We start from the raw sequence: 54,936 nt of genomic DNA, 5'->3' as shown, positions 1-54,936 counted from the left end.
CACGATGGCGGGCCGCACGTAGTAGGCGTCGTCACCGAACCCGTCGACTCGCTCGCCGCCGCAGACCAGTTCGCCACCGTCGGTCACGGCCTTGTCGAGCGCCGCGCGCATTCCGGTGTATGCCTTGCCGTCGATCAGCGGCCCGACCAGCACCCCGTCGTCGAACGGATCGCCGACGGACAGTTGCCGGTACGCCCGTTCGAGTCGGTCCAGCAGCGGGCCCGCCACGCTTCGGTGCACGATCAGCCTGCGCAGTGTCGTGCAGCGCTGCCCGGCCGTGCCCGCCGCCGCGAACACGATGGCTCGCGCCGCGAGGTCGAGGTCGGCGGACGCGGTGACGATCGCGCCGTTGTTGCCGCCCAGTTCCAGCAGGCAGCGCCCGAGCCGCTCGGCCACCCGTGGCGCCACCAGCCGACCCATCCGCACCGAGCCGGTCGCGCTCACCAGCGCTACCCGCTCGTCGTCGACCAGGCGGGAGCCGACGGCGCTCGCACCCTGGATCAATTGATGGATCTCGGGGTCCGCGTCCACTTCGCGGGCCGCCCGCCGCAGCAGCGCGTGACAGGCCAGCGCCGTCAGCGGCGTCGTCTCCGACGGCTTCCACACCACGGTGTCGCCGCAGACCAGCGCGATCGCCGTATTCCATGCCCAGACCGCGACGGGGAAGTTGAACGCCGAGATCACCCCGACCACGCCGAGCGGATGCCAGGTTTCCATCAACCGGTGGCCAGGACGTTCCGAGGGCATGGTGTGGCCGTACAGCTGCCGGGACAGGCCGACGGCGAATTCGCAGACGTCGATCATCTCCTGCACCTCACCCGCGGCCTCGGCGGGGATCTTGCCCGCCTCGAGCGTGACGAGCTCGGCCAGGTCGCTCTTGTGCGCGGTGAGCAGCCGACCGAGGCTGCGCACGACCCCGGCCCGGACGGGCGCCGGAACACCGCGCCAGTCGCGGAAGGCGGTAGCGGCCCGGCCGATCGCGGCGCCGACCTCCTCGAGCGAGCTGGATCGCACGGTGGTCAGCTGCCCTCCGGTGATCGGAGTGCGTGCGGGCAGATCGCCGGGTTCCGGTGGCGGCGCGCCCAATTGGCGCAGCACCGCCTCCGCGCGGGCGGCGAGTCGCTGGGTGGCCTGGTCGTCGAGTACATCGGTCATCTGTTGTTCCGCCATACCTTTCGGCCGCGTCGCGGCGTGTCTGTCCCACATAGCGGGAGGGTGGAGGTCAGGTTCCGGACACGAGGCGGGCTGCCTGAGTTAGCCTTCGCTGATGGCGGATACACCGGCAAGACCCGTACTCGATGACATCGATCGCCTGCTGATTCGTGAACTGATGGCCGATGGACGGGCCACTCTGTCGAACCTGGCCGAAAAGGCGAGTCTGTCGGTGTCCGCGGTGCAGTCACGGGTCCGCCGATTAGAGGCGCGCGGTGTGATCCGCGGGTACACCGCGCACGTCGATCCGGAAGCCCTCGGCCAGCTGCTGTCGGCATTCGTCGCGATCACTCCTCTCGACCCGTCGCAACCCGATGACGCGCCGGCGGTGTTGCAGCACATCCCCGGCATCGAGGCCTGCCACTCGGTGGCCGGTGAGGAGAGCTACATCCTGCTGGTGCGCGTGGCGTCCCCGCGGCACCTCGAGCAGTTGCTCCAAGAGATCAGAGCCACCGCCAATGTGCGCACCAGGAGCACCATCATCCTTCAGACATTCTATGACAAGTGACGATTTGGTGTAATTAATCCGCCATGTTGTAGAGGTTCCGTAAATTCTTACGTACCCTCAGGGCGTGACCATCGAACTGGAACGCACCCGCCCGGCGGTCACCCCCGCCGCCCGGGTGCACGAGATCTTGTCGGCGAGCATCCTGGCCGACGGCTTCGACTTCGTCCTCGACCTCACCCGTTCCCGTGGCTGCCGCCTCGTCGACGAACGCGACGGCAGCCCCTACCTGGACATGTTCGGCTTCTTCGCGTCCAACGCGCTGGGCATGAATCACCCCGCTCTGGCCGAGGACGCCCAGTTCCGGGCCGAGCTGCTCACCGCGGCGGTGAACAAGCCGAGCAACTCCGATGTGTACACCGTCGAGATGGCCCGCTTCGTCGAGACGTTCGTACGGGTGCTCGGCGATCCGCGGCTACCGCATCTGTTCTTCATCGATGGCGGCGGACTCGCGGTGGAGAATGCCCTCAAGATCGCGTTCGACTGGAAGAGCAGGCACAACGAAGCACACGGCCGCGCAGCGGAACTCGGCGCCAAAGTGCTGCACCTGACCGGCGCGTTCCACGGCCGTACCGGTTACACCATGTCGCTCACCAATACCGATCCGGTGAAGACCGCGCGTTTCCCGAAATTCGACTGGCCGCGCGTCAAGTCGCCTTATCTCACCGACGCGTTCGACGTCGAGGAGGCGGAGGCCTGCGCGCTGGCCCAGGTGCGGCGGGCATTCGAGGAAAGCCCGCACGACATCGCGTGTTTCATCGCCGAGCCGATCCAGGGCGAGGGCGGCGACCGGCATCTGCGTCCACAGTTCCTGCAGGCCGTGCAACGGTTGTGTCACGAGAACGACGCGCTGTTCGTGCTGGACGAGGTGCAGACCGGCGTAGGTATGACCGGAACGCCCTGGGCCTATCAGCAACTCGGCTTGGCGCCGGACGTCGTCGCGTTCGGTAAGCGGACCCAAGTGTGCGGAGTCATGGCGGGTGGGCGGGTGGACGAGGTGCCCGACAACGTCTTCGCGGTCAGCTCCCGGCTCAACTCGACCTGGGGCGGCAACCTGGCCGACATGGTGCGCAGCAGACGCACCCTGGAGGTGCTGGAGCAGGACGCGCTGATCGAACGCTCCCGGCCGTTGGGGGCGCACCTGCTCGAACGGCTGGGCGCGCTCGCCGCCCGGCACGCCGATGTCAGCGAACCGCGCGGGCGCGGCCTTATGTGCGCGATCACCCTGTCGTCCTCCCGGCTGCGCGACGAGGTGCTCACCGCGCTGCGTGAGCGCGAGCACGTGCTGATCCTCGGCACCGGCGAGCGGGGCATCCGTTTCCGTCCTCCGCTGACGGTCACCGGCCCCGAACTGGACGAGGCCGTCGACGCATTGGATCGCGTGCTGACCAGCCTCGAATAACGCACGGAGGTTCGATCCGGACATTCCGGTGCACCCCGGCGCGGGTGCGCCGGAATTCCGGCTTCGGCTCCTAGGCTTCGCACCCATGTCATCTCGTCTTCACCACGCTCCGACAAGGTGCAGCAGGTGAACCGACAGCGGATGTTCCGGCGTTGCGCGCCCCACCTCGTCGTCTCCATGCTGCTGCTGCCGGCGCCGGCCGGCTGCGCGGCCGGTGACGCGGGCACGGTGGGCGCCGAGCAGAGCCGGACCGCCCAGACCACCGTGGCGACCCCGGCCGCCGCGGCCGCCGCGGCGGCCCCCACTACAGGCGCGCTCCCACCGCACATGACCGATCCGCTGCCCGGCATGCCGCCGCCGCTCTCAGCGACCGACGTGTACGTGGCCAACCGAGAGCTCAGCCCCACCGTGGCCGGCCACCGCCCGCTCGTCTACGTGCCCAACAGCAAATCGAACACGGTCTCGGTGATCGATCCCGAGACCTTTCGAGTGATCGACACCTATGCGGCGGGCGGCTCGGAACCACAACACGTCGTGCCGTCGTACGACCTGCAGACGCTCTACGTCACCAACGATCTGCCGATCGGCGCGGGCAGCCTGTTGCCGATCGACCCGAGGACGGGCAAGCCGGGCGAACCGTTTCCCGTGCGCGATCCCTACAACATGTACTACACGCCGGACGGCCGGTACGCGCTCGTGGTCGCGGAGGCGGACAAGTCGCTGGATTTCTACGATCCGCGAACCTGGCAGAAGACGCACGCCATGGCGGTGCCCGACTGCGCCGGAATCGACCACATGGACTTCACGGCCGACGGCCGTTTCGCCCTCGTCTCGTGCGAATTCAACGGCCGCATGCTGGTTTTCGACGTGGCCGAGCGCAAAGTCGTCAAGCTGGTCGATCTGCCCGGCGGTCGCTCGGGCATGCCGCAGGACGTGAAGCTGTCCCCGGACGGCCACACTTTCTTCGTCGCCGACATGACCGCCGACGGCATCTACCTGTTCGACGCGCACACTTTCGAGAACACCGGATTCGTGCCGACCGGCAAGGGCGCCCACGGCCTCTACATCACCCGCGATTCCGCGCAGATGCTCATCACCAACCGGCACGAAGGCAGCGTCTCGGTGTGGGACTTCGCGGCGAGCGGGCTGGTGCGCACATGGTTCGTGCCCGGCGGCGGCAGTCCCGACATGGGCAACATCTCCGCGGACGGTCGCGTCTTCTGGGCGTCCGGCCGGCACCACGACGAGGTGTACGCCATCGACATCGTCAACTGGAATCTGCTGGCTCGCATCCCGGTCGGGAAAGGGCCACACGGACTCACGATCTGGCCGCAGCCGGGCCGCTATTCCACGGGCCACACCGGCGTCATGCGCTGACCCGGCCCGGCCGGCGCAGCGGTCAGGACCTGACCGGACGCAACCCCAGACCGCCTTCGACGAAGCGCTGAACGGACGTCAGCCCGGCGTCCAGAGCGGCCTCGTAGCCGGGGCGCGCCCACCCGCTCACCTTCGCGGTGCCGTCGGCCTCGGGCGTCACCCCGATTTCGGCGACCAGCTCGGCTGTGGTCGGTTCGCAGACCGCCCAGGAGAAGTGCGTTTCCTCCGCCCAGCCCGCACCGCGCCGGGCCACGTAGTCCGGTTCGGTGATGCCGCCCGCGGCCAGCGCGGGGCGGTCGTCGATGCGGTCGTCGGCGCGAAGGGCGCGCAGATACCAGGCGCCCGCATTGATTTCGATCGGCTCCATCAGCGTTCGGCCGTTCTGCCGCGCGTGTCACCGGCGGGCACTCCGCCGAATTCCGCGACGCCGAACGGCCTCACTGCGACATGATCGGATGGCCGCCACGTCGCTTTTGCGCGTTTCGCGGTAACGAACCGAATTTGGGGTAGCTCGATCATGAGGAAGAGGCTAGCGGGAGGTTCTATCGATATGGGCGAGCTATGCTTCGGCCATTACCGCCTCGATCGGTTGCTGGGCACCGGCGGCATGGGCGAGGTCTGGCTCGCGCACGACACCACGACCGACCGTGTGGTCGCGTTGAAGCTGCTGCCCACCGCGTACGCGGCGGACCCGAAATTCCGGCAGCGGTTCACCAGGGAGGCTCGGCTGGCCACCCAGGTGCGCGGGCCGCACCTGGTGCCGATCCATTCGTTCGGCGAGCTCGACGGCCGCCTGTACATCGATATGGAGTTCATCGAGGGCTGCGACGTGGCCGCGCTGCTGCGGCGTTCGGGGCGGCTGGACCCAGAGCGGGCGATCGAGATCGTCGCGCAGACGGCCGCCGCGCTCGACATCGCGCACCGTGCCGGCCTGGTGCACCGCGACGTGAAGCCGTCGAACATCATGGTGACGCCCGGCGGCACGGTCTATCTGATCGACTTCGGCACCGCGCACCGCAGCGACCAGCCCGCGCTCACCGCCACCGGCAACGTGGTGGGCACGCTGGCCTACATGGCGCCGGAGCGGTTCGACCGGGCCGCGGGCCCACGTTCGGATCAGTACTCGCTGGCCTGTGTGCTGTTCGAGTGCCTGACCGGACACCGGCCGTTCGACGACGGCGAGCCGCCACGCCTGTTGCGCGCCCACCTCATGCAAGCCCCGCCGTCGGCATCGGCGCTGAATCCGGCCCTCCCGCCCGCGCTGGACGCGGTGATCGCGCGCGGCATGGCGAAGGACCCGGACCAGCGCTGGTCCAGTGCGGGGGAGCTGGCTTCGGCCGCGCACGTGGCGCTGACCGGCCGGGACGCGAACACGGTCGAGCTCGCCTCCGCGGTGCCGACCGTCGTGCTGCCGCCGCTCCGTGCGGTGGCCGCCTCCGGTGTCTCGCCCCGGGCCGGTGTCTCGCCCCGGACCGGTGTCTCGCCCACGACCGGTGTCTCGCCCACGACCGGTGTCTCGTCCGGCGCGCGTGCGTCCCTCGGACCACGCCTGGCGCTGGCGTCGTTCGGGGCGCTCGCCGCGGCGGTCGCCGGGTCGTTGTGGCTGGGACGGCCGGACGCGGCCGACGCGGGACCGGCGACAATGCCGCTGCCGTCGTCGAACCAGGACCACGGGGCACCGTCGAACCCGCCGACGCAAGCCCCGGCCGCGCCTGCGCCGATCTCGGCGCCCATCGTGGTCCTGCCCGGCGCGGGCCAGCCGTGCGATCCGGCGGTCGACGTGCACAGCGTCGTTGTGGACGGCCTGGTGCTCACCTGTACTCCGTCGGCGGGCCGCACGAGCTGGCTTCCCACGTCGTCCGCGTCCGGCGGTGTCGCCGTGCGGAACGCCGACGACTCGACCGGGTCCGGGCAGCAGGATTCCGGCGACAAGCATGACCGTGGCAAGCCGGATCACGCGAACCAGGGACATGGCAGGGACAAGCCCAAACCGGGCAAGTAGGCGGGCCGTTGCCGGACTGTCGTCGAGCCCACAGTGGTGTGTGACGCGGGGCGGGGTTACGCTCCGAAGAGGGCCACTTTTACGGCATTCGCGCGGTGACCTGCTGATTTTCGTTCCGCGCCGCGGGGAGGCCGGATCGGCCAGATGTCAACGGTGACTGGAGGTTCGCGATGGGGGAGGTGCGATTCGGGGGCTACCGGCTGGAGCGACTGCTCGGCAAGGGCGGTATGGGGCAAGTGTGGCTCGCCTACGACACGGTGGCCGCGCGGCGGGTGGCGTTGAAGCTGTTGCCTGCCGAACTCGCCGCCGCCGCGGGATATCGCAAGCGATTCGAGCGTGAAGCCGAAGCGGTGGCGCAACTGCGCGATCCGCACGTACCCCGGATCCACCGGTTCGGCGAGATCGACGGCCGGCTCTACATCGACATGCAGTTCGTCGAGGGCACGGATCTGGCGGGCAAACTGCTGGCCGAGGGAGCGCTGCCACCGGCCGTCGCGGTCGGCGTCATCGGCCACGTCGCCGCGGCGCTCGATGTGGCGCACCGGCGCGGGCTGGTGCACCGCGACGTCAAACCGTCGAACATCGTCGTGCACCCCAGCGGCTTCACCTACTTGATCGACTTCGGCATCGCGCACGGGCTCGGCCAGACCGCCGTGACCACCACGGGCATGGCGATCGGCACCCTGGCGTACATGGCTCCGGAGCGGTTCACCGGGAAGGTGGACGGACGCGCCGACGTCTACTCGCTCGCCTGCGTGCTCTACGAGTGCCTGACCGGCTCCCGGCCCTACGGCGACACCGACCCCGCACAGCAGATGCACGCCCATCTGATGGCGACGCCCCCGCGAGCCGGTTCGGTGTGCGCCGCTGTCCCCGCCGCTCTGGATGCCGTCATCGCCCGCGGTCTGGCCAAGGAGCCGGACGAAAGATTCGCGACCGCCGGGGAATTCGCCGCAGCCGCGCGATCGGCGATCGGCGTTCCCGACTCGCGAGCCGTGCCGCCGTCGGCCCCCGGGGCGGGTGGCGACGGCGGTCCCCTTGGGCGAGAAGATGTTTCGCCGCGTCCGTCAGCTGGAGCTGCGGCAGAGCGTTTCTCGGAAGCGCCGAGTGCACCGCCACGGCGCATGCCTACCCCGACCAAAGTCATGCCCCAGCCAGGCCCGACGCCGACGCTCGTGGCGACCAGGCTCGACTGGTCCACGATCACCCCTGGGCCGATTCCCGCCCCGGGCAAGGACGTTTCGCAATCGGGTCCGCCGGTGCGGGGATATGCCGGTCCGTCGGCCGTCCCTGGTCACCCCGCTGCGGGACAGCCATATTCAGCAGGCGGGTATCGAAACGCGCCGTACGCCGTTGGAGGCGGACAACCGGGTTGGCAGGGCAGATTGCTCGCCCTGCAAGCGCGCGTGTTGTCCCCGAAGCCCGGCCCGATCGCGCCGCCGTACCGCGCGCAGGCGCGCAAGGTCTTCCCGGTGGTCCCGCGTCCGGGTCGGCGGACGGTTCCCCAGCGGCCGGGCGCCACGATCCCCCGGCGTCGGCGGAGCTTGCTGTCGAAGCTGATCGGCGCGCTGATCGTGATGTTCCTCGCGCCGTTCGCGTTCGCGGCCGGTTGCGTCGCGTTGATCGCCGCGGGAACCAGAACCGGCGACTCCGGCGCGCCCGCGCCGACTCTGCCGCCCGCGGCGGTGGCGGTGGAACAACCCGGACCGTCCCGGGACGACCCCATGACCGATCCGGCTGCCGTGGCGCCGGTCGGCACTCCCGTTCGCGACGGCAAATTCGAATTCGTCGTGACGAAGGTCGACGCGGGCGTGTCACGCATCGGATTGCAGACGGCCGCCGGTTCGTTCCTGATCGTCACGCTGGCCGTCCGCAATATCTCCGACGAATCGAAGTGGTTCCTGCCGCTGGGCCAGCGCCTGCTGGACACGCAGAACACTCCGTTCGACCACAACGCCACCGCCACCATGTGGCAGAACACCCAACAGCGCCTCGGCTACTCCTTCGAGCTGCGCCCCGGGCAATCCGCCACCACTCAACTCGTCTTCGACCTCCCGCCGACGGTCACTCCCGACCATTTGGAACTGCACGACTTCGTTCTGTCCAACGGCGTCCGAGTCGCCCTCGACTGAACGTCTTCGCGCAGCGATGCCAGTGCCGATCCGGAAACGGATGCTCTCCGCCCGAACACCTCGCTACCGGGGTGACTCCGCTGCACGGCGCGGCGAGCGCGGTGTCGATCTCGGCGACCTGTACGCGGGTCCGCGATGCTCTCGGCGTGCCCGCCTGTGGATGGGAAGCGGCGAGCCCCGGTCAGGCGGCTGGGAGGACGGCGGACAGCGCGGTGAGGACGGCTTGGCGGCCGATTCGCAGGCCCGCGGCCAGTAGCGTGGTGTCGCGAGCGGCGCTGTCGATGTCGGGAGAGCCGAGGGGCGGGTGGATTTGCAGTACCGAGTCGCCGAGTTCGGCGAGCGCCCGATCCTCGATCTCCTGTTGGCGGGGGCGTTCGAGCCAGGCACGGTACGCGCCGGGGGCCACCGCGCGCATATAACCGCCGCCGACGATCTGGTGCAGGCGCGACGCGGGCGGGCGCCGTTCGTCCACGCGCCGGGTACGCAGGACCAGGGCGAGGGTGGCGCCCGCTCTGACCGCGGTGCGGATCGGCACGGTCTCGGAAAGACCTCCGTCGAAGAAGGCCGAACCGCCCAGGACGACCGGAGGTCCGGCCAGGAGGGGCAGGCCCGCCGACGCGCGCAGCGCGCGCATGAGCGTCCGCTTGTCGGTGATGTGCGGATGCAGGTCGACCGCCTGCCCGGTCCGGATATCGGTGGCGATCGGGTGAAACGTCGTGGAGTTGGCCAGGATCGCCTCGAAGTCCATCGGTTCGATGCCGTCGTACACCTGATGCACGAGATACCGCAGATCGAACGCGGGGCGGCCGCGCAGCAGCCGAGCCGGGTCGATGGCACGGCGCATGATGGCAGGATCGGTCCACGAGCGCATGCCGGGGATCGCGCGCCCGCACAACAGCCATGCGCCGTTGATCGCGCCCGCCGACGTGCCGTACACGGCATCGAATATCCCGGCGAGTCCGAGTTCCTCCAGCGCGGACACCATGCCGCTGGAGTACACGCCCCGGCTGCCGCCCCCCTCCACCACCAGCGCCAGGCGGTGACCGTCGGCACGGCCGCCCGTGGCACGACGCGCGCGGATCACTTCCGCGACAGGAGAGAGACTTGTCGAGCTGGTCACCGGATCACGATACGACACCACGGTATGCGTATCGGTCCAGCGGCGTGACGACGGAGGGACCGCCGCGTGAACAAAGGAGCGGGCGCGAACCTCCAGGTCCGCGCCCGCCCGTTACCCGGTCTGCGCCGGGTACTACTTGATCTCCGCCAGAACGGTGCCTTGGGTGATGGCCGCGCCCGCCTCGACGGACAGGCCGGTGACCACTCCCGCCTTGTGCGCGTTGACCGGGTTCTCCATCTTCATGGCCTCGAGCACCACGATCAGATCGCCCGCCTCGACCGACTGGCCCTCTTCCACGGCGACCTTGACGACGGTGCCCTGCATCGGGGCGGTGACCGCGTCACCGGAGGCCGCGCCGCCGCCCGCGCCGCCACGCTTGCGCGGCTTGGGCTTCTTGCGGATCACGCCCGCGCCGTTGCCCACTGCCCCGCCCGCTGCGGCGCCCACGGTGAAGTTACCCGGCAGCGACACCTCGACCCGGCGTCCGCCGACCTCGACGACGACCTTCTGCCGCGGCGCTTCCTCGTCCTCGTCGGCCGGGGCGCCCGCACCGGTGAAGGGCTCGATGGTGTTGACCCACTCGGTTTCGATCCACTTGGTGTAGACCTCGAACTTCTCACCGTCGCCGATGAACGCCGGGTCCTCGACGATGGCCCGGTGGAACGGGATGACCGTGGCCAGACCGTCGACCTCGAACTCGGCCAGCGCGCGCCGCGCCCGCTCCAGCGCCTGCGTACGGTTCTCGCCGGTGACGATCAGCTTGGCCAGCATCGAGTCGAACTGCCCGCCGATCACGCTGCCCTGCACCACGCCGGAGTCGACGCGGACACCGGGGCCGGTGGGCTCCTTGTACACGGTGACCGGGCCGGGGGCGGGCAGGAAGTTGCGGCCCGCGTCCTCGCCGTTGATGCGGAACTCGAAGGAGTGGCCGCGCGGCGTCGGGTCCTCGGTGATCTCCAGCTTCTCGCCGTTGGCGATGCGGAACTGCTGGCGCACCAGATCGAGGCCCGCGGTTTCCTCGGTGACCGGGTGCTCGACCTGCAGACGGGTGTTCACCTCGAGGAAGGAGACCGTCTCACCCTGCACCAGGTACTCGACGGTGCCCGCGCCGTAGTAACCGGCTTCCTTGCAGATGGCCTTGGCCGAGGCGTGGATCTTCGCGCGCACCTCGTCGGACAGGAACGGCGCGGGGGCCTCCTCGACGAGCTTCTGGAAGCGCCGCTGCAGCGAGCAGTCGCGGGTGCCCGCGACGATGACGTTGCCGTGCTTGTCGGCGATGACCTGAGCCTCTACGTGGCGGGCCTTGTCCAGGTACTGCTCGACGAAGCACTCGCCGCGACCGAAGGCGGCGGTCGCCTCACGCACGGCCGAGTCGTACAGCTCCGGGATCTCCTCGATGGTGTGCGCGACCTTCATGCCGCGGCCACCGCCGCCGAACGCCGCCTTGATAGCGACCGGCACGCCGTACTTCTTCGCGAATTCGACGACCTCGCTCGCGTCCTTGACCGGGTCCTTCGTGCCCGCGGCCATCGGCGCCTTCGCGCGCTCGGCAATGTGCCGCGCGGTGACCTTGTCGCCCAGGTCGCGGATGGACTGGGGGGAGGGGCCGATCCAGATCAGCCCGGCGTCGATGACGGCCTGGGCGAAGTCGGCGTTCTCGGAAAGGAAGCCGTAACCAGGGTGGATGGCGTCGGCGCCGGACTTGGCGGCGGCGTCGAGGAGCTTGTCGAAGACGAGATACGACTCGGCCGAGGTCTGCCCGCCCAGGGCGAACGCCTCGTCGGCGAGCTTGACGAACGGGGCATCGGCGTCCGGCTCGGCGTAGACGGCGACGCTGCCGATACCGGCATCCTTGGCCGCCCGGATCACGCGCACGGCGATCTCGCCTCGGTTAGCTACGAGTACCTTTGTAATCCGCGCGCTGGCATGGCTGGGCACTGAGCCTCCTGTGTGCATTCTTCTGGTCGCTTCGCCGGGGGTGGGGTCGCTGTGCGGGCTCCGCTCCCATAATCGACAAACTTACGTCTCGGGCGAGTGTAGGCAGTCTGCCAACAGTCGCCGAACTCGGCTAGGCCTACTGAACAGTAGGTCGCGGATCACAACGTACGCGTCCTGTGTTTGGGACCGCGCCCCGCCTACCTGCTCCGCGTGCGTCGCGACCCGCCGCGCGCGGGCACCTCGCCGGGTTCTTCCCCCGTGGCGATCGGCATGCGCACCGAGTTGCCCCACTCGGTCCACGACCCGTCGTAGTTGCGTACGCCGTGGCGCCCGAGCAAGTAGGTCAGGACGAACCAGCTGTGAGCGGATCGCGCGCCGACTCGACTGTAGACGATCACCTCGTCCGCGCCGGCCAACGCGCGGTAGACGTCGTCGAGTTCGGTGCGGGAGCGGAAACGCCCATCGGCGGTGAGCGCCTCGGACCACGGGATGTTCGACGCACTGGGAATATGGCCGCCGCGCAATGCCGCGTCCTCGGGGTTGGCCGGTTGGAGCACATCCGCGCCGGAGTACTCCTCGGCCGAGCGCACGTCGAGCGCCGGTTTGCCGAGGTGGGCGAGCACGTCCTCGCGGAAGGCGCGGAAGGTGCTGTCGTCCCGGCGCACAGCCGGATAGCCGCTGCGCACCGCGTAGTCGGGTTCGAAGGTCGTGTCGCGTCCTTCGGAGATCCACGCCGCGCGGCCGCCGTCGAGCAGGCGCACGTCCTCGTGCCCGAACAGGGTGAACACCCATGCCGCGTGCGCCGCCTGCGTGTTCCCGCGATCCCCGTAGATCACAACCGTGTCGTCACGATCTATACCTTTCGCGCGCATCAGTTCGGTGAATCGCGTTCCGTCGATATAGTCGCGCGTGACCGGATCGTTCAGATCGCTTCGCCAATCCAGTTTGGTGGCGCCCGGAACGTGCCCGATGTCGTAGAGCAGCGTGTCCTCGTTGGCCTCGATGATCTTGAGTCCCCGCGCGCCTATGTTTGCCGACAGCCACTCCGTGGTTACTAGTCGGTGTGGGTGTGCGTAGGAACCGAGCGAGGGATGAGGGTCCGGAGCGACGGGCACGGTGTTTGGGTCCTTCACGCATGGGTGGACGGTGGTGGCAGCGGTTCGAGGCCTCACAGCGATGGTAGGTGTGAGGCGACAGTGGCTCTCGTTTCAGATCACAAATCGGATGAGGGCCGAATAAAGGGCACCTACATCCGATAAAGTCTCCCGGGAGGAGGGGTGAGCTATGTCCGATTCTTGGCCGCGGCGGCGACTGCTCGCGATCCTACGTGGCGCCAGCGAGCCTCTCGACGCCCAGGAACTGGCCAGAATCACCGGACAGCACGTCACCACGGTCCGTTTCCATCTGGATGTGCTCACCAGGGAATCCCTCGTCCGGCAGTTCCAGCAGCCGCCGCGTGGCCGCGGGCGACCGCGCATCGGATACAGCGCGGTGCAGCGATCGGTGGGCTACCAGGATCTCGCCCAGGTGCTCGCCGACCAGCTCGGCCCGGATCCCCGGCGCAGGGCGGAGGCGGCGAACGCGGCGGGCCGCGCCTGGGGCAGCAGACTCGACGTCGGTGACCATCGGGTCGAGTCGCTGGAGGACGCCAAGGATCTCACGATGACGTTGATGTCGGAACTGGGTTTCGCGCCCGAGCGCGACTCTTCCCCGGAGAACGAGGGGAAGGTGCTGATCCGGCTGACGGCGTGTCCGCTGCGCGAACTCGCGCGAACGCATTCCGAAGTGGTCTGCGGCGTGCACCTTGGGCTGCTCGAAGACGTCCTTCGCCGGGGCGGCGCGCAGGGGACCATCGACGTGCGGATGCATCCGTTCGTGGAGCCGGAGCTGTGCGTGGTCCGTCTGGAACTCATCGCCGCGCAGCGCGCCGAGGCCCAGGAGCCCGCGAAGGTGCCCGGCGGTGACGCCGAGGCGTTCACCACGCCGTCAGGCCGTGTGGCCCCACAGTTGCGTAACGCCGATCCCAACATCGCCAAGCAGTCGGCGCAGCAGTGGTAGCCCGATGCCGATGACGCTGGACGGGTCGCCATCGATGCGGTCGACGAACCAGCCGCCGAGCCCGTCGAGGGTGAACGCGCCGGCCACCTGGAGCGGCTCGCCGGTCGCGATGTAGGCGTCCAGCTCGTCCGGCTCGGGTTTGGCGAAATGCACGGTGGTGCTGCTGCAGTCGACCGCTTCGGCGATGATCCCGCCGTCCCGCATCCGTAACACGCAGTGCCCGGTGACGAGATCGGCGCTGCGTCCGGCCATGTCGCCCCAGCGCGCGCGGGCGACCTCGGGGGTGTGCGGCTTGCCCTGCAACTCGCCGTCCACGAGCAGCATGGAATCACAGGCCACCACAACGCAGTCGGCGGCGAACTCCGGAACCGCGGTGGCGACGGCCGCCGCTTTGGCGCGCGCCAACTCCACCACGACACCCTGCGGCGGGGTGCCCTCGGGGAGGGCGGCGGCCACCGCGTCCTCGTCCACGGCGGAGACCCGGACGATCGGGTCGATGCCCGCCGAGCGGAGCACCTCCCGGCGGGCCGGGGACGCGGAGGCCAGGATCAGCCGCGTCACCCGCGCAGGTGGGACAGCTGTGGGAAGGAGTACGGGGAGAACGGGGAAGCGCCGCGATGCATCAGCGTCGGGTGGCCCCACAGGTCGGGCGGGCCTGCGGGCCCGCCCGACGCGGCGCCGGTCGCGGCGGCGGACAGGACGCACACCAGCGCGGCGAGTTCCTCGTCGGTCGGCGAGCCCTTCACGACACGGAAGAACGGCTCCGGGGTGGCCTCGGCGGATTGCGCTGTCGCGGTCGAACCGGTGGACGCACCGGCCTCGTCGGCGATCGGGTCGACTGTGAGATCCAGTTCGACGGCGCTCAACACATCTTCTTCTGCCACGGTCGTCACAGTGCCAGGTCCTCTCTTCGCCCTTATCAGCGGAACTGATCAGGCTGTTCCCGTTTTCCGACAAGTTATGGATGAAGCAATCGTCCTCGGACGCACTCTTTGCTTCTCTGCAACAAGCCGGTACACGCCAGCGTAAGTGTTACCGAGGCCGATGCCCCACCCTTTGTGCGTGGCCTATTGAGGGTATCGCTCGATCACAGCGGGATGTTGCCGTGTTTCTTCGGCGGCAGGGTCACCATCTTGCGTTCGAGCAGTCGCAGCGCGGAGACGATCTGGCCGCGGGTGTGCGACGGCGGGATGACCGCGTCCACGTAGCCTCGTTCGGCGGCGACGTACGGGTTCACGAGCGTGTCCTCGTACTCGTTCTGGAGCTCGAGCCGCAGCGCATCGACGTCGCCGCCGTCTTTGGCGGCCTGCTGGAGCTGCTTGCGGTAGACGAAGCCGACGGCGCCCGAAGCGCCCATGACGGCGATCTGGGCGGTCGGCCAGGCGAGGTTCACATCGGCGCCCATGTGCTTGGAACCCATGACGTCGTAGGCGCCGCCGTAGGCCTTGCGCGTGATGATCGTGATTTTGCCCACAGTGGCCTCACCGTAGGCGTAGAGCAGCTTCGCGCCGCGCCGGATGATGCCGTTGTACTCCTGCCCGGTGCCGGGCAGGAAGCCGGGCACGTCGACCAGGGTGATGATCGGGATGTTGAACGCGTCGCAGGTGCGCACGAAGCGCGCGGCCTTCTCCGAGGCGTCGATGTCCAGGCAGCCCGCGAACTGGGTGGGCTGGTTGGACACGATGCCGACGCTGCGGCCGTCGATCCGGCCGAAGCCGACGATGATGTTCATCGCGCGCTCGGCCTGCACCTCCAGGAACTCGTCGTCATCGAGCAGGCGACGGATCACGTCGTGCATGTCGTAGGGCTGGTTCGGCGAGTCCGGGATGATCGTGTCCAGCTCGAGGTCCTCGTCGGTGAGCGAGTCCTCGATCGCGCCGTCGATCGGGTCGGTGGCCGGGAAGCGCGGCGCCTCGGCCCGGTTGTTGCTCGGCAGGTAGGACAGCAGGTCCTTGACGTAGTCCAGGGCGTCCTGCTCGCCGGAGGCGACGTAGTGCGCCACACCGGACTTGGTCATGTGCGTGTGCGCGCCGCCCAGGTCCTCCATGGTGACGTCTTCGCCGGTGACGGTCTTGATGACGTCGGGGCCGGTGACGAACATCTGGCTGGTGCCGTCGACCATCACGACGAAGTCGGTCAGCGCGGGGGAGTACACGTGGCCACCCGCGGCCGGGCCCATGATCAGCGAGATCTGCGGGATCACGCCGGAGGCCTGGATGTTGCGGTGGAAGATCTCGCCGTAGAGACCGAGCGAGACCACGCCCTCCTGGATGCGCGCGCCCGCGCCCTCGTTGATGCCGATCAGGGGGCGGCCGGTCTTCAGGGCCAGGTCCATCACCTTGACGATCTTCTCGCCGTAGACCTCGCCGAGGCTGCCGCCGAACACCGTGACGTCCTGGCTGAAGATGCAGACATCGCGGCCGTCGATGGTGCCGTAACCGGTCACCACGCCGTCGCCGAGCGGGCGGTTGTGCTCCAGGCCGAAGTTCACACTGCGGTGACGGGCCAGGGCGTCGAGTTCGACGAACGAGCCTTCGTCCAGCAGGGCCAGGATGCGCTCGCGGGCGGTCATCTTGCCCTTCGCGTGCACCTTGTCGACTGCGGCCTCACCCATCGGGTGCTTCGCCTCTTCCAGCCGATTCCGCAGGTCAGCCAGCTTCCCGGCGGTGGTGTGGATATCGGGGGAACCCGCGGAACCTGATGCGGGCTGCTGCTGGACACTCGTCATGGCATCGCAGTGTAACCAGTACCAGTGCGTCTCTCTAACCCAGACGGGGGCTACCGGCGAGTAGAAAACCGCAGCTAGATCAATTTTCGGGGGCAAACTTCCTGGTCGGTAGCGACGTTGGGGAGGCGGAAAATGAGTATCGCCCACCGGTCGGGTCCGGATAGCCTGAGGGCGAAAGATTTCCGGCTCAGGGGAGGAGCGCGTCATGTGGGAATGGGGTAGGACTTTCGCCGAATACGCTGCCGCCGCGGCGTGGACACCGACCACGGAGACGGCTCCGAAGTACGGCGAGCCCGAGTGCTGGACCGAGACCGCCGAGGGCGAGCCGGAGAACGACCGCGCGGGCATGGCAGCACGCGACCCGCTCGTCTCCGGGTACGACCTGGCCGGATAGCGCCCGCGCGGCGAGTAGCCTGCCGGTGTGCAGAGGCCACCGTTGGATGCAGAGCAGTTGCGGCGCAGTGCCGTCGACTCGCCGGAACTGTCGTTCTTCTCGCGGATCGACGTGGTCGAGTCGACCGGGTCCACGAACGCGGATCTGATCGCGCGGGCGGCCGATCCGGACGCCGACCACGTCGTTCTGCTGGCGGAAACCCAAGTGCAGGGGCGTGGCAGGCACGCGAGGACCTGGGTCAGCCCGCCCCGAGCGCAACTGGCGATGTCGGTGCTGGTGCGTCTGCCCGGGATCGGCCCCGCCTCGCTCGCCTGGCTGGCGCTGCTCACCGGCGTCGCCGTGGTCGACGCGCTGCGGACCACGGCGGGCGTCGCCGCGGAGCTCAAGTGGCCCAACGACGTGCTGATCGACGGCCGCAAGGTCGCGGGCATCCTCGCCGAGGTCGCGCCGAGCGCGGGCGGCGCGCCCGCCGTCGTGGTCGGGCTCGGGCTCAACGTGAGCCTGACCGAAGAGGAACTGCCGGTGCCGCACGCCACGTCGCTGACCATCGCGGGTGCGCGGCAGACCGACCGCACGGTGCTCGTGCGGTCGCTGCTGACCGAGTTCGCCCGTCGCTTCACCGCGTGGCGCGACGCGGATTGGGCGACCGACGAACTGGCCGCCGCCTACCGCGAGCGGTGCGCCACCATCGGCACGGAGGTCCGCGCCGAACTACCCGGCGGCCGACAGCTCACCGGCATCGCCGAGGGCGTCGACGACTACGGCCGCCTGCTCATCGGTGGCGAGGCGGTATCCGCGGGCGACGTGACGCATCTGCGCGCCCAGTACTGAAGCCTCTCCCGGCGGCCTCAGACGTGCTGGGCGACGCCCCGCGCGGCGTCCCGGGCGAGTGCGCGATCGCGCTGCTCCTCGAACTTGATCACGTCCTTGCCCAGCTGGTCCACGAACGTGCCCAGTTCGTCGCGCGCCTGCTCGCCGCGCGGCCCGAAGTCCGAGCGGTCGAAGACGTTCCACTGTTTGAGCACCGGCTCGACGACCTCTTCCAGGTGCTGGCGCAGGTCGTAGATGCCGTGCTTGGCCATCAGCACGCCGTAGCGGCGGAAATTGGGCATCCCGGCGCCTGGCATCAGGAAGTTCGTGATGACCCTGGTGATCGCGGGCAGCGCCTGGTCGGGCACCAGGTCCAGCGCCGCGCCGCACAGGGAGCGATAGAAGATCATGTGCAGGTTCTCGTCGGCGGCGATGCGCTGGAGCAGGCGATCGGCGACGGCGTCGTTGCATGCCTTGCCGGTATTGCGATGCGACACACGGGTGGCCAGTTCCTGGAAGGTGACGTAGGCGACGCTCGTCAGGAACCCGCCCCACCCGTCCGGCGATCTGACCCCGTTGCTCATGTGGATCATCCGGGCCTCCTCCAAGGCGACCGGATCGACGGCGCGGGTGACGACCAGGTAGTCCCGCATGGCGATGCCGTGGCGGTTCTCCTCGGCGGTCCAGCGGTCGACCCAGGTGCCCCACGGTCCGTCCTCGGAGAAGTTCTGCGCGATCTCCCGGTGGTAGGAGGGCAGGTTGTCCTCGGTGAGCAGGTTGGTGATCATCGCGACCCGGGCGACCTCACTGAGGTGCGATTGCTCCGGTTGCCAATCCACGCCGCCCAGGGCGGCGAAGTTGCGGCCCTGGCTCCACGGCACGTAATCGTGCGGGTTCCAGTCTTTCGCCATGGACAGGTGCCGATTCACGTTCTCTTCGGCGACGGGTTCGAGTTCGGCCAGGATCTGCAGCGGGGTCAGGTCTTTGGTCACGCGTTCCTCCACGGGTCGGAATCGGCGATGATGGTGAGCCGGGCGTTGCGCGATACAGAGAGCCACTGCGCGGAATAGTCACACGCAGGGTGCCGATTGTGCAGCATGACGCGCTGCGGTGTCAGCCGTTCGGGCATCTTGACGCGGTAGTGTTCCTGACATGGGTTATCCCGAGGATGTGCTGGCGCCCGACGAACGGTTGCTGCTGCATCGCCACCCGCATTGGAAGATGCTCTTCTGGCCGATCGTGACGTTGATCGTCGCCACCGCTCTCGCGGGTTTCACAGGGGGACTCATTTCGCAGAAGGCCACGGGCACCACCGCCTCGGCGCTGCTCATCACGGTGCTCGTGGTGTATGTGGCGATTCTGCTATGGCGTTGCGCCGTACCGGTTATCAGCTGGAAGTCGACGCATTTCATCGTCACCGACCGGCGGGTGCTGGTGCGCCAGGGCGTCATCACCCACAGCGGTATCGACATCCCGATGAGCCGGATCTCCAGCGTGCAGTTCCGGCACGGGCTTTTCGATCGGTTGCTCGGCACCGGGACGTTGATCATCGAGTCGTCCTCCTCGGAGCCGCTGGAATACGACGACATCCCCGCGGTCCAGCAGGTGCATTCGCTGCTGTACCACCAGGTGTTCGAGGTCGAGCGCCATCGGGACGGGCGCGACGAGCGCTGGGACGACCGCCGCAGCTACCGGTGAGCCCGTAACCTGGGCGTATGACCGCTGTACTGCTGGCCGAGGACGACGATGCCATCGCGGCTCCGTTGTCGCGCGCGCTCGGCCGCGAGGGCTACTCGGTGACTGTCGAGAGTTTCGGCCCCGCCGTGCTGCAGCGGGCTCTGGAAGGCGGGCACGACCTGCTCATTCTCGATCTCGGCCTACCCGGCATGGACGGGCTGGAGGTCTGCCGTCAGGTGCGCGCCCGCGGCGCGGATCTGGCCGTGCTGATGCTCACCGCGCGCACCGACGAGGTGGACTTCGTGGTGGGGCTGGACGCCGGCGCCGACGACTACGTCGGCAAGCCCTTCCGGCTCGCCGAGTTGCTCGCCCGGGTGCGAGCGCTGTTGCGGCGCAGCGGAATCGGCGACGACACGGTCGAGGTGGGCGGCATCCGACTGGAGCCGGCCGCCCGGCGCGTACTGGTCAACGGCGTCGAAATCGGTTTGGCCAACAAGGAATACGAGCTGCTCAAGGTGCTGATCGACCGGGCCGGTCAGGTGGTGGCGCGCGAGACCATCCTGCGCGAGGTGTGGGGCGACGCTGAGTTGCGCGGTTCCAAGACGTTGGACATGCACATGTCCTGGCTGCGCCGCAAGATCGGGGACGAGGGCCCCATGGCCGAGCGGCGCATCGTCACCGTCCGCGGTGTCGGATTCCGGCTGAACACCGACTGACGTGCGCCGCCGGATCTTGCGTTCCATGCTCACCGTGCTGACCCTCACCACGGTGGTGCTCGGCGTGCCGCTGATCTACACGGCGTGGTTGTGGGTGGAGGACATCACGCGCAACGACCTGCAGAACCGGCTGGACCGGATCGCCGCGGAGATCATCGCGCAGGAACGCGACGGCGCGGTGCCCGGCGAACTGGACATCCGGTCGGTGGCGCCACTGGTGCCCGAGAACGGCAAGCTCACGATCGTCTACCCGTCCCGGCAGGACAACGCAGCCCGCCGCGACGTCGGTTCGGCCCAGGTGGCCGATCCGTTGGTCGAGTCGCTGTCGATGGGCAAGTCCGCATCGCTGCGCCTCGAGGTCCCCTCCGCGCCGATGCACGCCATGCAGCGCCAGGCGGTCGCGGTGGTCGCCTTGGCGGTGCTCGCCTCGCTCGGCGCCGCGGTCTCGGTCGCGGTGGTCACCGCCCGGCGGGTGGCCGACCCGCTGCGGGACGTCGCGGCGCGCGCGGCGCGGCTGGCCATGGGCGATTTCCGGCCCGATCCGCGCAGGCACGGCATCGCGGAACTGGATCGCGTCTCCGACGTGCTCGACTCGGCGACGGTGGAGATCGCCGGACGACTCCAGCGCGAACACGCCCTGGTGGCGGACGTCTCGCATCAGCTGCGCAGCAGGCTGACCGCCGTGCGGTTGCGCCTGGACGAGTTGTCCGCGCACGCCGACCCGGAGGTGGTGCACGAGGCCGAGGAGGCGATGGCTCAGGTCGACCGGCTCACCGACGCGATCGACGACCTGGTCCGCGCCTCCCGCGACGAGGACGCGGCCGACCGCGATCCGGTGCCCGTGATGGACGAACTGCGCGGTGTCGTAGCCGAATGGAAACACCCGTTCACCGAGGCGGGCCGGTCGCTGACGCTCACCGGCGACGAGTCGTTGCGCGCCCCGATCACGGGTTCGCGGTTGCGCGAGGCGGTGGCGGTGCTGGTGGACAACGCGCTCATGCACGGCGGCGGGACCTGCACGGTGTCGGTGCGCTCGGTGCGGCCGGGAGCCGATCGCGAGCCGCTGGTGTGCGTCGAGGTGGCCGACGAGGGCCACGGAGTGCGCGACGAGCTGGCGCCGCACATCTTCGACCGCGGTTTCTCCGCGGGCGGTTCCACCGGTGTCGGGCTGGCGCTCGCGCGGGCGCTGGTCGAAGCGGACGGCGGACGGCTGGAATTACAGCGGCGCAGGCCCGCGCTGTTCGCCGTGTTCCTCGGGTCGAAGGCCCGTCCGGCCAACGCGGTGGTTGCCGAGCCGCGCTGACTCAGCCGCGGCCGAGTTCCTCTTCCACGAGGTCGACGAATTCCGCTTCGAGTTCGCTCATTTCGTCGGGGAAGACCCATCGGCGCATCGACCAGAAACGGAACGCCATCTGCAGCAGATTGCCGATGATGAAGGCGCTGATGAAGTCGGCGACGTTCTCGACCGTGAAGCTCACGTTGGGCTGGCGCAGGTCGAAGACGTAGCTGGAAATCCACAGCGGGGTGAAGGCGAGGACGACGCCGACGCCGCTGACGGCGAAGAACAGCAGCGCTTCGTGATGACGTTCCCGTCCGCCGCGATTCTTGAACGACCATTCCCGGTTCAGGATGTAGGACGCGATCACGGCGATGACGCCGGAAATGATCTTGGCCGTGACCGGTTTCTCCGCGAGCACCGTCCACTTGAGTACGTAGAAGATGCCGCTGTCGATCACGAACGTGGTCGCGCCGACGATCGCGAACTTGATCAATTCCCGCTGCCGGTACGCGATATCTTGCAGCGGCTTGGGGAGGACGCTGACCACGTCGTCGACGAATGACACAAGACCGGAGTGTACCGGTCGCTGTCATTTGCGCCGGACATGACAATATTGTCCGACGTGAGCGCACGTTCCTTCGATCCTTCGGCCATGCCCACCGTCACCATGATCGGCGGCGGCCAGTTGGCGCGCATGACCCACCAGGCGGCGATCGCGCTGGGCCAGCGGCTGCGCGTGCTCGCCGAGAACCCCGAGGACCCGGCCGCCCAGGTCAGCCCCGAGGTGGTGCTCGGCAGCCATACCGACCTGACCGCACTGCGCAAGGCGGCGGTCGGCTCGCACGCGCTGACCTTCGACCACGAGCACGTGCCGACCGAGCACCTGGAGGCGCTGGTCGCCGAGGGCGTCAACGTGCAGCCGCCGCCGCAGGCGCTGGTCTACGCGCAGGACAAGCTGGCGATGCGCACCAAGCTGAGCGCGCTGGGGCTGCCCGTGCCCGCGTTCACGGCGGTGACCTCCGTCGAGGACGCGGTGCGCTTCGGCGACGAGCACGGCTGGCGGATCGTGCTGAAAGCGGTACGCGGCGGCTACGACGGGCGCGGCGTCTGGATGCCGGAGTCCGCCGACGCGGCAGCTGCGATCGTCACCGACCAGCTCGCCCGCGGCGTCCAGCTGCTGGCGGAGGCGAAGATCGAACTGAAGCGGGAGCTGTCGGCGATGGTGGCCCGTTCGCCGTTCGGGCAGGCGGCGACCTGGCCGGTGGTGGAGACCGTGCAGCGCAAAGGGCAGTGCGCGGTCGTCATCGCGCCCGCACCCGAGCTGCCGGAGGACACGGCCGCCGCAGCGGAGACCATGGCGCTGCATCTCGCCAGGGACCTCGGCGTCGTCGGCGTCATGGCGGTGGAGCTGTTCGAGACCACCGACGGCGAGCTGCTGGTGAACGAGCTGGCCATGCGCCCGCACAACTCCGGGCACTGGGGCATGGACGGCGCCCGCACCGGGCAGTTCGAGCAGCATTTGCGCGCCGTGCTCGACTACCCGCTCGGCGACACCGCGCCGCTGGCGCCGGTGACCGTGATGGCGAACATTCTCGGCGCGCCCCAGGCCCCGGAGATGTCGATGGACGAGCGGCTGCACCACCTGTTCGCCAGGATCCCGGAAGCGAAGGTGCACCTGTACGGCAAGGGCGAGCGTCCCGACCGCAAGATCGGGCACGTCAACATCCTCGGCGACGACGTGGCCGAGGTCAGGGAGAAGGCCGAGCGAGCGGCGCACTGGATGTCGCACGCGATTTGGACCGACGGATGGGATCCACATGAGTGAGGAACTGGCCATCGCCCCCGCGGTCGGCCTGATCATGGGCAGCGACTCGGACTGGCCGACCATGGAGGCCGCCGCGGAGGCGCTGGCCGAGTTCGGGGTCCGCTTCGAGGTGGGCGTCGTCTCGGCGCACCGCACGCCGCAGCGCATGCTCGACTACGCGCGTTCGGCGGCGGGTCGCGGGCTGAAGGTGATCATCGCCGGCGCCGGGGGCGCGGCGCACCTGCCCGGTATGGTCGCCTCCGCCACTCCGCTGCCGGTGATCGGCGTGCCGGTCCCGCTCAAGTACCTGGACGGCATGGACTCGCTGCTGTCCATCGTCCAGATGCCGGCGGGCGTGCCGGTCGCCACCGTCTCCATCGGCGGTGCGCGCAACGCGGGCCTGCTCGCCGCCCGCATCCTCGCCGCCCACGACCCGGCCCTGCGCACCCGCATGGAACAGTTCCAAGCCGGGCTCGAGCAGATGGTGCTGGAAAAGGACGACGCGCTGCGCACCAAGCTCCTGGGCTGAGCGGCGCACGGTCAGCGGTCGTGCCTGCCTGCACGCAAACTTGCGACCGCTTCCACCAATCCGGCGTTCTCCAAGGCGTCCAGCACGTCTTCAGTGGTCTCCGGTGGGTCGGTGCGTGAATCGGCGATCTGCTGGATGCACGCCCAGACCACACGGTCGTCCAGATCGGTCTGGTCGAGCACGAAATGATCGGGACTCTTCGCCTCGATGTGCCAGGGTTCCAGCGCGTCGTTCGGGAAGTCCGCCAGGTTGGAAGTCACTATGGCTTGTGCCCGAGCAGCGATGGCGGCCGCGAGGACATGCCGATCATCTGGCACCCGACCGCGCAAGGCGGATGAGTAGGTCCCGCAGTGTGTTGCCATACAGCACATTGGCGTCGTAGACGACAACGAAGGCCATGATCAGATGCCGAGATCTTGGCCGAGTTGCGCCAACTCGTCCATCGCGGCTCTGCTCTTGGCCTCGGTTCGCAGCTGGTACTGCTTCAAGTCGTCGTATCGGATTCGACGGTGACGCCCGACCAGGCGAAAGGGAATCTCGCCTGTTTCCAGCAGCGTCACGACGTAGGGGCGCGACAGTGATCTGCGTCACATGATGTCAGGATGTTCGGGGATGCGGTGTCTTGTGCTCGAGCCTCTCGGAGCAAGGAGACACCATGAGCAAGAAGATCGATGTGGTCGTGATCGGTGGCGGGTATGCCGGTGTGATGGCGGCCAATCGCTTGACGCAGCGTGCGGACGTGCGGGTGACGGTGATCAATCCGCGCTCGTTGTTCGTGCCGCGGCTGCGTCTGCATCAGTTGGTGGGCGGGACGCACGATGCGGTCGTCGACTACACCGAAGTGCTGGCCGAGGGGGTCCGGCTGGTGGTCGACAGCGTGACACGGATCGACGCGGCGGCGCGCAGCGTGACGCTGGCCGATGGCGGCACGGTCGATTACGACTACCTGATCTACGCGGTGGGCAGCGGCAGTGCGGGCTCGATGGTGCCGGGCGTGGCCGAATTCGCTTACCCAATTGCCACTTTGGAGGCGGCGCAGCGGTTGCGGTCGGTGCTTTTCGACACGCCGATGACGGCGGCGGTGACGGTCGTCGGAGGTGGTCCGACGGGCATCGAGACCGCTGCGGAGCTGGCGGAGCGGGGTCGCGCGGTCACGTTGGTGTGCGGTGGCGTGGTCGGCCCGTACTTGCACCCGAGGGCCCGGCGGACTGCCCGCAAGTACCTCGCCAAGTTGGGGGTCACCGTGCTGGAGGGCCCGGATGCGGCGGTCACGGCGGTGACGCGGGAGGCCGTGGAACTCGGTGACGGCCGTAGGTTGGCGAGTCGGGTGACCATCTGGACCGCCGGGTTCGGGGTGCCGGATCTGGCCGCCCGCAGCGGGCTGAGCACGGACGCGGCGGGGCGGCTGCTCACCGATGAGACGCTGACCAGCGTCGACGACGAGCGCATCGTGGCGGCCGGGGATTCGGCGGCGCCGTCGGACCTGCCGTTCCGGATGAGCGCCTATGCCGCGGGGTGCCTCGGCGCGCACGCCGCCGACACCGTTCTGAACCGGATCGCGGGTGAGCGCCCGGAGCCGATCGACATGTCGTTCGCAGCGATGTGCATCAGCTTCGGCCGCAACACCGGGATCTTCCAGCTCGGCCACAAGGACGACACCGCGATGCCGTTGTACTTCAGCGGTCTCGCGGGCAAGAAGCTCAAGGAGTTCGCCTGCCTCTCCAGCGTGAAGCACTTGGTGAACGAAGCGCGCAAGCCCGGCTCGCATCACTGGCCCAAGGACGGCAAGCACCGCCCCCAACTGCTGCAGGCTCAGCGTGGCGGCGCGCCGGCCGCCGCCGAACAGGTTGCGTAGCAGCGCCGCAGGAGGTCGCCGGGCGAACCACTTCGACCGGGCCGGGTGTGGCGGCGTCGTTTCTCGCCGCCGCACCCGCGTGACCTCGGCGATCCGCCGAACTGCGAGCGGCGGCGAGCGCCGGGTCCGTGTTCCGACCTTCCGATGAGCCGGATCGAACTACCGATAGAAGAGGACCTCATGGAAGCAACCAGTGGAGCCGGTGGGCAACGCGACAGTGGTGACCACGCCACCGCCGTGGCGACCGAAACGTTCCTCGCCCACCGCAACCTGCTGTTCACCGTCGCCTACGAAATGCTCGGTTCGGTGGCCGACGCCGACGACGTCTTGCAGGAGACCTGGATGCGCTGGGTCGGAGTCGACGCGGCGCAGGTCACCGAGCCGCGCGCCTACCTGGTCCGGATCACTACCCGGCAAGCGCTCAACCGGCTGCGCTCGGTGAAGCGCCGCAGGGAGGCATACGTGGGCTCCTGGCTGCCGGAGCCGCTGCTCACCACCCCGGATGTGGCCGCCGACGTCGAGCTCGCCGAAAGCGTGTCGATGGCGCTGATGCTCGTGCTCGAGACATTGACCCCGACCGAACGTGCGGTGTTCGTGCTGCGCGAAGCTTTCGGGTTCGGCTACGACGAGATCGCGGCCGCGGTCGACAAGACGCCCGCCGCCGTCCACCAGATCGCCCACCGCGCCCGTCGCCACGTCGAAGCCCGCCGGCCACGCCGATCGGTCACGGCGCGTCAGGCCGAGGCGGCCGCCGAGGCGTTCCGGCGCGCGCTCGAGACTCGCGACGTGCGAGGACTGCTCGACGTGCTCGCCCCCGACGTCATCGCCATCAGCGACGGCGGAGGTATCAAACAGGCCACGCCACGGCCGGTCCTGGGCGCCGAAAAGGTGGCCCGCTTCATCGTCGGCGGCCTCACCAAGAACGACGTCGCGCTCACCGTCGAATCGACCACGGTCAACGGCAGCCCCGCGCTGGCTCTGCGCATGGACGGGGAACTGGACGGCGTCCTCGCGATGCGCGTCGAGGACACCCGTATCACCGGCCTCTACTACGTGCGCAACCCGCAGAAACTGACCCACGTCGATTCGCAGACCCCGCTCACCCTGCGATGAACACCGACCCCACCGTTCGAGGAGTAGACATGACCACGCGGGCGCCGCTCGCCGACACTTTCCCGTCGCGATGGCCGACGGTGGCCGGAGCGGTCGCCCTGCTCACGGCGATCGTCAGTGTGCTGCTCATCGCCTTCGCCTGGCCGTCGGCGCGGTCATCGGTACACGATGTGCCGATCGCCGTCGCCGGTCCGGCCACCGCGGTCGCCCAGGTCCGCACGGCACTCGAGCAACGGCTGCCGGGCGGCTTCGAGATCACCGAGGTTCCCGACACCGCGGCCGCGGAAACGCTGATTCGCGACCGGCGGGTGTACGGGGCGATCGACCTCGGCTCCGGTGCTCCCGAGGTCATCGTCGCCTCCGCCGCGAGCACCGCGGTCGCCCAGACTTTGCAGGGCATCGCGAGCGGCCTCGCGCAGGAGGGGAAGCCCGGCCCGGCGGTCCGCGACCTCGCCGCCCTGCCCGCCGACGACCCGCGCGGCGCGGGCTTGGCGGCAGGCGCACTGCCCCTGGTCATGGGCGGTCTGCTGGCCGCGGTGCTGCTGACCCGGCTCGTGCGCGGCACCGCCCGTCGGGTTACCGGAGCGCTCGCCTTCGCGATCACCGGCGGCCTGGCCGTCGCCGCGATCCTGCATTTCTGGCTCGGCTCGCTCAGCGGTTCCTACCTCGCCAACTCCGGCGCCGTCGCTCTGTCCATCGCGGCCACCGCTTCGGCCGTTCTCGGGCTGGAGGCGCTGCTCGGATACGCCGGGATCGGAATCGGCGCCGTGATCATGATGCTCATCGGTAACCCGCTCTCGGGTACCGCGACCGCACCCGAAATGCTGCCCGGCTGGTCCGGCGCGCTCGGCAGGCTGCTGCCGCCCGGTGCCGGTGGCCGGTTGCTGCGCTCCACCGCCTTCTTCGACGGTCGCGGAGCCACCCAGGCCGTTCTCGTCCTGCTGGCCTGGCTCGCGCTCGGCATCACGCTGTGCCTGGTCAGCGGGCTGCGCGCACGCCGTGCCGCCATCGGCGCGGCGGGACTTCGGGGTGCCGCAGCGCAGGCCGACATGTCGGCAACCCTCGGGAGCTGACCAGACGAAGGGCATGCGGTCGATGCTTGTGCACGCTGATCGGCTGCGCGCGAATGAACGGGGGGTCGATCAGCGTGTTCACCGACACCAAGGACCGAACCACGGCAGCATCGGAGCCATCACGGTCGCCACGTCGGCGACGGGGTCGTCGCTCGAGTCGGTGCTGCGATATCTCACCCGCCATGCCGAGATCGGCCCGAACAACGCGATCGGCCGGGATTCCGGCACGGCCGCCGTTGCGGTAACGCGCGGCGCGCGCCCTGGTCACCGCGATGATCGCGGCGACGCCCGTGCGAACACGGTCGGTCTCGCCGAACCGCGGCCACAGCGTTCGAGCCCCGTCGACCTGGTGATACGGCGGCGGACCGCGAAAGCTTCCGGTGTCGGGGACTCGCGCTCTCGGCCGCTGACTACGGTGTGAGGTCGTGACTACAGGGGATATCGCTCGGACGCGGGGAGGCGACGAAACCGCGCATTTTCGGCTCACGGTGGTGGATCAGGCGCTGCGGTTGTTCGCCGAGAAGGGGTACGAGGCGACGACCGTCGACGAGATCGCGGAGGCGGCCGGCATCTCCCGGCGCACGTTCTTCCGGCAGTTCCGGTCGAAAGAGGACGTGATCTTCGCCGACCACGAGTCCCAGCTGGCACAAGCGGAGGAGTTCCTAGCCGCCTCGCGAGAGGACCCGTGGGAGGCGGTGTGCTCGGCGGTGGTGCAGGTGTTCGAGCGGTTCACGCAGTGGCGGGAGATCGCGGCGCGGCGTTACCAGGTGGTCCGGCGGGTGCCCGCGCTGCGGGAGCGCGAGATCGTCACGGTGTTCCGCTATGAACGGTTGTTCACCGACTACCTGCGTGAGCGGCTGCCCGACGTTCCCGATCTGGCCCGGGTGCAGTTCACCGCCGCGGTGACGGCGACGCACAACTATCTGCTGCGCCGCATGGTGCGCGGCGAGTCGGACGCGGGCGCCGCGGACCTGCGGATGGAGCTGGCCGCCATCCCGCGCGGCGCCGGGCGTACCGCGAGCGCGGATGAGCTGGTCGTCGCGGTGTTTCCCCGTGACATCGCGCCGAAGCAGATCGCGGACCTGCTGGTCCGCAAGCTCGGCAACCTGTAGAACCGGATCGAAGTGCGACCGATCTGACACTGAGTGCCACGTCATCTCCCCACGTAATCGGCGTCCATATGGGTATACTCGATTCATATATGGCACTGAGTGCCGAGATGCTGCTTTTGTTCGACGGAAAGCGGCGCCGACCACCGACGATCAGGAGTGAAGGCCCCATGGCGGGAAACCCCGATTTCGATCTGTTCAAGCTCGAGGACTTCCACGACGAACTACGCGAAGCGATCCGCGCCCTCGCGGAGAAGGAGATCGCCCCGCACGCGAAGGACGTCGACGGCAACTCCCGCTTCCCAGAGGAGGCGCTGACCGCGCTCAACGCCTCCGGCTTCAACGCCGTGCACGTCCCCGAGGCCTACGGCGGCCAGGGCGCCGACTCGGTGGCCACCTGCATCGTGATCGAAGAGGTCGCGCGCGTCTGCGGTTCGTCCTCGCTGATCCCCGCCGTCAACAAGCTCGGCACCATGGGCCTGATCCTGAACGGCTCCGAGGAGCTGAAGCAGAAGGTGCTGCCGGACATCGTCAACGGCGAGATGGCCTCCTACGCGCTGTCCGAGCGCGAGGCGGGCTCCGACGCGGCAGGCATGCGCACCCGGGCCAAGCAGGAGGGTGACGACTGGATCATCAACGGCTCCAAGTGCTGGATCACCAACGGCGGCAAGTCCTCCTGGTACACCGTGATGGCGGTGACCGACGCGGACAAGGGCGCCAACGGCATCTCGGCCTTCCTGGTGCACAAGGACGACGAGGGCTTCGTGGTCGGCCCGCTGGAACACAAGCTCGGCATCAAGGGCTCGCCCACCGCCGAGCTGTACTTCGAGAACTGCCGGGTGCCGGGTGACCGCATCGTCGGCGAGCCGGGCACCGGCTTCAAGACCGCGCTGCAGACCCTCGACCACACTCGCCCCACCATCGGCGCGCAGGCCGTCGGCCTGGCCCAGGGCGCACTGGACGCGGCCATCGCCTACACCAAGGACCGTAAGCAGTTCGGCAAGTCGATCGCCGACTTCCAGAACACCCAGTTCATGCTCGCCGACATGGCGATGAAGATCGAGGCCGCCCGCCTCATGGTGTACACCTCGGCCGCCCGTGCCGAGCGCGGCGAGAAGAACCTCGGCTTCATCTCCGCCGCCGCCAAGTGCTTCGCCTCCGACGTCGCCATGGAGGTCACCACCAACGCCGTCCAGCTGTTCGGTGGCGCCGGTTACACCACCGACTTCCCGGTGGAGCGGATGATGCGCGACGCCAAGATCACCCAGATCTACGAGGGCACCAACCAGATCCAGCGCCTGGTGATGAGCCGTGCCCTGCTCAAGTGAGGTTGTTGTAGATCGCCGGATGTTCGGGCGCGCCTGAAACCGTCTCTCGAGACGTCGAGGCATAAGCCGCCCGAACATCCTGTCGATCACTGTCTCGACGGCACCGAATAGGTGCGCACCTGAAACCCGGATCACCGGGACGTCCCGATGCCTGCGCTTCGCCAGGGCCCAGAGTCAGCCCCATCCCAGGCGCGCCCCTCTAGAAGCGATGCAGCCACGAGTGGCGCATGGTTGCGGCAAAACGCGAGTGACCCTCTCGCTGGTGTGCCACTCGTGGACCTATGTCGCGGACTTTGCCGAGGCGACGTCGGTAAGGCGCTGTCAGGGCTCCAGGTAGAGGCGTTCGCACGGGAGTCTGGGGTAGTCGTCGGTGGTGTCTGTGGATACTTCCACTGCGTCGTGCCAGTGCCGGGCGCGCCATTCCTGGACGAAAAGGCATGCGGCCGTTACGCAGGCGACGAAGTCCAGGCGGGCTCCGTGCCAGAACACCGACAGGTGCACATCCGGCTCCGACGGGATCGGGGAGACTGCGCGGTCAGGCATATGCGATCACCCGTCGACCGCGCGCGAGCTTCGCGGCCACGCAATGGCGGATCGCCGCGACGACCACGCAGCCGGAAGGGCGAAACGCCGTGTCCGGGCGTAGTATCCACGCGCGGAACTTGGTCCCTCGGTCGGCAGGGCTCGGCAGCGCGATCATGCCGCCGTAGCGGATGATGGACACGTTCAAGCGGAACATCTCGGCGAACAGCGGCACGTCGTCCGGTAGGTCCGGCCGGATGATGAACGTCCACCGCTTCGAGCGTGGATGCGACAGGATCGGCCCCAGCTCGTGGCCCTGGTCCTGCATCCACACCTTCACGTGGTGTCCCAGTACAGCGGGCATGGTTATGCCCCAGACCATTCCGGTGCGGACGATGATCCGCCCGATCTGGGGAGGGTCCACGACCGCGGGGAGTCCGCATACCTGCCGGTAGTAGTGACAGCGAGACAACGGCGTGTCTCCAAACGCTATGTGGCGCAACGAGACCTCTGCTTCATCGAAGGGGTTCATGGTGCGCCCGTAGCTCTGGTAATCCCTGGTCGGAAGCCGTGAGGGGAGCGAATTGCTCTGCGATGCGCGTGTTTCCGTCGTCCCCTGCCGGGCGCACGATCAGAAAACCACTGGACCTGTCCGATGAACTGCGTAAAGATGAGATCTCATCAGCTCGACCAGCACGTTTTTCATTCTGCAAGGAGAATCGGCCCGGAGATGAGAAACCCGGGTCGCCCGGAGTGGACAGGAATCGCATGGCCGAAAGTGGTGGCTCGACCCTCCCTCGCCGCCAGTTGGGCAGGCATCTGCGAAACGGACGGGAAGCGGCGGGATTGACATTGGCCGACGTCGGCGAACGGATGCAGTGGAGCGTCAGCACCGTTCAGCGGATGGAAGTCGGCAAGACCGAGCGCATTCGCACCGTCGATGTGGAGGCGCTGTGCAAGATCTACGACTTCACCGAGGAGTACACGAACGCACTGGTCGGGCTGGCGAAGCAGGCGAGCGTGAAGTCGTGGTGGCATGAGTTCGGCGACCTGATCCCCGAGAACTTCGATGTGTTCGTGGATCTGGAGGCCACCGCCCGGTCGCTGACCTGGTACGAACCGGAACTGGTGCCGGGGATCTTTCAAACACCCGCGTATGCGAGTGGGCTGATTCGTGCTGGCTACCCGAACGAGACACCGCTGGAACACGAGCGCCGGGTGCACCTCCGACGCAAGCGCCAATCGCTGATCACACGCAAAACGAAACCCGTCACTGTGAATGCGATTCTTCGAGAGTCGGTGCTACGCGGGATGGTCGGTGATGAGCGCATCATGTCGGCCCAGCTCCGCCATCTGGTGGACCTCATGGGGCTGCCCAACGTCACGATCCGCGTGCTCCCGTTCTCGGCCGGATTTCCCATGGGTGTGGCCGTAGGGCCATTCGTGATCTTGAAGTCGGGGGGTGACAGCAAGCGACAGCCGAAGGAGCCTACAGTTGTCTACGTTGAGAGCTTCACGGGCGATTTGTACCTGGAGAAGCACAGCGCTGTGAACCGGTATCTCGATGCCTATCGGCGGTTCGAAAGCGCGGCGCTGGACCCGGATCAGAGCAAAAACCTGCTCCGGCAGATAGCAAGGGAGTATGCACCTTGAATACCGATCTCTCCGAGGCGAAGTGGTTCAAGAGCAGCTACAGCGGGGCTGACAAAGCATGTGTCGAAGTGGCTTTTCTCTCGAGAGGGCACGTCGGCGTGCGGGATTCCAAGAACCCGGCCGGTCCAGCGCTTATGTTCTCGCCTGGCGAGTGGGACGCTTTCACCGCTGGGATAGCACGCGGCGTATACGAATGCCCGTGAAGCGAGCGAACGTGCGGCGCTGGACCCGGATAGCGCTACAACCTGCTCCAACAGATAGCACGGGAGTATGAAGCCGTGAAGACCATTCTTTCCCAGGCGAAGTGGTTCAAAAGCAGCCGTAGCCAGGCCGGTAAGGAGTGCGTGGAGGTTGCTTTTCTCGGCGAAGGCTTGGTCGGCGTACGCGACTCGAAGAACCCGACCGGCCCAGCGCTGGTCTTCACGCCCGGCGAGTGGAACACCTTCACCACTGGCATCGCCGCCGGCGACTTCAAGCGACCCTGAACCCACCATCAGCCCGCTGGCACAACTTCCGCGAGTGGCACATGGCTGTGGCAAAGCGCGAGTAGACCTCTCGGTGGTGTGCCACTCGCGGCGCTTGGGTGTGTTTACTTCACCAAGTCGGCGTATTCGCTGTGTTGGGTGATGTACTGCTCCACGTACCAGCAGGTGGGGATGACCGAGAAGCCGGCGGCTCGGGAGTCGGCGAGGGCGTATTCGACTACTTGGGCGGCGACGCCTCGGCCTCGGAATTCGGGGAAGGTCAGGGTGTGGTGGAAGTCGCGGACCTTGGGGTTTTCGCGTTCGGCGTAGTCGGCGTACCCGGCTAGGGTGTCGTCGATGTAGATCTCGAAGCGGGTATCGGCGACGTTGTGTTCGAGCCTGGTCGTCATGTCGGGGTAGAACTCCTTGGGCGTGGGGAATGTTCCGTCGCGGTGGTCACAGGATCGTGCCGGGGTTGAGGATGCCGTCGGGGTCGAGGGCGTCCTTGATTCGGCGGGTCAGGGCCATGACGTCGGGGCCGAGTTGGTCGGGCAGCCATGCCTTCTTCAAGCGTCCGACGCCGTGTTCACCGGTGATGGTGCCGCCGAGGGCGATGGCGAGGTCCATGATCTCGCCGAAGGCGCGGTTCGCGCGCGCGGTGTGGTCGGCGTCGGTGGGGTCGTGCACGATCAGCGGGTGGGTGTTGCCGTCGCCCGCGTGCGCGATCACCGAGACTGTGACCTCATTGCGCTCGGCGATTTCGGCAACGCCGCTCACCAAGTCGCCGAGCCGGGGCAGCGGAACGCCGACGTCCTCGAGCAGCAGCGGCCCGAGCTTTTCCACGGCCGGGATCGCCAGACGTCGGGCGGCCGTGAACGCTTCACCTTCGGTCGGGTCCTCGGTGTGGAAAACCTCTGTCGCGCCTGCCTTCTCGCAGGCCGCCGCCATGATCTCGGCCTCGCGCCTGGCGAATTCGCCGGGTGCGTCGGAGCGCGCGACCAGCAGTGCGGCCGCATTCCGGTCCAACCCCATCCGCAGCTCGTCCTCCACGGCGTTGATCGACACCGAGTCCATGAACTCGAGCATCGACGGCCGCAGTTCGCCGGTGATGGTCAGGATGGCCTCGGTGGCGGCGGTGAGCGTGGCGAAACTGGCGACGACCGTGCTCTGCGGCGGTTGGGCGGGCAGCAGCCGAAGCGTCAGCTCGGTGATCACCCCCAGCGTGCCCTCGCTGCCGACGAACAGCTTCGTCAGCGACAGCCCGGCCGAGTCCTTCAAACGCGGACCGCCGAGCCGCACGACGGTGCCGTCGGCGAGCACGACCTGCATACCGAGCACGTAGTCGGTGGTGACGCCGTACTTCACACAGCACAGGCCGCCCGCGTTGGTCGCGGCGTTGCCGCCGATCGAGCAGATCTCGAACGACGACGGGTCCGGCGGGTACCACAGCCCGTGCTCCGCGACCGCGCGCTTGACCTCGGCGTTCAGCAGGCCGGGCTGCACCACGGCGGTCCGGGTCACCGGGTCGACGGAGATTTCCCGCATCCGCTCGGTGGTCAGCACGATCGCTCCGTCGACGGCCGTCGCGCCGCCGGACAACCCGGATCCGGCCCCGCGCGGAATCACCGGGACGCGATGCGCGCCGGCCCACCGCAGCGTCGCGGCCACGTCGTCGGTGCTGGTGGCACGCACCACGGCCAGGGCGGTGCCCGCGCCGGGATCGCGCGCCCAGTCCTGGCGGTAGCTCGCCAGCAGGTCGGCGTCGGTGAGCACCGCGCCGTCGGGGAGCGCGGCGATCAAGTCATGCAGGTCCACCACTTCACGCTAGCTCCCCGTGCGCGATATTTGCTGATCGGTCGACCGTGCGTGTGTGGCGAACAGAAGGCCTGGCATGTGATGTCAGCCGCCACAGTGGTATTACCGCCTACGGGAGACCAGAATGCCGACAGGGGCTTGACTGTTCGGGGCATCGAGTTCTCGTGGCGCCGCCACGTCGTGGCGTCGGCAGTCCGTGCGGTTCGCCGCGGAGCACTTGGAGGGATGGAACGGATGCAGGGCGAGCAACCGAGTCGCCGGGAACTGGTCGCCGCGATGTTCTCCAGCGAGTTCGTCGAGGACGGTATCGACCCCGACGTGCTGCGGCGGGTGCACGCGGGTGAGCACGAGGAATGGCTGACCGCGCTGGACCGCTCCGGTGTCTTCGACAAGGAGACCCGCGCCGAGCTGGCCGACCTCTGGCGGCGCGAGCCCCGCGAGTTGCTGGAGGCGCTGCTGGCGGACGCGGACGATGTCGCGCGACGGCGATGCCTGGCGGCATGGGCGAGCCTGGACCACGCCGCGGACGACCCTGGCCGGGCGCAGATCGGCTGAGCCACCCGGCGGTTGCCGCCTGCTCATCTGCCGGACATCTGCCGCTGGCACGCTGGTCGCGTGCACGAGCTGTCCGAGACCGCCGACACCATCGCCGACCGGTTCACCCGCTGGTGCGAGTCGGTCGTGCACCGGATGCCGTTCGGGCTGAACCGTCTCGTCCCGCCGACCTTCCTCGGCTTCGCGCTGATCAACAGCGGCACCTTCGCCGTCGACTTGGCGCTGCTCACCGTCCTGCACGGCTGGTTCGAACTGCCGGTGTGGTCGTCGGTGACGATGGCATATGTATGCGCGTTCGGGCTCAGCTTCGTGCTCAACCGCACGTTCAACTTCCATTCCCACGCGCCGGTCGGCAGGCAGGCCGCGGTGTATGTCGTCGTGGTGGTGGTCAACTACCTCGCGTTCATCCTCGGCATCGGCAGCGGGCTCACCGCCCTCGGCGTGGAGTACCACGTGTCCCGGTTGCTGGCGGGCGCGTGCGAGGCCGTCTACATGTACAGCGCGATGCGCTGGGTGGTCTTCCGCCGCGCGGTCGAGCCGGAACGGGAGCTGGCGCCCGACGCGATGTGAGGTGTCGGCGGTGGAGATGTGCTGTGGACACCTGTATCGCGCCACGAGGAGGCCGCGACCCGGCTGAGTGGCCGCCGGTCCGGACGGCTCGCCCTGAATCGACGGACATCGATCGCCGAGGTCGATCGCCGCTCGGCTGTCGGACAACGGCTGTGGGTCAACCCATGGGTCGCCACCGCTACCGGTCGCCAGGGGGTCCGTGCGACGACGAGCGCCGAGCCGTCTCGATATACGGAATCGGCGTTGCCCCTGACGTGACGGGCGATCTCAGCGCCGCGATCGTGGCACTCGACCTCGACACTCGGCCGCCCGCAGGGAGAGGATGTCCATCGTCGTGGCGGATGGCGATCCCGGACGGAGGCTGGAGTTCACGACGCCACCGGACTGATCAGCACTTCGGTGCGCGCCCCGTCGACGACGATCACGTCGTCGTCGGTCAGCGCCCAGTGCGCGACGCCTTCGGCGCGGTAACGAGCCGCGAGGCGAGCGCAGTCGCCTTCGGGGTCGGTGGCCGAATCGATGTGCGGCACGATCCGGCGGTGCACCAAACCCAGTCCGTCCCACTGCGGTTCGACGCCGCAGGCGGGAGCGACCTCGGCCGGATCGTCCACCGCGTCCAGGCCGTGCAGGTCCGGGGTCAGCACGCAGGCCCCGGCGCTGTAACCGGCGTAGACGAGCGCGTCGGCGGCGAGTAGCCGGGGCAGAACGCGATCCGCGCCGCTGCGGGCGAACTGCGCGCGCAACACGAACGTGTTGCCGCCGCGCACCCACACCAGTGGGAATTCCGTGAGTTTCCGTTCCAGCTCGGCTTCCCGGCCGACGTACTCGCGCAGGTCGAGCACCTCGGGCTGGTAGCCGAGTTTGCGCAGCGGCGCCAGGTCGCTGGTCACCGCACCCGCCCACGCCTGCGGCCAGGCGTCGCAGGCATTGGGGATCAGCGCGACCCGGCCGGGCGGGCCCGCGAGCGTGACGAGCCGGTCGTAGTGCGCGCCGAACCGGTAGCTGGACAGGAACAGTCGCACCGGCGGCTCAGATGGTGAAGGCCAGGTGGCGGACGAGGCGCTGCCCGAGTTCGTCGTCGCCCTCGACGGTGATCTCGCTCGAGTGCTCCTCGGCGCTCGTCCGGCCGCCGCCGAGACGCACGAAAAGCCGCGAGTCCAAGCCGACCTCGACGGTGGCCGGTCCGTCGAACGCGTCCACGTAGTTCGCCCGGCCCGCCACCTGAATACGCAGGGTCCTGGCCAGCGGACCGGTCAGCGCGAAGGCGATCCGCGCGCCCTCCGGCGCTTCGCCCTTCTTCGCCACCACGCGCGGAATGCTTGCCGCGAACTCGTCGAACGCCAACTCGCCGCGGGGACCGCCTTCCTCGACCCGGACCCCGAGCGCGTCGGCGATGTCGAGTTCGTGCATCCAGCAGTCGAACAACCGCACTCGCATGAACCTGCCGTAGGTCACCTGCCCGATCGGCGTGACCGTCTCCTTCTCCCATTCGGCGTCGCCCATGGCCGCGAGCGCCGCGCGCCTGCGGTCGATGACGTCGCGATAGAACGCGAGCAGGCGGGCCCCGGACAGCGGGCGCAGCCGGTCGACCCAGATCTCGTTGAGCACCGCGGTCTCGTTGCGCACGTAGGGCAGCGTGCGCACGTCGGTCTTGGCCTTGGTCGGATCGTGCGCGGGCGGCCGGTCACCCAGCAGAAAGGATTCGGTGCCGATGATGTGGGCGACGACGTCGAACACGGTCCAGCCCGGCAGCGACGACGGGGTGCGCCAACGATCCTCGTCCAGCGGAGCGATCAGCGCGTCGATCGCCTCCCACTGCCGTGACAGCAGGTCGATCAGCGTGGCGCGATCGAACGTCTCGGTCATCCCTCGTTTTCCTTTTCCGGGCCGGTGCCCTCGTTGTCCAATGCCGCGATGCCTTCCCGGATGGCCGCGGCGGTGGATATCGGATCGTGCGGGCGGCGCAGGAGAAAGCCCTTCGCGAATCGCAGCGTGTCGCCGTGTCTGCGCGGGATCACGTGCAGGTGGACGTGCGGGACGGTCTGGAACGCCGCCGTTCCGTCGTTGAGCACCAGATTGGCGCCGTCGGCGGCGAGGCGGCTGCGCCGGATGGCCAGGGCGAGCCGATGACCGGTCCGGAAGATCTGCGCACCGAGCTCGGCGTCGAGGTCCTCCAACTCGGCGGCGTGCCGCTTCGGTATGACCAGCGTGTGCCCGCGGGCGACCGGCCGGACGTCGAGAAACGCGCACAGCGTGTCGTCCTCGTACACTTTCGCCGCCGGTGCCTCGCCTGCCACGATGCGGCAGAAGACGCAGTCGTTCACACGCTGGACCATACGGCGTACGAGCCGAGCGGAACACCCCGGATCGCCGATCGGCATGACGCACGTCACTATGCTGCTGTGGGCCGGCCGTCCCACCAGGTGCCCAACCTCGAGGTTGGTAACGAACTTCTCCGTACGGTCTTGCCGTGTTCACCTGCGGAGACCACGATCACACAGCGAAAAGGAAAAACGGTCGACGCCGCTCGGCGGTCGGCGGCTCCCTCGGCGGCGACCGAGGAACTCCGGCGTCCTGGCGCGATCCGTCCGGCGTGTGTGATGGGCATCTCAGCTAGGCTCACGGCGGGCCAGGTACAGTTGCGAGGATTTGGGCGAACTTACTCATCGGTAACATCGTCCGGTCGTCTGCCCGTTGCCTGAAGCTCAGTAAGAGAAGGAAGTCTGACAAGTGGAGACAACGCAGAGCGTAGGCGATCTGTCGCCGCGCGGCGCGCGTGTCGGTGTCGTTCGCGAATCCAACGCGGGCGAGCGACGTGTCGCTTTGGTGCCGAAAATCATTCCGAGCCTGGTGAAACAGGGTGTGGAAGTAGTCGTCGAGTCCGGGGCCGGGAAAGGCGCGCTGATTCCCGACGAAGCCTATGTGGCGGCGGGTGCGTCGATCGGAGATCCGTGGTCGGCGGATGTGGTGGTGAAGGTCGCCCCGCCCAGTGATGCCGAGGTGGGCAAGCTGTCATCGGGGCAGACGCTGATCGGTTTCCTCGCGCCGCGCAATGCCGAGAATCAGATCGGCGCGCTGAAGTCGGCGGGGGTGCAGGCGTTCGCGGTGGAGGCGATTCCGCGGATCTCGCGTGCCCAGGTGATGGATGCTTTGTCCTCGCAGGCGAATGTGGCGGGTTATAAGGCGGTGTTGCTGGCGGCGTCGGAGTCGACGCGGTTCTTCCCGATGTTGACCACGGCGGCGGGCACGGTGAAACCGGCGACGGTGCTGGTGCTCGGTGTGGGTGTCGCGGGCTTGCAAGCGCTGGCCACCGCGAAGCGTCTGGGTGGGCGGACCACCGGTTACGACGTGCGCCCCGAGGTGGCCGATCAGGTGCGGTCGGTGGGTGCGCAGTGGCTGGATCTGGGCATCGATGCCGCCGGTGAGGGCGGGTACGCCCGTGAGCTCACCGACGAGGAGAAGGCGAAGCAGCAGCAGGCGCTCGAGGACGCGATCAAGGGCTTCGACGTGGTGATCACGACCGCGTTGGTGCCGGGTCGTCCCGCGCCCCGGTTGGTGACCGCGGCCGCGGTGGAGGGTATGAAGCCCGGCAGTGTGATCGTGGACCTGGCGGGAGAGACCGGCGGTAACTGCGAGCTGACCGAACCGGGTGAGGTCGTGGTGAAGCACGAGGTGACCATCGCCTCGCCGTTGAATCTGCCCGCGACCATGCCCGAGCACGCTTCGGAGTTGTATTCGAAGAACATCGCGGCGTTGCTGGAGTTGATGCTGGTGGACGGCAAGCTCGCGCCCGACTTCAGCGATCAGGTGCTCGCGGATTCCTGCGTCACCCGTGAGCCGGACGCCCCCGACGCGCCTGCCGAGGCGACGGGGGCTGCGGAGTCCGCCGAGGCAGCGGCTGTGTCGGAGACGACCGAGGCGAAGGTGGAGAACTGATGTATACCGAACTTTTGGCGAATATCGCGATCCTGGTGTTGTCGGGGTTCGTGGGTTTCGCCGTGATCTCCAAGGTCCCGAACACGTTGCACACGCCGTTGATGTCGGGCACCAACGCTATTCACGGCATCGTGGTGCTGGGTGCGCTGGTCACCTTGGGTAACGTGCAGGATCCCTCGATCCTGACCCAGATCATCCTTTTCGTCGCGGTGGTGTTCGGAACCCTGAACGTCATCGGTGGTTTCGTGGTTACCGACCGCATGCTGGGCATGTTCAAGAGCAAGAAGCCCGCTGCTCAGAAGGCGGGTGAATGATGCACACCTTCGACAACGTGACCTATCTGGTCAACGGTCTCTACATCGTGGCGTTCTCGCTGTTCATCTACGGTCTGATGGGCTTGACCGGCCCGAAGACCGCGGTGCGCGGCAACTTGATCGCCGCGGTGGGCATGGTGATCGCGGTGATCGCCACGCTGATCTCGATCCGCCACACCAGCAACTGGATTCTGATCGTCGCCGGTCTGGTGGTCGGTGTGGTGCTGGGTGTGCCGCCGGCGAAGTACACGAAGATGACCGCGATGCCGCAGCTGGTGGCCGCGTTCAACGGTGTCGGTGGTGGCACGGTCGCGCTCATCGCGTGGTCGGAATTCATCAACTCCCAGGGTTTCTCGCATTTCGACGAGGAGCCGACGGTGCACATTGTGATCGGGTCGCTGTTCGCGGCGATCATCGGTTCGGTGTCGTTCTGGGGTTCGTTGATCGCGTTCGGCAAGTTGCAGGAGATCCTGCCCGGCCGTCCGATCGGGATCGGGAAGTTGCAGCAACCGTTGAACTTGTTGCTGCTGCTGGGTGCGGTGGCCGCGGCGGTGGTGATCGGTGTCGGCGCCACGGGTGAGGGGGTGTCGCAGCTGTGGATGATCGCCGTGCTGGTGCTCGCGGGTGTGCTCGGGTTGATGGTCGTGCTGCCGATCGGTGGCGCGGACATGCCGGTGGTGATCTCGCTGTTGAACGCGTTGACCGGTCTGTCGGCCGCGGCGGCGGGTTTGGCGTTGAACAACACCGCGATGATCGTGGCGGGCATGATCGTCGGCGCGTCGGGCACCATCCTGACCAACCTGATGGCCAAGGCGATGAACCGGTCGATCCCGGCCATCGTCGCGGGCGGCTTCGGCGGCGGCGGGACCGCGCCGGGCGCCGGTGGTGGTGAGCAGAAGCAGGCCAAGGCCACTTCCGCCGCGGACGCCGCGATCCAGATGGCGTACGCCAACCAGGTGATCGTGGTCCCCGGCTACGGTATGGCGGTCGCGCAGGCGCAGCACGCGGTCAAGGAGATGGCTTCGCTGCTGGAGGCCAAGGGCGTGGAGGTCAAATACGCCATCCACCCGGTCGCCGGTCGCATGCCCGGGCACATGAACGTGCTGTTGGCCGAGGCCGAGGTGTCCTACGACGCGCTGAAGGAAATGGACGATATCAACGGCGAATTCAACCGCACCGACGTCGCCCTGGTGATCGGCGCCAACGACGTCACCAACCCGGCCGCTCGCGAGGACTCCTCGAGCCCGATCTATGGCATGCCCGTGCTCAACGTCGACCAGGCCAAGTCGGTGATCGTGCTCAAGCGCTCCATGAACAGTGGTTTCGCCGGAATCGACAACCCGCTGTTCTACGCCGACCACACCTCCATGCTGTTCGGCGACGCCAAGAAATCCGTCGGAGCAGTCACCGAAGAACTCAAGGCCTTGTAAGCCGAGCATTTCCGCGCAGTGCCCCCTTCGCCGTGGTGTGGAGGGGGCACTGTCGTAATTCGATGGACACCGTGCCGAGAACTCTCGCGAACCGAAGCCATCGCGCCGGTTGGCGAGCCGGTGCGGCGAACCGGGCGGTTTCCCGCACGGCGGTACGCGCACCGATCGGCTAGATTCCATGGGTTCGCCCGTCGCTTCTGTGCGCACGGAATCTAGCGAGACCCGGGGAGGGGATCCATGACGACACCACCGAATCAACCGTATCCAGGCCAGCCCGGCTATCCACAGCAGCCGCCTGCCGGTGCGCCGCAGGGCTTTCCGGGCCAGCCGGGAAATCCCGGTCAGCCGCAGGGTTATCCCCAGTCCGGCTATCCTGGTCAGCCGCAGCCGGGCTACCCGCCGCAGGGTGGTTTCCCGCAGCAGCCGGGTTACCCCGGCGGCGGGTTCCCGCCGCCCGGACCCCCGCCCCGACAGAATCGGGGCGGGAGCGGTATCGGCAAGATCCTCGGCATACTCGGCGTCGTCTTGGTGATCGGGTTGCTGATCGTCGGCGCTCGCACCGTGTTCCGCTCGGACGGCGAGAAGATCGAGATCGGTCAGTGCGCGAAGCTGTCGGGCACCACCGTCAAGGCCGAGTTCGAAACCAAGGAATGCTCCGATGCCGAAGCCAATTACGTGGTGGCGCAACGGCTCGACGGGGCGAACGCGGACTGCGCCACCAAGGATTACGCCAGCTACTACCAGACCGGCGGCAACGAGTACACGCTATGCCTGCGACTGAACGTCAAGGAGGGCGACTGCATCGACGGCGGTTTCCTCGGCGCCAGCACCAAGGTGGCCTGCGGGTCGACGGCGGACTTCAAGATCGGCCGGATCGTGCGGGGCACCGCGGACAAGTCCGCGTGCGGAGCGAAGGCGACCGACAACGACACCATCGTCTACCCCAAGCCCGAGCCGATCACCCTGTGCCTGGTGCCGCCCAAGTAGCGGTTGGGGCTGGCTTGGACCTATGCCGAGCATCGGCGCGCGTTTGCTGCGGACCAGATGGTTCGTGCGCGCGCCGATCGCGGTGTTCCGGGCTCGGCTCGGCTTCCTGTTCGGCGGACGGCTCGAAGAAGCCACGAGCACGGCCATCGACCAGGTGCCGACGAGTCTGGCCTGGAATTCGTGATCCGGTCAGCGTGGCGTGGCGACGACGCTCGCGTACGCGCAGCACAGCAGTACGGCGAGGATCGGCACGACCATCGCCGTGGTCAGCGACATCACGGCGGTGAGCCAGCCGATGACCGTGGGCCCGGCGAGCAAGCCGAGGTAGCCGACGCTGAACACCCGTGACATGTCGGTCGCGGCCGTGCGGGAACCCAGATTCCCCGCCGCGCTGAAGATCTGCGGGATGCCTCCGGCGAGTCCGAGCCCGGTCAACGCCCAGCCGAGCAGCGTCAGCGGAATCCACGGCGAGACGACGATCACGGCCAGGCCGATGGCCGCGAGAAGCGAGCCGTAACGCACCACCGCGACCCCGCCGAAGACGTGGCTGACCCGGTCGGTGGCGAACCGCCCGACCGTCATCGTGGTGGAGAAGGCGCCGAAGGCCAGTGCCGCGGTAGCAGCGTCGGCGTCCAGATGGTCGCGCAGCTGCAGTGCGCTCCAGTCGGCGGCCACGCCTTCGGCCAAGAGCAGGGAAAAGGCGAGCACGGCCAGCGCGAGCACCTTTCGGCCGCGAGCGCGAGCATCGAGGGAGGTCGTGGCGGGAGCGCACGACGATCGGTCTCGGTCGAGCCGGTCCGGCGACTGCGCGGTGGACGCCACATCGGACCCTGCCGGCATGACGTCGTGCCCGGACGAATCTCCCTTGCGCAGCGATGTCGTCGCGTCGTGTTCCAGTGGTGCGGCGTCGAGTTCGGTCGCATGGACGGACGCGACGACGTCGGGGGACTCCGCCGTTTCCGCTGCCGTCTCCCGCAGCAACCGCGGCACCAGCGTGAGGATCAGAGCGACGCAGCCCACCGCGGCGACGACCAGGGTCACCCGCACATCCCAGCCCGCCCGGAGCGCGGCGGCTCCGAGTAGGGAGCCGAGCAGTCCACCGCCGGAGAACAACGCGTGGAAGGCGGCCATGATCGGCCGCCGGTAGGCCCGTTCCACATGCACCGCTTGAGTGTTCATCGACACGTCCAGCGCTCCGTTGCCGAAACCGAAGCAGGCCAGCGCGAGCGCCAAGGTGAACGGCCCGGTGGCGAAGCCGGGGCCGACCACCGCGACCGATCCGAAGCACGCCGCGGCACCGACCAATGTCCTGCTGCCGAACCGATCGGCGAGCGGACCCGCCAGTCGCATCCCGACGATGCCCGCGCCCGACATCAGCAGGATGAACATCCCCAGCGTCGATTTGGCCACCCCAGTTCGGTCGGTGACGACCGGAATGTGCACCACCCACATGGCGAGCAGGAAGCCGTTCAACGCGAAAACCGTGAATACCGCGGCACGCGCCACACGGAACTGACGATCGACCGTCGGGCTCAACACCATCTCGACGGTACCGAGAAAAGCTCCACCCCGACCGGACTCGCTCGCGAAACCGGCCCAGGGCGTCGTTGACCTGGTCGTGCGGCCGTGCGCGACGCTCGACACTGCGCGTCACGTCCGCGAGCGAGTCCTTTTCACCATGTGAAACGCGTCACGGTGCCGGGACATTCCGGATTCCGCTGACCGTCGTCGCCATGACGTAGTCGGCGAAATCCTTCGGGCTCCGGCCGAGCGCACGCCGCACTCCCTCGGCGGCTCGACGTTGCGACCGTCGAGCACCGGTGCCGAACAGGCACGCCATGGCGACGGGTAGCCCGGTATATCCGGCGCGGTCGAGACGGAACCTGGCGCAACGGCATGTGACCATGCGTGATCGTCTACTGTGGACGGGTGGATGCGCTCGCCAGTCTGCTCGAAGGCCCTCGCGCTCGCGGCGCGTTCCTGATGTGTTCGCTGCTGGATCCGCCGTGGTCGCTGCGTATCCAGGACGAGGCTCCGCTCACCGTGCTGTCGATGATTCGCGGCGGCGCGTGGATCGTCACCGACGAGGGCGCACCGCGGCAGCTCGTCGCGGGGGACGTCGCGATCGTCCGTGGGCCCGCGCCGTACACGGTGGCCGACGACCCGGCGACCGAACCGCAGATCATCATCCATCCCGGTCAGGTGACGAAGACGCCACAGGGCGAAGTCCTCTGCGAGACACTGAGCCTCGGCGTCCGGCAGTGGGGAACCGACCCGTACGGCGCGACCTTGATGGTCACCGGAACCTACGAGTCCGCGGGCGCGGCCAGCCGTCGCCTGCTGCGCGCGCTCCCGCCGGTGCTGGTTTTGCGGCGCGGCGAGTTCGACAGTCGGGTGCTCGACCTACTGGTCGACGAGGTGATCAAGGACGAGCCCGCGCAGAGCGCGGTGCTGGACCGCCTGCTGGATCTGGTGCTGATCGCCGCGTTGCGCGCCTGGTTCTCCCGCGCCGACGCGCCCGGCTGGTACCACGCCTACGGTGACCCGCTGGTCGGCAAGGCTCTGCGCCTGTTGCAGCACAATCCGGCGCACGGGTGGACGGTCGCGGGCCTGGCCGAGGCGGTGGGGATGTCGCGGGCCGCGCTGGCGCGCCGGTTCACCGATCTGGTGGGTGAGCCGCCGATGGCGTTCCTCACCGAATGGCGGCTGGCGCTGGCCGCGGACCTGTTGCAGGAATCCGACGCCACCATCGAGGCCATCGCCCGTCAGGTCGGATACGGCAGCGCCTTCGCGCTGAGCACCGCGTTCAAACGGCACTTCGGGATCTCCCCGCGCGACCACCGGTTGGGCGTGACCGCCACTGAGCTATCGTCGGCCGGGTGACGCAGCAGTATCCGGTGCTCTGGCCGGTGCCGACCCGGTGGGCCGACAACGACCACTACGGGCACGTGAACAACGTGACCTACTACTCGTACTTCGACACCGCGGTCAACGCGTGGTTGATGCACGCCACCGGAACCGACATCCGTGACCTGCCCGCGCTCGGCGTGGTCGCGCAGACCTCCTGCCAGTACCTCGGCTCGATCAGCTTCCCGGATCAGTTGCGGGTCGGCCTGCGCATCTCCCGGCTCGGCCGCTCCAGCATCACCTACGATCTGGCCATCTTCCGCGAGGCGGACGGTGCGCTCGAACTGGCCGCCACCGGCGTCTTCGTGCACGTCTACGTGGACGCCGAGACCCGCAAGCCGGTCGAGATCCCGGAGGTCATCCGCGCCGCCGCGGCAGAGCTCGTCACGGACTGACCGGCGGGCGCGTCACACGCGGCTGAGCAAGGTGAGCGGGTCCTCCAGGAATCCCGCGACAGTGGCCAGGAAGCGGGCGGCGAGTTCGCCGTCGACCATGCGATGGTCGAAGCTGACGCCCAGGGTGGTCACCCACCGGATCGCGATCTCGTCGCGCACCACCCACGGCCGCCGGCGAATCGAGCCGAGACACAGGATCGCGGCCTCGCCCGGATTGACCAGCGGGACGCCGGCGTCCACGCCGAAGACGCCGACGTTGGTGATGGTGAACGTGCCGCCGCGCAGCTCGGCGGGCGTCGCGCTGCCCGCGCGGGCGGTGTCGGCCAGCCAGCCGATCTCGCGGGTCAGGTCGCGCAGGCTCAGGGTCTGCGCCTCTTTGATGTTCGGTACCAGCAGCCCGCGCTCGGTGGCCACCGCGATACCCAGGTTGACGTAGTGCTTGGTGACGATGTCCTGAGCGGCTTCATCCCAGCAGGCGTTCATGCCGGGGAAGTCGGCGAGCGCGGCGAGCGCCGCCTCGGCGACCAGCGGCAGCGGCGTCAAGGTGAGGCCGGCGAAGGATTTCGTACTGCGTAGATGATCGAGTAGCTCCATCGAGGCGGTGCAGTCCGCGGTGACGAACGTGCTGGCCTGTGGGATGGTGCGCGCGCTGGTCAGCATCGCCGCCGCGGTGCGTTTGCGGATGCCGCTGATCGGGGTGCGCTCCTCGCGGGCGGACGGGCGCGCTCCGGCGTCCGCGACGGCGGGCGCGGTGGCGGGTGCGGTGGCCGGACGCGGCTGCGAGACGGGCACCGCGCCGCGCACGTCCTCGACGGTGACCGCGCCGCCTGGGCCGGAACCCGCGATGAACCACAGGTCCAGGCCGAGTTCGCGAGCCAGTTTCCGCGCGGCGGGTGTCGCCGCCGCCCGCGGCGCGCCGAGCACGGTGCCCGGTTGCTGCTCGTGAACCTCCTCCGCCAGGCTCTCCGTGCCGTCGAACCGCGAAACGCCCTGCGCCTCTGCCTGGCTGTCCGCGCGGTCGGACCGCGAAACGCCCCGCGCCTCCGCCTGACTGTCCACGCGGTCGGACCGCGAAACGCCCTGCGCCTCCGCCTGGCCGTCCGCGCGGTCGGACCGCGAAACGGCGGGCTGTGCGGGAGGACGCCGCCGGGACGTCGCCTCCGCCTCAGGGCCGTAGCCGACCAAGACCGACGTGCGCCCCGTGTCGTTCGGCGTCTCTTCCGCTCCGGCCGCCTGTATGCGAATGAGCGGCGACCCGACCGCGACGGTGTCGCCCGGCCGCGCCAGCAATTCGACCACGCGCCCCGCGAACGGCGACGGCAACGAGACGACCGCCTTGGCCGTCTCCACGTCGGCGATGGCCTGGTTCAGCTCGACCGTGTCGCCCACGGCCACCGCCCACGACACCAGTTCGGCGTCGGTCAGCCCTTCGCCGAGATCCGGCAGCCGGAATTCCAGCACGGACGCCGGAAGATCATGGCCGACCGAGTTTTCCACGCGGCACCTCTCACTACGGCGAGCCCGCCTCACGCGGCGAGGGAACGGTCGACCGCGTCGAGAATGCGGTCGGGGTCGGGCAGATGGTGCTTCTCGAGCTTAGCCGGGGGGTAGGGGATGTCGAATCCGCCGACGCGCAGTACGGGCGCTTCCAGGTGATAGAAGCAGCGCTCGGTGATGCGGGCGGCGATCTCGGCGCCGAGTCCGGCGAATACCGGCGCCTCGTGCGTGACGATCAGCCGCCCGGTCTTCACGACCGACTCCTCGACGGTGTCGAAGTCGATCGGCGAGAGGCTGCGCAGGTCGATCACCTCGAGCGCGTGTCCCTCTTGCGCGGCGATCTTCGCGGCCGTCATGGCGGTCGCCACGGTCCCGCCGTAGGCGACGACGGTCGCGTCCGCGCCTGTCGTGCACACGCGCGCGCGGTCCAGCGGCAGGCCGCCGTCGCGGTCGAGCGCGGCGAAATCGACGTCGGCCTTGTCCCAGTACCTGCGTTTGGGTTCGAAGAAGATCACCGGATCGTTCAGCGCGATCGCCGCGCGAATCATCGAGTACGCGTCGGCCGGGTTGCTCGGTGTCACGACGCGCAGGCCCGCGGTGTGCGCGAAATACGCCTCGGGCGATTCGGAGTGGTGCTCGACCGAACCGATGCCGCCGCCGAACGGGATGCGAATGGTCAACGGCGCGTTGACCTTTCCCTGGGTGCGATAGTTGATCTTGGCCACGTGCGAGACGATCTGGTCGAACGCGGGATAGACGAATCCGTCGAACTGGATCTCGCACACCGGCCGGTAGCCGCGCAGCGCCATGCCGAAAGCCGTTCCGATGATGCCGGATTCGGCCAGCGGCGTATCGATGACGCGATTGTCGCCGAAGTCCTTCTGCAGCGTGTCGGTCACCCGGAACACTCCGCCGAGGCGCCCGATGTCCTCGCCCATCAGCAAGACCTTCGGATCGTCCTCCAGCGCGCGGCGCAGGCCGGTGTTGAGCGCGGCGGCGAAGGTGGTGATCATCGCGGGACTCCTTCTCCTCGTGCGGAGGGCCCGCCGGGATCGCCGGCCAGGTACTCCGCGTACGCCCTCCGCTGTTCGGTGATCAGCGGATGCGGGGTGGTGTAGACGTGCTCGAACAGTTCGCTCGGCGCGGGATCGGGCATGTCGATGGTCGCGCGGCGCACCACTGCCGCCATCTCGTCCGACCGCTGGGCAACCCGCGTGCCGAACGCGTCGTCCCAGTGGCCCTCGCGCTCGAGCAACCTGCGGATCCGGTCGATCGGATCGCGCCGCGCCCATTGCTCGGTCTCGGCGGCCGAACGGTAGCGGGTGGGATCGTCCGCCGTGGTGTGCGGACCCATCCGGTAGGTGAGCGCCTCGATGAACGACGGGCCGCCGCCGGTGCGCGCCCTCGCGATCGCCTGCCTGGTCACGGCAAGGACGGCGAGCACGTCGTTGCCGTCGACCTGCCTGCCCGGCATGCCGTAGCCGTATGCGCGGCGGGCGATCGGCGTCGCGCTCTGCACCCGCACCGGTGCGCTGATCGCCCACTGGTTGTTCTGGCAGAAGAACACCACGGGCGCGCTCCAGGTCGCGGCGAAGCCGAGCGCTTCGGCCAGATCGCCCTGGCTGCTGGCGCCGTCGCCGAAGTAGGCGATGGTGGCTGTCTCCGCGCCGTCCATGTGCGCCGCGAACGCGTAGCCGGTGGCGTGCAGGCCCTGGGAGCCGACGACGATGTTGGGGTTGGTCATGTTCACCGCGTGCGGATCCCAGCAATGGTGCGCGGCGCCGCGCCACAGCCGGGTGAGATCGGCGGGCGGCACGCCACGGCAGTAGGCGACCGCCGTTTCGCGATAGCTGCAGAACACGTAGTCGTCGGGATGCAGCGCGTGCGCGGAGCCGACCTGGGCGGCCTCCTGCCCGAGCATGGGCGCCCACAGGCCGAGCTGACCTTGCCGTTGCAGCGCGGTGGCCTCGATGTCGATCCGGCGGGCCACCACCATGTCCTCGTACAGCGCCCGCAGGTCGTCCGGCCCGATATCGGCGACCAGCGCGGCGTGCTCGCGATCGAGGACGCGACGGCCGTCCGGCTGTACCAGTTGCACCGGATACTCGGATTTGCCCGGCATGAGTGATCGCCTCCTCGCCAGGTGTTCGACAGGTCGGATTGTGTCCTATCTCACAGCATCCACCCCAATGCGAACTGCGCAAGTGGTCGGCCGCGGGATGGGCAGAATGCTCAATTGCGACCCGCGCGGTGGTGTCATACTGCGTGGTATGACCAGAGAAACCGCCGGCGTGAGCCTGGACGCCACCGACGCCAGGCTGTTATTGGAACTGGTCGCCAATCCTCGGGCGACAGGGGTCGAGCTGGCTACTCGGCTCGGTCTGTCCCGCAACACCGTGCAGGCTCGATTGTCCCGCTGGGAGGCCGGTGGTGTGCTGGGCAGCTTCGAGCGGCGCGTCGAGCCGCGCGCGCTCGGCTATCCGCTCGCGGCGTTCGTCGCGGTCGTCGTGGACCAGCACCGGCTGGATTCGGTGGTGGACGAACTGGCCGAGGTGCCCGAGGTGACCGAGGTGTGCGGCATGACCGGACTCACCGATCTCACCGTGCGGGTGGTCGCGCAGGACGCCGACGACCTCTATCGCATCGCCGGGCAGATCCTCAAGATCCCCGGCGTCGAGCGGACGAACATGGCGCTGGTGATGCGCGAGCTGGTCGGTCCGCGTACCGCCCCGTTGCTGGACCGCTTGGCGAAATCGGGCTGAATGCCCTTGACCTCGAGTGCGATCGAGGTTTCAGGATGGCGGCATGACGCATGACGGAATGACCGTGATCGATACCATCCGGCTGCCGCTCGACGGGGCGAACGAGTATGTCGCGCAGTGGCGCGAGCGCGCCGGGAAGGTGAGCCGGGCACCGGGCTTCCGTTCCGCCCGGATGCACCGCGCGACCTCCGCCGACGCGCCGCTGCCGTTGGTCATGGTGGCGGAGTGGGACAGCGTCGCCGCCAGGGACGCGGCGCTGCGCGACTCCGCGTTCCGCGCGTCGGCCCGAGCCGCCGGTGCCGAGGCCGAGGTCGTCGGCAGCGAGTACCGGGTCGCCGCCGAATATCGCTCCGCTGTGCACTCGGACGGGCCCGGCATCACCTTCGTCAACGTCTTCGAACTGCCCGTCGAACACTTCGAGGAATTCCTGGCCCACTGGCGCACCAGGGCCGAGTTGATGAGCGCGGCCCCCGGCTTCCGCGACAATCGCCTGTACCGTGCGCTCGACCCCGCCGCGCGGTACGCGGCGGTGAACGTGGCGCACTGGGACAGCGCCGCCGCATGGCGCAGCGCGACGGAGAATCCGGCGTTTCAGCGGCGGCTCGCCGCCGCGCCCGGGTTCGCCGCCGCGCATCCGCAGCTCTACGAGGTGGTCGCGGGCTTCCCGGCGGAAGACCGGTGATGTGCCGCTAGGGTGCGGGGATGGAGATTTCGGGCAAAGTTGCCATTGTCACGGGGGCGGGCGCGGGGATCGGGGCGGCATTGGCCGCCCGGCTCGTCGCCGCCGGTGCGCGCGTGGTGCTCGCCGACCTCGACGGTGCGAGCGCGGCGCGGGTCGCGGATTCTCTCGGGGCGGATGCCGTCGCCGTCGGCGGGGACGTGGCCGACGAGGCGGTGATCCGCGCGTTGATCGAGCGCGCCGAGGCGCAGTTCGGGCCGGTCGATCTGTACTTCGCGAACGCGGGCATCGGCGGCGGCGCGGGTCTGGACAGCACCGACGAGCAATGGGCGGCGGCGCTCGAGGTCAACGTGATGGCCCACGTCCGCGCCGCGCGGCTGCTCGTCCCCGGGTGGATGGCCCGTGGTGGTGGTTATTTCGTCGGCACGGCGTCGGCGGCAGGGCTGCTCACCCAGCTCGGCTCGGCCCCCTACGCGGTGTCCAAGCACGCGGCCGTCGGTTTCGCGGAATGGCTGTCGGTCACCTACGGCGACCGAGGCGTGCGGGTGAGCTGCGTGTGCCCGATGGGTGTGGATACGCGGCTGCTGCGCGGCGGCCTCGTTCCGCCGGAGCACGCCGCCGAGGCGGAACTCGCGGTGAAGGCCGTCACCAGCGCGGGCGAGGTGCTGTCCCCGGAGGAGGTCGCCGAGATCGTGCTCGCCGGGGTGACCGACGAGCACTTCCTGATCCTGCCCCACCCCGAGGTGCTGAAGATGTACCGCCACAAGGGCTCCGACTACGACCGCTGGATCGACGGCATGCGGCGCTTCCAGGCCACGCTCCAGGCCTGAGCAGCTGCCTCGCCTTCGCTCGGCCCGGTGCGGGCTGTGGACGGACTGCGTCCGGCTGCGCCTATTCAGCAGCTGCCTCACCTTCGCTCGGCCCGGTGCGGGCTGTGGACGGACTGCGTCCGGCTGCGCCTATTCAGCAGCTGCCTCGCCTTTGCTCGGCCCGGCGCGTGTTGTGGCGGACTGGGTCGGGCTGCGCTGGCCGGGCGGCTGTCTCGGCTTTGTTCGGCCCGGTGGGCGCTAGTGATCCGAGTTCGGCCGCTGCGCTCATTGGTGGCTCCCTCGCCTTTGATCGGTCTCGCGTGAGCGGTCGACGGACTCCCTCCGGTCGCGCTCATTGCGGCTGACGCAGCACTTTGCGCACCACGAGTCCCGCGAGCAAAGCCCAGAAGGCGGCGCCGATCCCCGCGAAGCCGACACCGGAGGCGGCGATCAGGAACGTCACCACGGCGGCTTCGCGGTGTTCGGAGCGCAGCGCCGCCCCGAGGGCCGCGCCCAGGGTCGCCAGCAGGGCCAGACCGGCCACTGTTTCCAGGGTTCCGGCCGGGGCGGTCGCGATCAGCGTGACCACGGCGGCCGAGCCCAGCGCGAGCAGCAGGTACATCGCGCCCGCGGTGAATGCCGCGATCCAGCGCCGCTTCGGGTCCGGATGCGCCGCCGGGGCCGCCGCGAGCGCGGCGCTGATGGCGGCGAGATTGATCGTGTGCCCGCCCGCGGGCGCTCCGACGACGGTGCCGAGACCGGTGACCGTCATCGCCGCGCGCCAGGGCACCCGGTAGCCGAACGAGGCCAGTACCGCGGTGCCAGGGATGTTCTGCGAGGCCATGGTGACGATGTAGAGCGGGATCGCGACGCCGATCAGCGCCTGCCAGCTCCAGTGCGGCAGCGTCAGTTCCAGTCGCGGAGCCATCGCGCCGACGTCGAGATGACGGTGCTGAACGACGATGCTCACGCCGGCGGCTACCGCCGCGGTGACAAAGGCCGCGATCACCGCCCAGCGCTGGGCATATCGTTGCAGCACGAGCCAGACCAGGATCACCGGCGCCACCACCGCCGGACTCGTCTGCACCGCCCGCACCGGCGCCAGGCACAGCGGCAGCAGAACTCCGCCCAGCATGGCCTGCGCTATCTCCACCGGGATCGCCGCGACCAGGGTGCCCAGCCGCTGCCAGAGTCCGGTGACGACGATCAGCAGCCCCGTCACCACGAACGCTCCGATCGCGGCGGGCCAGCCGCCCGCCACCGCGCCCGTCCCGGCCAGCAGCGCCGCGCCCGGTGTTGACCAGGCCAGCGTGATCGGCATGCGGTAGCGGTAACTCAGCGCCATCATGCCGATCGCCTGGGTGACGCACAGCGCCAGCAGACCCGACGCGGCCTGCGCGGAGCTCGCCCCGACCGCGGTCGATCCGCTCAGCACCACGGCGAACGAGCTGGTGAATCCGACCAGGGCCGTCACCACGCCCGCGCCGAGTGGCGGCGCCAGCCCCGCTCGCGCCCGTTCGGGTTCCCGCGTCGCGGTGGTCTCGGTGGTGGATACGTTCGACACCGGTCGGATATTGCCGCTGGTCACGGACGCGTGTCGCCTGCCAGTGCCCCGAAACTGGACTGACTCGAGCCGGTGTGCGGCACGGGGCGGGAGTGTTCGGCGACATCGGCACATTCGGGTGCGTAGGGTGGGGGAGTCGGTGCGCGAGGACGCGATTCGGGACGAGGAGCTGAGTTGAGCGCGGTACTGATCTCACCGGATGAGCTTCGGGAAGCGTTGCCGGACAAGCGGCTTCGCCTGCTGGATGTGCGATGGGCGCTGGGCGATCCGGACGGGCCGCAGCACTATCTCGCCGGCCACGTTCCCGGCGCGGTGTTCGTCGACCTGGAAACCGAGTTGGCCGCGCCGCCGTCACCCGCGCGCGGCAGGCATCCGCTGCCGGAGCCCGCGCAACTGGAGAAGTGCGCGCGCAGCTGGGGCCTGTGCGAGGGCGACCCCGTGGTGGTCTACGACGCCACCGGCGGCATGGCCGCCGCGCGCGCTTGGTGGCTGCTGCGCTGGGCGGGTGTCGCGGACGTGCGCATCCTCGACGGCGGGCTGCCCGCCTGGATCGACGCGGGCGGGTCCGTCGCGACCGGCGCGGAACCCGACCCCGAGCCGGGCGATGTCGAACTGTGTCCCGGTCACCTGCCGGTGATCGACGCCGACGCGGCGGCCCGCTGGAAGGGCGTGCTGCTGGACGCCAGGGCGAGCGAGCGCTTCCGCGGCGACGTGGAGCCGATCGACCCCCGCGCCGGGCACATCCCCGGCGCGCTGAGCGCTCCGACCGCCGACAATCTCGACGCGGACGGGCGCTTCCGCGCCGTCGCGGAACTGCGCGACCGCTTCGCCGATTTCGGATCCGGGCCGGTGGCCGTGTACTGCGGCTCCGGTGTGACAGCGGCGCACCAGGTCGCTGCGCTCGCCATCGCGGGCGTGGAGGCGGCCTTGTATCCCGGGTCGTGGTCGCAGTGGTCGAACGATCCGAAACGGCCGGTCGCGACCGGTAACTGACGCCTTACAGCCAGGCCCGGGCCAGGAGATCGTCGTCGACGACCTCGCTCGCCCGGGGCGGGAACCGGGTGGCCGCGATCGACTCGATATGCGATCCGTCGTGCCCGATCACCCACGAGCCGCCGCGCTCCTCGCATTCGGCGATCTTCGCGAAGGTGGTGAGCAGGAACGTGATCGCCTCGCGCGGGTCGGTGGTGCGGGCCAGCCGCTGGGATTCACCGGGGCGCGATAGGTCCAGCCACACGCCGCACTGCCCGTCGAGCCGCATGCCGACGATCTTGTCGGCATGCACGAAGGTGAATTTGCGCCGTTCCCACGTGGTCGTCGGTGTGAAGCTCTGCTCGAGAACCTGGAGCAGAATCGTCATGCTGCTTCCTCCGCTTCCTTGACACCAAGCTGCGGTTGTTCTGCGATGACCTGCGGATATTCCAGTATGTGCCGGTTGGGCGCAGAAATCCACAACGGTCGGGGCACGGTGTGCGCGGCCGTGTCGTACCCGCCTGCTTGGATGGGGTGATGCTGCACGGACTGTGGTCGCCGGGTGCCGGGTTGCTGCTCTGGCACGACTCGCCGGTCGCCGCGATGTCCGGCGAGCTTCCCGATCCGCTGGGCAGCGTACTGCGCGCGTCGAAGTTCCGGCACCGGGCCGAGGTCCTGGTCGTCGAGCACGGGATCGCCGGGACCGAGCAGGTCCGCGCGCACGCGCTGGCCCCGGTCGCGGCAGCGGAGGCCCTCCGGCAGCGGTTGCCCGCCGACCTGGTGGCGGGGGATCTGCGGTATCTGGCGCATGTCGCACGCGGCATCGAACGTTGGGTGCGCGCCGGGCGTGTCGTGCCGGACCTGCGCAGGGAGGACGGCCAGTGGTGGGTGCGCTGGCGGCTGGTCGGCGGGGAGCGGCAGCGGGCTTGGCTGGCCGAGCTGGC

At 68.7% G+C, this 54,936-nt stretch carries 59 protein-coding genes and 1 pseudogene (2 of these 60 only partly in view); 35 read left to right on the top strand and 25 right to left on the bottom strand.

The genetic code is table 11. The features are described 5' to 3' along the window. A protein-coding gene (amaB, locus tag ACWEO7_RS06840; protein WP_452421392.1) for an L-piperidine-6-carboxylate dehydrogenase crosses the window boundary here: on the bottom strand, positions 1 to 1,155 show its 5' portion. It extends 375 nt beyond the left edge of the window; 1,155 of the gene's 1,530 nt are visible here — the first part of the coding sequence; the start codon lies at positions 1,153 to 1,155; the stop codon falls past the left edge of the window. Between the two features lie 112 nt (positions 1,156 to 1,267). Here amaB and ACWEO7_RS06835 point away from each other — a divergent pair, with 112 nt between their 5' ends. From ACWEO7_RS06835 to ACWEO7_RS06825, 3 genes are all read left to right on the top strand, one after another. Then, positions 1,268 to 1,720: an Lrp/AsnC family transcriptional regulator gene (locus ACWEO7_RS06835; protein WP_355073522.1), complete on the top strand. Its 453-nt coding sequence runs from the start codon at positions 1,268 to 1,270 to the stop codon at positions 1,718 to 1,720. Between the two features lie 64 nt (positions 1,721 to 1,784). Next, positions 1,785 to 3,119, top strand: a complete 1,335-nt coding sequence (lat, locus tag ACWEO7_RS06830; RefSeq protein WP_452421390.1) for an L-lysine 6-transaminase — start codon at positions 1,785 to 1,787, stop codon at positions 3,117 to 3,119. A 126-nt stretch (positions 3,120 to 3,245) separates the two neighbouring features. Then, positions 3,246 to 4,496 carry a YVTN family beta-propeller repeat protein gene (locus tag ACWEO7_RS06825; protein WP_452421388.1) on the top strand — a complete coding sequence of 417 codons (1,251 nt, stop codon included), beginning with the start codon at positions 3,246 to 3,248 and terminating at the stop codon, positions 4,494 to 4,496. 22 nt (positions 4,497 to 4,518) lie between these two features. Here ACWEO7_RS06825 and ACWEO7_RS06820 read toward each other — a convergent pair whose 3' ends face one another. Then, a complete protein-coding gene (locus ACWEO7_RS06820; protein ID WP_355073528.1) occupies positions 4,519 to 4,863 on the bottom strand; it encodes a hypothetical protein in 345 nt (114 codons plus the stop codon). A gap of 183 nt (positions 4,864 to 5,046) precedes the next feature. Between ACWEO7_RS06820 and ACWEO7_RS06815 the strand changes: the two genes are divergently transcribed. Together ACWEO7_RS06815 and ACWEO7_RS06810 are read left to right on the top strand one after the other, a co-directional pair. Further along, positions 5,047 to 6,498, top strand: a complete 1,452-nt coding sequence (locus ACWEO7_RS06815; protein WP_452421386.1) for a serine/threonine-protein kinase — start codon at positions 5,047 to 5,049, stop codon at positions 6,496 to 6,498. Positions 6,499 to 6,668: 170 nt separating this feature from the next. Next, a complete protein-coding gene (locus ACWEO7_RS06810) occupies positions 6,669 to 8,630 on the top strand; it encodes a protein kinase domain-containing protein (RefSeq protein ID WP_452421384.1) in 1,962 nt (653 codons plus the stop codon). 181 nt (positions 8,631 to 8,811) lie between these two features. Here ACWEO7_RS06810 and ACWEO7_RS06805 read toward each other — a convergent pair whose 3' ends face one another. The 3 genes from ACWEO7_RS06805 to ACWEO7_RS06795 form a co-directional block, all read right to left on the bottom strand. After that, on the bottom strand, positions 8,812 to 9,750 hold the full coding sequence (locus ACWEO7_RS06805) for a patatin-like phospholipase family protein (protein ID WP_452421382.1): 939 nt from the start codon (positions 9,748 to 9,750) through the stop codon (positions 8,812 to 8,814). 132 nt (positions 9,751 to 9,882) lie between these two features. Next, complete coding sequence (locus tag ACWEO7_RS06800; protein ID WP_452421380.1) at positions 9,883 to 11,688, bottom strand: acetyl/propionyl/methylcrotonyl-CoA carboxylase subunit alpha; 1,806 nt, start codon at positions 11,686 to 11,688, stop codon at positions 9,883 to 9,885. A gap of 197 nt (positions 11,689 to 11,885) precedes the next feature. Then, positions 11,886 to 12,803, bottom strand: coding sequence for a sulfurtransferase (locus ACWEO7_RS06795; protein ID WP_452421378.1), 918 nt, complete (start codon positions 12,801 to 12,803; stop codon positions 11,886 to 11,888). 169 nt (positions 12,804 to 12,972) lie between these two features. On the opposite strand from ACWEO7_RS06795, the gene ACWEO7_RS06790 reads away from it, so the two are divergent. Beyond that, on the top strand, positions 12,973 to 13,746 hold the full coding sequence (locus tag ACWEO7_RS06790) for a helix-turn-helix transcriptional regulator (RefSeq protein WP_452421376.1): 774 nt from the start codon (positions 12,973 to 12,975) through the stop codon (positions 13,744 to 13,746). Here the strand turns inward: ACWEO7_RS06790 and ACWEO7_RS06785 are convergent. The 3 genes from ACWEO7_RS06785 to ACWEO7_RS06775 all read right to left on the bottom strand — a co-directional run bounded on the left by ACWEO7_RS06785 (position 13,675) and on the right by ACWEO7_RS06775 (position 16,474). Then, entirely contained in the window at positions 13,675 to 14,307 is a 633-nt protein-coding gene (locus ACWEO7_RS06785) for a nucleoside triphosphate pyrophosphatase (RefSeq protein WP_355073542.1), read from the bottom strand. The two genes, ACWEO7_RS06790 and ACWEO7_RS06785, sit on opposite strands and share 72 nt — an antisense overlap. Further along, positions 14,304 to 14,630 (bottom strand): acyl-CoA carboxylase subunit epsilon, encoded by a 327-nt coding sequence (locus tag ACWEO7_RS06780; RefSeq protein ID WP_452421374.1) that lies wholly within the window; start codon positions 14,628 to 14,630, stop codon positions 14,304 to 14,306. The genes ACWEO7_RS06785 and ACWEO7_RS06780 overlap by 4 nt, the downstream gene beginning before the upstream one ends. Positions 14,631 to 14,833: 203 nt before the next feature. Further along, a complete protein-coding gene (locus tag ACWEO7_RS06775; RefSeq protein WP_452421373.1) occupies positions 14,834 to 16,474 on the bottom strand; it encodes an acyl-CoA carboxylase subunit beta in 1,641 nt (546 codons plus the stop codon). Between the two features lie 205 nt (positions 16,475 to 16,679). Between ACWEO7_RS06775 and ACWEO7_RS06770 the strand changes: the two genes are divergently transcribed. Together ACWEO7_RS06770 and ACWEO7_RS06765 are read left to right on the top strand one after the other, a co-directional pair. Beyond that, positions 16,680 to 16,868: a hypothetical protein gene (locus ACWEO7_RS06770; protein WP_452421371.1), complete on the top strand. Its 189-nt coding sequence runs from the start codon at positions 16,680 to 16,682 to the stop codon at positions 16,866 to 16,868. A gap of 27 nt (positions 16,869 to 16,895) precedes the next feature. Beyond that, positions 16,896 to 17,699, top strand: a complete 804-nt coding sequence (locus ACWEO7_RS06765) for a biotin--[acetyl-CoA-carboxylase] ligase (RefSeq protein WP_452421369.1) — start codon at positions 16,896 to 16,898, stop codon at positions 17,697 to 17,699. 17 nt (positions 17,700 to 17,716) lie between these two features. Here the strand turns inward: ACWEO7_RS06765 and ACWEO7_RS06760 are convergent, their stop codons facing one another. Beyond that, on the bottom strand, positions 17,717 to 18,670 hold the full coding sequence (locus ACWEO7_RS06760; protein WP_452421367.1) for an acyl-ACP desaturase: 954 nt from the start codon (positions 18,668 to 18,670) through the stop codon (positions 17,717 to 17,719). A gap of 160 nt (positions 18,671 to 18,830) precedes the next feature. On the opposite strand from ACWEO7_RS06760, the gene ACWEO7_RS06755 reads away from it, so the two are divergent. The 3 genes from ACWEO7_RS06755 to ACWEO7_RS06745 are packed head-to-tail and all read left to right on the top strand — an operon-like array spanning position 18,831 to position 21,374. Beyond that, a complete protein-coding gene (locus ACWEO7_RS06755; protein WP_355073554.1) occupies positions 18,831 to 19,376 on the top strand; it encodes a PH domain-containing protein in 546 nt (181 codons plus the stop codon). Between the two features lie 17 nt (positions 19,377 to 19,393). Then, positions 19,394 to 20,071, top strand: coding sequence for a response regulator transcription factor (locus ACWEO7_RS06750; RefSeq protein ID WP_040865082.1), 678 nt, complete (start codon positions 19,394 to 19,396; stop codon positions 20,069 to 20,071). Between the two features lies 1 nt (position 20,072). Next, entirely contained in the window at positions 20,073 to 21,374 is a 1,302-nt protein-coding gene (locus ACWEO7_RS06745) for a sensor histidine kinase (RefSeq protein ID WP_450016441.1), read from the top strand. A 1-nt stretch (position 21,375) separates the two neighbouring features. On the opposite strand, the gene ACWEO7_RS06740 is transcribed toward ACWEO7_RS06745, so the two are convergent. Then, positions 21,376 to 21,915, bottom strand: a complete 540-nt coding sequence (locus tag ACWEO7_RS06740; RefSeq protein ID WP_452421365.1) for a GtrA family protein — start codon at positions 21,913 to 21,915, stop codon at positions 21,376 to 21,378. A 39-nt stretch (positions 21,916 to 21,954) separates the two neighbouring features. Here ACWEO7_RS06740 and ACWEO7_RS06735 point away from each other — a divergent pair, with 39 nt between their 5' ends. Beyond that, a complete protein-coding gene (locus ACWEO7_RS06735) occupies positions 21,955 to 23,175 on the top strand; it encodes a 5-(carboxyamino)imidazole ribonucleotide synthase (protein ID WP_452421363.1) in 1,221 nt (406 codons plus the stop codon). Continuing rightward, entirely contained in the window at positions 23,168 to 23,683 is a 516-nt protein-coding gene (gene purE / locus ACWEO7_RS06730) for a 5-(carboxyamino)imidazole ribonucleotide mutase (protein WP_452421360.1), read from the top strand. Before ACWEO7_RS06735 ends, purE begins: the two co-directional genes overlap by 8 nt. An 11-nt stretch (positions 23,684 to 23,694) precedes the next feature. On the opposite strand, the gene ACWEO7_RS06725 is transcribed toward purE, so the two are convergent. Together ACWEO7_RS06725 and ACWEO7_RS06720 are read right to left on the bottom strand one after the other, a co-directional pair. Further along, positions 23,695 to 23,943 (bottom strand): hypothetical protein, encoded by a 249-nt coding sequence (locus ACWEO7_RS06725; protein ID WP_452421359.1) that lies wholly within the window; start codon positions 23,941 to 23,943, stop codon positions 23,695 to 23,697. A 141-nt stretch (positions 23,944 to 24,084) separates the two neighbouring features. Then, complete coding sequence (locus ACWEO7_RS06720; protein WP_452421427.1) at positions 24,085 to 24,261, bottom strand: excisionase family DNA-binding protein; 177 nt, start codon at positions 24,259 to 24,261, stop codon at positions 24,085 to 24,087. A 77-nt stretch (positions 24,262 to 24,338) separates the two neighbouring features. On the opposite strand from ACWEO7_RS06720, the gene ACWEO7_RS06715 reads away from it, so the two are divergent. The 5 genes from ACWEO7_RS06715 to ACWEO7_RS06695 all read left to right on the top strand — a co-directional run bounded on the left by ACWEO7_RS06715 (position 24,339) and on the right by ACWEO7_RS06695 (position 30,161). Then, the gene (locus tag ACWEO7_RS06715) at positions 24,339 to 25,538 is read left to right on the top strand and encodes an NAD(P)/FAD-dependent oxidoreductase (RefSeq protein ID WP_452421357.1); all 1,200 of its coding nucleotides are present in this window, start codon (positions 24,339 to 24,341) and stop codon (positions 25,536 to 25,538) included. Between the two features lie 180 nt (positions 25,539 to 25,718). Then, complete coding sequence (locus ACWEO7_RS06710) at positions 25,719 to 26,651, top strand: RNA polymerase sigma-70 factor (protein ID WP_452421355.1); 933 nt, start codon at positions 25,719 to 25,721, stop codon at positions 26,649 to 26,651. 29 nt (positions 26,652 to 26,680) lie between these two features. Continuing rightward, positions 26,681 to 27,724, top strand: coding sequence for a hypothetical protein (locus ACWEO7_RS06705; RefSeq protein WP_452421353.1), 1,044 nt, complete (start codon positions 26,681 to 26,683; stop codon positions 27,722 to 27,724). Between the two features lie 425 nt (positions 27,725 to 28,149). Then, positions 28,150 to 28,836 carry a TetR family transcriptional regulator gene (locus tag ACWEO7_RS06700; protein ID WP_450016423.1) on the top strand — a complete coding sequence of 229 codons (687 nt, stop codon included), beginning with the start codon at positions 28,150 to 28,152 and terminating at the stop codon, positions 28,834 to 28,836. A 167-nt stretch (positions 28,837 to 29,003) separates the two neighbouring features. Next, a complete protein-coding gene (locus ACWEO7_RS06695; protein WP_355073573.1) occupies positions 29,004 to 30,161 on the top strand; it encodes an acyl-CoA dehydrogenase in 1,158 nt (385 codons plus the stop codon). A 321-nt stretch (positions 30,162 to 30,482) separates the two neighbouring features. On the opposite strand, the gene ACWEO7_RS06690 is transcribed toward ACWEO7_RS06695, so the two are convergent. Then, positions 30,483 to 30,704 (bottom strand): hypothetical protein, encoded by a 222-nt coding sequence (locus tag ACWEO7_RS06690; RefSeq protein WP_364433178.1) that lies wholly within the window; start codon positions 30,702 to 30,704, stop codon positions 30,483 to 30,485. Continuing rightward, on the bottom strand, positions 30,697 to 31,107 hold the full coding sequence (locus ACWEO7_RS06685) for a DNA-directed RNA polymerase subunit beta (RefSeq protein WP_397280138.1): 411 nt from the start codon (positions 31,105 to 31,107) through the stop codon (positions 30,697 to 30,699). The genes ACWEO7_RS06690 and ACWEO7_RS06685 overlap by 8 nt, the downstream gene beginning before the upstream one ends. 344 nt (positions 31,108 to 31,451) lie before the next feature. On the opposite strand from ACWEO7_RS06685, the gene ACWEO7_RS06680 reads away from it, so the two are divergent. From ACWEO7_RS06680 to ACWEO7_RS06670, 3 genes are all read left to right on the top strand, one after another. Next, positions 31,452 to 32,336, top strand: coding sequence for a helix-turn-helix domain-containing protein (locus ACWEO7_RS06680; RefSeq protein ID WP_452421351.1), 885 nt, complete (start codon positions 31,452 to 31,454; stop codon positions 32,334 to 32,336). Further along, positions 32,333 to 32,539: a DUF397 domain-containing protein gene (locus ACWEO7_RS06675; protein WP_450016417.1), complete on the top strand. Its 207-nt coding sequence runs from the start codon at positions 32,333 to 32,335 to the stop codon at positions 32,537 to 32,539. The genes ACWEO7_RS06680 and ACWEO7_RS06675 overlap by 4 nt, the downstream gene beginning before the upstream one ends. 75 nt (positions 32,540 to 32,614) lie before the next feature. After that, complete coding sequence (locus tag ACWEO7_RS06670; protein WP_452421350.1) at positions 32,615 to 32,821, top strand: DUF397 domain-containing protein; 207 nt, start codon at positions 32,615 to 32,617, stop codon at positions 32,819 to 32,821. Between the two features lie 104 nt (positions 32,822 to 32,925). Here the strand turns inward: ACWEO7_RS06670 and ACWEO7_RS06665 are convergent. Both ACWEO7_RS06665 and ACWEO7_RS06660 read right to left on the bottom strand, forming a co-directional pair. After that, positions 32,926 to 33,219, bottom strand: a pseudogene (locus ACWEO7_RS06665) (GNAT family N-acetyltransferase); the annotation flags it as partial. A 37-nt stretch (positions 33,220 to 33,256) separates the two neighbouring features. Next, the gene (locus tag ACWEO7_RS06660; protein ID WP_452421348.1) at positions 33,257 to 34,615 is read right to left on the bottom strand and encodes an FAD-binding oxidoreductase; all 1,359 of its coding nucleotides are present in this window, start codon (positions 34,613 to 34,615) and stop codon (positions 33,257 to 33,259) included. A gap of 225 nt (positions 34,616 to 34,840) precedes the next feature. Here ACWEO7_RS06660 and ACWEO7_RS06655 point away from each other — a divergent pair, with 225 nt between their 5' ends. Then, entirely contained in the window at positions 34,841 to 35,170 is a 330-nt protein-coding gene (locus ACWEO7_RS06655; RefSeq protein ID WP_450016410.1) for a hypothetical protein, read from the top strand. Positions 35,171 to 35,230: 60 nt separating this feature from the next. Continuing rightward, a complete protein-coding gene (locus ACWEO7_RS06650; RefSeq protein WP_452421346.1) occupies positions 35,231 to 35,740 on the top strand; it encodes a GtrA family protein in 510 nt (169 codons plus the stop codon). A gap of 368 nt (positions 35,741 to 36,108) precedes the next feature. Here the strand turns inward: ACWEO7_RS06650 and ACWEO7_RS06645 are convergent, their stop codons facing one another. Genes ACWEO7_RS06645 through ACWEO7_RS06635 form a run of 3 tightly spaced genes read right to left on the bottom strand, consistent with a single transcriptional unit; the run spans position 36,109 to position 38,064 of the window. Next, positions 36,109 to 36,762: a Type 1 glutamine amidotransferase-like domain-containing protein gene (locus ACWEO7_RS06645; protein WP_452421344.1), complete on the bottom strand. Its 654-nt coding sequence runs from the start codon at positions 36,760 to 36,762 to the stop codon at positions 36,109 to 36,111. 7 nt (positions 36,763 to 36,769) lie between these two features. Beyond that, on the bottom strand, positions 36,770 to 37,606 hold the full coding sequence (locus tag ACWEO7_RS06640) for a maleylpyruvate isomerase family mycothiol-dependent enzyme (RefSeq protein ID WP_452421342.1): 837 nt from the start codon (positions 37,604 to 37,606) through the stop codon (positions 36,770 to 36,772). Further along, complete coding sequence (locus ACWEO7_RS06635; RefSeq protein ID WP_450016403.1) at positions 37,603 to 38,064, bottom strand: HIT family protein; 462 nt, start codon at positions 38,062 to 38,064, stop codon at positions 37,603 to 37,605. Before ACWEO7_RS06635 ends, ACWEO7_RS06640 begins: the two co-directional genes overlap by 4 nt. A gap of 406 nt (positions 38,065 to 38,470) precedes the next feature. Between ACWEO7_RS06635 and ACWEO7_RS06630 the strand changes: the two genes are divergently transcribed. From ACWEO7_RS06630 to ACWEO7_RS06610, 5 genes are all read left to right on the top strand, one after another. Continuing rightward, a complete protein-coding gene (locus ACWEO7_RS06630; RefSeq protein WP_452421340.1) occupies positions 38,471 to 39,676 on the top strand; it encodes a Re/Si-specific NAD(P)(+) transhydrogenase subunit alpha in 1,206 nt (401 codons plus the stop codon). Then, positions 39,676 to 39,990 (top strand): NAD(P) transhydrogenase subunit alpha, encoded by a 315-nt coding sequence (locus ACWEO7_RS06625; protein ID WP_063023007.1) that lies wholly within the window; start codon positions 39,676 to 39,678, stop codon positions 39,988 to 39,990. The genes ACWEO7_RS06630 and ACWEO7_RS06625 overlap by 1 nt, the downstream gene beginning before the upstream one ends. Then, positions 39,990 to 41,420 carry an NAD(P)(+) transhydrogenase (Re/Si-specific) subunit beta gene (locus ACWEO7_RS06620; protein ID WP_450016503.1) on the top strand — a complete coding sequence of 477 codons (1,431 nt, stop codon included), beginning with the start codon at positions 39,990 to 39,992 and terminating at the stop codon, positions 41,418 to 41,420. Before ACWEO7_RS06625 ends, ACWEO7_RS06620 begins: the two co-directional genes overlap by 1 nt. Positions 41,421 to 41,657: 237 nt before the next feature. Continuing rightward, positions 41,658 to 42,407 (top strand): proline-rich domain-containing protein, encoded by a 750-nt coding sequence (locus ACWEO7_RS06615; protein ID WP_452421339.1) that lies wholly within the window; start codon positions 41,658 to 41,660, stop codon positions 42,405 to 42,407. Between the two features lie 22 nt (positions 42,408 to 42,429). Next, a complete protein-coding gene (locus tag ACWEO7_RS06610) occupies positions 42,430 to 42,591 on the top strand; it encodes a hypothetical protein (RefSeq protein WP_452421337.1) in 162 nt (53 codons plus the stop codon). Positions 42,592 to 42,596: 5 nt separating this feature from the next. On the opposite strand, the gene ACWEO7_RS06605 is transcribed toward ACWEO7_RS06610, so the two are convergent. Then, positions 42,597 to 43,949, bottom strand: a complete 1,353-nt coding sequence (locus ACWEO7_RS06605; RefSeq protein ID WP_452421335.1) for an MFS transporter — start codon at positions 43,947 to 43,949, stop codon at positions 42,597 to 42,599. Between the two features lie 387 nt (positions 43,950 to 44,336). On the opposite strand from ACWEO7_RS06605, the gene ACWEO7_RS06600 reads away from it, so the two are divergent. Then, entirely contained in the window at positions 44,337 to 45,290 is a 954-nt protein-coding gene (locus tag ACWEO7_RS06600; RefSeq protein WP_452421334.1) for an AraC family transcriptional regulator, read from the top strand. Next, entirely contained in the window at positions 45,287 to 45,709 is a 423-nt protein-coding gene (locus tag ACWEO7_RS06595; RefSeq protein ID WP_452421333.1) for an acyl-CoA thioesterase, read from the top strand. Before ACWEO7_RS06600 ends, ACWEO7_RS06595 begins: the two co-directional genes overlap by 4 nt. 12 nt (positions 45,710 to 45,721) lie before the next feature. On the opposite strand, the gene ACWEO7_RS06590 is transcribed toward ACWEO7_RS06595, so the two are convergent. Genes ACWEO7_RS06590 through pdhA form a run of 3 tightly spaced genes read right to left on the bottom strand, consistent with a single transcriptional unit; the run spans position 45,722 to position 49,328 of the window. After that, positions 45,722 to 47,206, bottom strand: a complete 1,485-nt coding sequence (locus tag ACWEO7_RS06590) for a dihydrolipoamide acetyltransferase family protein (protein WP_452421331.1) — start codon at positions 47,204 to 47,206, stop codon at positions 45,722 to 45,724. A gap of 29 nt (positions 47,207 to 47,235) precedes the next feature. Beyond that, entirely contained in the window at positions 47,236 to 48,219 is a 984-nt protein-coding gene (locus tag ACWEO7_RS06585) for an alpha-ketoacid dehydrogenase subunit beta (RefSeq protein ID WP_452421330.1), read from the bottom strand. Beyond that, entirely contained in the window at positions 48,216 to 49,328 is a 1,113-nt protein-coding gene (pdhA, locus tag ACWEO7_RS06580) for a pyruvate dehydrogenase (acetyl-transferring) E1 component subunit alpha (RefSeq protein ID WP_452421328.1), read from the bottom strand. The genes ACWEO7_RS06585 and pdhA overlap by 4 nt, the downstream gene beginning before the upstream one ends. 148 nt (positions 49,329 to 49,476) lie before the next feature. Here pdhA and ACWEO7_RS06575 point away from each other — a divergent pair, with 148 nt between their 5' ends. The 3 genes from ACWEO7_RS06575 to ACWEO7_RS06565 are packed head-to-tail and all read left to right on the top strand — an operon-like array spanning position 49,477 to position 51,477. After that, complete coding sequence (locus ACWEO7_RS06575; RefSeq protein ID WP_355073615.1) at positions 49,477 to 49,968, top strand: Lrp/AsnC family transcriptional regulator; 492 nt, start codon at positions 49,477 to 49,479, stop codon at positions 49,966 to 49,968. A 43-nt stretch (positions 49,969 to 50,011) separates the two neighbouring features. Continuing rightward, on the top strand, positions 50,012 to 50,650 hold the full coding sequence (locus ACWEO7_RS06570; RefSeq protein WP_452421327.1) for an antibiotic biosynthesis monooxygenase family protein: 639 nt from the start codon (positions 50,012 to 50,014) through the stop codon (positions 50,648 to 50,650). Positions 50,651 to 50,670: 20 nt separating this feature from the next. Further along, positions 50,671 to 51,477, top strand: a complete 807-nt coding sequence (locus tag ACWEO7_RS06565) for an SDR family oxidoreductase (RefSeq protein WP_452421325.1) — start codon at positions 50,671 to 50,673, stop codon at positions 51,475 to 51,477. A 331-nt stretch (positions 51,478 to 51,808) separates the two neighbouring features. Here the strand turns inward: ACWEO7_RS06565 and ACWEO7_RS06560 are convergent, their stop codons facing one another. Next, positions 51,809 to 53,020 (bottom strand): benzoate/H(+) symporter BenE family transporter, encoded by a 1,212-nt coding sequence (locus ACWEO7_RS06560; RefSeq protein WP_452421324.1) that lies wholly within the window; start codon positions 53,018 to 53,020, stop codon positions 51,809 to 51,811. A gap of 174 nt (positions 53,021 to 53,194) precedes the next feature. Between ACWEO7_RS06560 and ACWEO7_RS06555 the strand changes: the two genes are divergently transcribed. Beyond that, positions 53,195 to 54,013, top strand: a complete 819-nt coding sequence (locus tag ACWEO7_RS06555) for a sulfurtransferase (RefSeq protein WP_452421322.1) — start codon at positions 53,195 to 53,197, stop codon at positions 54,011 to 54,013. Between the two features lie 4 nt (positions 54,014 to 54,017). Here the strand turns inward: ACWEO7_RS06555 and ACWEO7_RS06550 are convergent, their stop codons facing one another. After that, complete coding sequence (locus ACWEO7_RS06550; RefSeq protein ID WP_355073623.1) at positions 54,018 to 54,380, bottom strand: hypothetical protein; 363 nt, start codon at positions 54,378 to 54,380, stop codon at positions 54,018 to 54,020. 149 nt (positions 54,381 to 54,529) lie between these two features. Between ACWEO7_RS06550 and ACWEO7_RS06545 the strand changes: the two genes are divergently transcribed. Then, positions 54,530 to 54,936 carry the 5' end (the start) of a DEAD/DEAH box helicase gene (locus ACWEO7_RS06545; protein WP_452421320.1) on the top strand. 2,413 nt of this gene lie beyond the right edge of the window, so 407 of the gene's 2,820 nt are visible here — the first part of the coding sequence; it begins with the start codon at positions 54,530 to 54,532; its stop codon lies off the right edge, out of view.

Source organism: Nocardia sp. NPDC004260 (genome assembly GCF_053603155.1).
This window is presented reverse-complemented; position numbering and strand designations above follow the sequence as displayed.

What these genes read in the sequence shown, in the direction of transcription:
- ACWEO7_RS06835 (WP_355073522.1), top strand. Translation starts at nt 1,268, where the DNA reads ATGGCGGATACACCGGCAAGACCCGTACTCGATGACATCGATCGCCTG.
- ACWEO7_RS06820 (WP_355073528.1), bottom strand. Translation starts at nt 4,863, where the DNA reads ATGGAGCCGATCGAAATCAATGCGGGCGCCTGGTATCTGCGCGCCCTT.
- ACWEO7_RS06815 (WP_452421386.1), top strand. Translation starts at nt 5,047, where the DNA reads ATGGGCGAGCTATGCTTCGGCCATTACCGCCTCGATCGGTTGCTGGGC.
- ACWEO7_RS06810 (WP_452421384.1), top strand. Translation starts at nt 6,669, where the DNA reads ATGGGGGAGGTGCGATTCGGGGGCTACCGGCTGGAGCGACTGCTCGGC.
- ACWEO7_RS06790 (WP_452421376.1), top strand. Translation starts at nt 12,973, where the DNA reads ATGTCCGATTCTTGGCCGCGGCGGCGACTGCTCGCGATCCTACGTGGC.
- ACWEO7_RS06775 (WP_452421373.1), bottom strand. Translation starts at nt 16,474, where the DNA reads ATGACGAGTGTCCAGCAGCAGCCCGCATCAGGTTCCGCGGGTTCCCCC.
- ACWEO7_RS06770 (WP_452421371.1), top strand. Translation starts at nt 16,680, where the DNA reads ATGTGGGAATGGGGTAGGACTTTCGCCGAATACGCTGCCGCCGCGGCG.
- ACWEO7_RS06755 (WP_355073554.1), top strand. Translation starts at nt 18,831, where the DNA reads ATGGGTTATCCCGAGGATGTGCTGGCGCCCGACGAACGGTTGCTGCTG.
- ACWEO7_RS06750 (WP_040865082.1), top strand. Translation starts at nt 19,394, where the DNA reads ATGACCGCTGTACTGCTGGCCGAGGACGACGATGCCATCGCGGCTCCG.
- ACWEO7_RS06735 (WP_452421363.1), top strand. Translation starts at nt 21,955, where the DNA reads ATGACAATATTGTCCGACGTGAGCGCACGTTCCTTCGATCCTTCGGCC.
- purE (WP_452421360.1), top strand. Translation starts at nt 23,168, where the DNA reads ATGAGTGAGGAACTGGCCATCGCCCCCGCGGTCGGCCTGATCATGGGC.
- ACWEO7_RS06715 (WP_452421357.1), top strand. Translation starts at nt 24,339, where the DNA reads ATGAGCAAGAAGATCGATGTGGTCGTGATCGGTGGCGGGTATGCCGGT.
- ACWEO7_RS06710 (WP_452421355.1), top strand. Translation starts at nt 25,719, where the DNA reads ATGGAAGCAACCAGTGGAGCCGGTGGGCAACGCGACAGTGGTGACCAC.
- ACWEO7_RS06705 (WP_452421353.1), top strand. Translation starts at nt 26,681, where the DNA reads ATGACCACGCGGGCGCCGCTCGCCGACACTTTCCCGTCGCGATGGCCG.
- ACWEO7_RS06695 (WP_355073573.1), top strand. Translation starts at nt 29,004, where the DNA reads ATGGCGGGAAACCCCGATTTCGATCTGTTCAAGCTCGAGGACTTCCAC.
- ACWEO7_RS06690 (WP_364433178.1), bottom strand. Translation starts at nt 30,704, where the DNA reads ATGCCTGACCGCGCAGTCTCCCCGATCCCGTCGGAGCCGGATGTGCAC.
- ACWEO7_RS06680 (WP_452421351.1), top strand. Translation starts at nt 31,452, where the DNA reads ATGGCCGAAAGTGGTGGCTCGACCCTCCCTCGCCGCCAGTTGGGCAGG.
- ACWEO7_RS06655 (WP_450016410.1), top strand. Translation starts at nt 34,841, where the DNA reads ATGGAACGGATGCAGGGCGAGCAACCGAGTCGCCGGGAACTGGTCGCC.
- ACWEO7_RS06640 (WP_452421342.1), bottom strand. Translation starts at nt 37,606, where the DNA reads ATGACCGAGACGTTCGATCGCGCCACGCTGATCGACCTGCTGTCACGG.
- ACWEO7_RS06625 (WP_063023007.1), top strand. Translation starts at nt 39,676, where the DNA reads ATGTATACCGAACTTTTGGCGAATATCGCGATCCTGGTGTTGTCGGGG.
- ACWEO7_RS06620 (WP_450016503.1), top strand. Translation starts at nt 39,990, where the DNA reads ATGCACACCTTCGACAACGTGACCTATCTGGTCAACGGTCTCTACATC.
- ACWEO7_RS06615 (WP_452421339.1), top strand. Translation starts at nt 41,658, where the DNA reads ATGACGACACCACCGAATCAACCGTATCCAGGCCAGCCCGGCTATCCA.
- ACWEO7_RS06610 (WP_452421337.1), top strand. Translation starts at nt 42,430, where the DNA reads ATGCCGAGCATCGGCGCGCGTTTGCTGCGGACCAGATGGTTCGTGCGC.
- ACWEO7_RS06605 (WP_452421335.1), bottom strand. Translation starts at nt 43,949, where the DNA reads ATGGTGTTGAGCCCGACGGTCGATCGTCAGTTCCGTGTGGCGCGTGCC.
- ACWEO7_RS06585 (WP_452421330.1), bottom strand. Translation starts at nt 48,219, where the DNA reads ATGATCACCACCTTCGCCGCCGCGCTCAACACCGGCCTGCGCCGCGCG.
- pdhA (WP_452421328.1), bottom strand. Translation starts at nt 49,328, where the DNA reads ATGCCGGGCAAATCCGAGTATCCGGTGCAACTGGTACAGCCGGACGGC.
- ACWEO7_RS06575 (WP_355073615.1), top strand. Translation starts at nt 49,477, where the DNA reads ATGACCAGAGAAACCGCCGGCGTGAGCCTGGACGCCACCGACGCCAGG.
- ACWEO7_RS06570 (WP_452421327.1), top strand. Translation starts at nt 50,012, where the DNA reads ATGACGCATGACGGAATGACCGTGATCGATACCATCCGGCTGCCGCTC.
- ACWEO7_RS06565 (WP_452421325.1), top strand. Translation starts at nt 50,671, where the DNA reads ATGGAGATTTCGGGCAAAGTTGCCATTGTCACGGGGGCGGGCGCGGGG.
- ACWEO7_RS06550 (WP_355073623.1), bottom strand. Translation starts at nt 54,380, where the DNA reads ATGACGATTCTGCTCCAGGTTCTCGAGCAGAGCTTCACACCGACGACC.